General features: G+C 64.8%; 58 protein-coding genes, 1 pseudogene and 1 riboswitch (1 of these 60 running past the window's edge). Of the genes and pseudogenes, 22 read left to right on the top strand and 37 right to left on the bottom strand.

Annotation, left to right across the window (positions count from 1 at the left end; genetic code table 11):
* The 11 genes from metK to tsaB all read right to left on the bottom strand — a co-directional run.
* A protein-coding gene (gene metK / locus CTR53_RS19590) for a methionine adenosyltransferase (RefSeq protein WP_290817556.1) crosses the window boundary here: on the bottom strand, nt 1–1,005 show its 5' portion. Its footprint begins 210 nt before the window's first position; only the first 1,005 of its 1,215 coding nucleotides appear in the window; the start codon lies at nt 1,003–1,005; its stop codon lies off the left edge, out of view.
* A gap of 189 nt (nt 1,006–1,194) precedes the next feature.
* The gene (locus CTR53_RS19585) at nt 1,195–1,638 is read right to left on the bottom strand and encodes a helix-turn-helix domain-containing protein (protein ID WP_290817553.1); all 444 of its coding nucleotides are present in this window, start codon (nt 1,636–1,638) and stop codon (nt 1,195–1,197) included.
* Nucleotides 1,639–1,723: 85 nt separating this feature from the next.
* On the bottom strand, nt 1,724–3,295 hold the full coding sequence (lnt, locus tag CTR53_RS19580; RefSeq protein ID WP_290817550.1) for an apolipoprotein N-acyltransferase: 1,572 nt from the start codon (nt 3,293–3,295) through the stop codon (nt 1,724–1,726).
* Between the two features lie 90 nt (nt 3,296–3,385).
* Nucleotides 3,386–3,805: a transporter associated domain-containing protein gene (locus CTR53_RS19575; RefSeq protein WP_290817547.1), complete on the bottom strand. Its 420-nt coding sequence runs from the start codon at nt 3,803–3,805 to the stop codon at nt 3,386–3,388.
* 369 nt (nt 3,806–4,174) lie between these two features.
* Nucleotides 4,175–4,780: an rRNA maturation RNase YbeY gene (ybeY, locus tag CTR53_RS19570; protein ID WP_290817544.1), complete on the bottom strand. Its 606-nt coding sequence runs from the start codon at nt 4,778–4,780 to the stop codon at nt 4,175–4,177.
* A 40-nt stretch (nt 4,781–4,820) separates the two neighbouring features.
* Entirely contained in the window at nt 4,821–5,894 is a 1,074-nt protein-coding gene (locus CTR53_RS19565; RefSeq protein WP_290817541.1) for a PhoH family protein, read from the bottom strand.
* Between the two features lie 47 nt (nt 5,895–5,941).
* Nucleotides 5,942–7,321, bottom strand: a complete 1,380-nt coding sequence (gene miaB / locus CTR53_RS19560) for a tRNA (N6-isopentenyl adenosine(37)-C2)-methylthiotransferase MiaB (protein ID WP_290817538.1) — start codon at nt 7,319–7,321, stop codon at nt 5,942–5,944.
* 402 nt (nt 7,322–7,723) lie between these two features.
* Nucleotides 7,724–8,566 (bottom strand): 1-acyl-sn-glycerol-3-phosphate acyltransferase, encoded by an 843-nt coding sequence (locus CTR53_RS19555; RefSeq protein ID WP_290817535.1) that lies wholly within the window; start codon nt 8,564–8,566, stop codon nt 7,724–7,726.
* A 56-nt stretch (nt 8,567–8,622) separates the two neighbouring features.
* Nucleotides 8,623–9,057 carry a Fur family transcriptional regulator gene (locus CTR53_RS19550; RefSeq protein WP_290817532.1) on the bottom strand — a complete coding sequence of 145 codons (435 nt, stop codon included), beginning with the start codon at nt 9,055–9,057 and terminating at the stop codon, nt 8,623–8,625.
* Nucleotides 9,058–9,183: 126 nt separating this feature from the next.
* Entirely contained in the window at nt 9,184–9,624 is a 441-nt protein-coding gene (locus CTR53_RS19545; RefSeq protein WP_290817529.1) for a MucR family transcriptional regulator, read from the bottom strand.
* A gap of 140 nt (nt 9,625–9,764) precedes the next feature.
* Nucleotides 9,765–10,904, bottom strand: coding sequence for a tRNA (adenosine(37)-N6)-threonylcarbamoyltransferase complex dimerization subunit type 1 TsaB (gene tsaB, locus CTR53_RS19540; RefSeq protein ID WP_290817526.1), 1,140 nt, complete (start codon nt 10,902–10,904; stop codon nt 9,765–9,767).
* 53 nt (nt 10,905–10,957) lie between these two features.
* Here tsaB and ddpX point away from each other — a divergent pair, with 53 nt between their 5' ends.
* Entirely contained in the window at nt 10,958–11,539 is a 582-nt protein-coding gene (gene ddpX, locus CTR53_RS19535; RefSeq protein WP_290817523.1) for a D-alanyl-D-alanine dipeptidase, read from the top strand.
* Here the strand turns inward: ddpX and CTR53_RS19530 are convergent.
* Genes CTR53_RS19530 through sppA form a run of 5 tightly spaced genes read right to left on the bottom strand, consistent with a single transcriptional unit; the run spans nt 11,464 to nt 15,180 of the window.
* Complete coding sequence (locus tag CTR53_RS19530) at nt 11,464–12,618, bottom strand: FAD-binding oxidoreductase (protein WP_290817520.1); 1,155 nt, start codon at nt 12,616–12,618, stop codon at nt 11,464–11,466. The genes ddpX and CTR53_RS19530 overlap by 76 nt on opposite strands.
* Nucleotides 12,615–13,550, bottom strand: a complete 936-nt coding sequence (locus CTR53_RS19525; RefSeq protein ID WP_290817518.1) for an ornithine cyclodeaminase family protein — start codon at nt 13,548–13,550, stop codon at nt 12,615–12,617. Before CTR53_RS19525 ends, CTR53_RS19530 begins: the two co-directional genes overlap by 4 nt.
* A gap of 18 nt (nt 13,551–13,568) precedes the next feature.
* Nucleotides 13,569–13,886, bottom strand: a complete 318-nt coding sequence (locus CTR53_RS19520; protein WP_290817515.1) for a LapA family protein — start codon at nt 13,884–13,886, stop codon at nt 13,569–13,571.
* A gap of 19 nt (nt 13,887–13,905) precedes the next feature.
* Entirely contained in the window at nt 13,906–14,211 is a 306-nt protein-coding gene (gene ihfB / locus CTR53_RS19515; protein WP_290817512.1) for an integration host factor subunit beta, read from the bottom strand.
* Between the two features lie 39 nt (nt 14,212–14,250).
* On the bottom strand, nt 14,251–15,180 hold the full coding sequence (gene sppA, locus CTR53_RS19510) for a signal peptide peptidase SppA (RefSeq protein ID WP_290817510.1): 930 nt from the start codon (nt 15,178–15,180) through the stop codon (nt 14,251–14,253).
* 89 nt (nt 15,181–15,269) lie between these two features.
* Between sppA and CTR53_RS19505 the strand changes: the two genes are divergently transcribed.
* Nucleotides 15,270–16,184, top strand: coding sequence for a hypothetical protein (locus CTR53_RS19505; RefSeq protein ID WP_290817508.1), 915 nt, complete (start codon nt 15,270–15,272; stop codon nt 16,182–16,184).
* Nucleotide 16,185: 1 nt separating this feature from the next.
* Here CTR53_RS19505 and CTR53_RS19500 read toward each other — a convergent pair whose 3' ends face one another.
* From CTR53_RS19500 to CTR53_RS19490, 3 genes are all read right to left on the bottom strand, one after another.
* On the bottom strand, nt 16,186–16,545 hold the full coding sequence (locus tag CTR53_RS19500; protein WP_290817505.1) for a hypothetical protein: 360 nt from the start codon (nt 16,543–16,545) through the stop codon (nt 16,186–16,188).
* A 94-nt stretch (nt 16,546–16,639) separates the two neighbouring features.
* The gene (locus tag CTR53_RS19495) at nt 16,640–17,218 is read right to left on the bottom strand and encodes a PAS domain-containing protein (protein WP_290817504.1); all 579 of its coding nucleotides are present in this window, start codon (nt 17,216–17,218) and stop codon (nt 16,640–16,642) included.
* 149 nt (nt 17,219–17,367) lie between these two features.
* Nucleotides 17,368–17,886: a sigma-70 family RNA polymerase sigma factor gene (locus CTR53_RS19490; RefSeq protein WP_290817501.1), complete on the bottom strand. Its 519-nt coding sequence runs from the start codon at nt 17,884–17,886 to the stop codon at nt 17,368–17,370.
* 180 nt (nt 17,887–18,066) lie between these two features.
* Between CTR53_RS19490 and CTR53_RS19485 the strand changes: the two genes are divergently transcribed.
* The 5 genes from CTR53_RS19485 (at nt 18,067) to CTR53_RS19465 (ending at nt 21,625) form a co-directional block, all read left to right on the top strand.
* Nucleotides 18,067–18,657 carry an invasion associated locus B family protein gene (locus CTR53_RS19485; protein WP_290817497.1) on the top strand — a complete coding sequence of 197 codons (591 nt, stop codon included), beginning with the start codon at nt 18,067–18,069 and terminating at the stop codon, nt 18,655–18,657.
* 26 nt (nt 18,658–18,683) lie between these two features.
* Nucleotides 18,684–19,856 carry a 23S rRNA (adenine(2503)-C(2))-methyltransferase RlmN gene (rlmN, locus tag CTR53_RS19480; RefSeq protein ID WP_290817652.1) on the top strand — a complete coding sequence of 391 codons (1,173 nt, stop codon included), beginning with the start codon at nt 18,684–18,686 and terminating at the stop codon, nt 19,854–19,856.
* Nucleotides 19,857–19,859: 3 nt separating this feature from the next.
* Complete coding sequence (locus CTR53_RS19475) at nt 19,860–20,336, top strand: hypothetical protein (protein ID WP_290817495.1); 477 nt, start codon at nt 19,860–19,862, stop codon at nt 20,334–20,336.
* Nucleotides 20,337–20,433: 97 nt separating this feature from the next.
* Nucleotides 20,434–20,676, top strand: a complete 243-nt coding sequence (locus tag CTR53_RS19470) for an AbrB/MazE/SpoVT family DNA-binding domain-containing protein (RefSeq protein WP_290817492.1) — start codon at nt 20,434–20,436, stop codon at nt 20,674–20,676.
* A gap of 163 nt (nt 20,677–20,839) precedes the next feature.
* A complete protein-coding gene (locus CTR53_RS19465; protein ID WP_290817489.1) occupies nt 20,840–21,625 on the top strand; it encodes a MipA/OmpV family protein in 786 nt (261 codons plus the stop codon).
* Nucleotides 21,626–21,743: 118 nt separating this feature from the next.
* Here CTR53_RS19465 and CTR53_RS19460 read toward each other — a convergent pair whose 3' ends face one another.
* Together CTR53_RS19460 and CTR53_RS19455 are read right to left on the bottom strand one after the other, a co-directional pair.
* Nucleotides 21,744–22,940: a M20 aminoacylase family protein gene (locus CTR53_RS19460; RefSeq protein WP_290817486.1), complete on the bottom strand. Its 1,197-nt coding sequence runs from the start codon at nt 22,938–22,940 to the stop codon at nt 21,744–21,746.
* Between the two features lie 49 nt (nt 22,941–22,989).
* Nucleotides 22,990–23,898 carry a LysR family transcriptional regulator gene (locus CTR53_RS19455; protein ID WP_290817483.1) on the bottom strand — a complete coding sequence of 303 codons (909 nt, stop codon included), beginning with the start codon at nt 23,896–23,898 and terminating at the stop codon, nt 22,990–22,992.
* A gap of 182 nt (nt 23,899–24,080) precedes the next feature.
* On the opposite strand from CTR53_RS19455, the gene CTR53_RS19450 reads away from it, so the two are divergent.
* On the top strand, nt 24,081–25,367 hold the full coding sequence (locus CTR53_RS19450; protein WP_290817480.1) for an MFS transporter: 1,287 nt from the start codon (nt 24,081–24,083) through the stop codon (nt 25,365–25,367).
* A 2-nt stretch (nt 25,368–25,369) separates the two neighbouring features.
* Here CTR53_RS19450 and CTR53_RS19445 read toward each other — a convergent pair whose 3' ends face one another.
* Nucleotides 25,370–26,617 carry an acyltransferase gene (locus tag CTR53_RS19445; protein ID WP_290817477.1) on the bottom strand — a complete coding sequence of 416 codons (1,248 nt, stop codon included), beginning with the start codon at nt 26,615–26,617 and terminating at the stop codon, nt 25,370–25,372.
* 203 nt (nt 26,618–26,820) lie between these two features.
* Here CTR53_RS19445 and CTR53_RS19440 point away from each other — a divergent pair, with 203 nt between their 5' ends.
* On the top strand, nt 26,821–27,855 hold the full coding sequence (locus tag CTR53_RS19440; protein WP_290817474.1) for a methionine synthase: 1,035 nt from the start codon (nt 26,821–26,823) through the stop codon (nt 27,853–27,855).
* Between the two features lie 55 nt (nt 27,856–27,910).
* Entirely contained in the window at nt 27,911–28,207 is a 297-nt protein-coding gene (locus CTR53_RS19435) for a SemiSWEET family sugar transporter (RefSeq protein ID WP_290817471.1), read from the top strand.
* A 345-nt stretch (nt 28,208–28,552) separates the two neighbouring features.
* On the opposite strand, the gene CTR53_RS19430 is transcribed toward CTR53_RS19435, so the two are convergent.
* Entirely contained in the window at nt 28,553–29,857 is a 1,305-nt protein-coding gene (locus CTR53_RS19430) for an Hsp70 family protein (protein WP_290817469.1), read from the bottom strand.
* A 96-nt stretch (nt 29,858–29,953) separates the two neighbouring features.
* Here CTR53_RS19430 and CTR53_RS19425 point away from each other — a divergent pair, with 96 nt between their 5' ends.
* The gene (locus CTR53_RS19425; protein ID WP_290817466.1) at nt 29,954–30,487 is read left to right on the top strand and encodes a hypothetical protein; all 534 of its coding nucleotides are present in this window, start codon (nt 29,954–29,956) and stop codon (nt 30,485–30,487) included.
* 123 nt (nt 30,488–30,610) lie between these two features.
* Nucleotides 30,611–31,105 carry a DUF421 domain-containing protein gene (locus CTR53_RS19420; RefSeq protein ID WP_290817463.1) on the top strand — a complete coding sequence of 165 codons (495 nt, stop codon included), beginning with the start codon at nt 30,611–30,613 and terminating at the stop codon, nt 31,103–31,105.
* A gap of 281 nt (nt 31,106–31,386) precedes the next feature.
* Here the strand turns inward: CTR53_RS19420 and CTR53_RS19415 are convergent, their stop codons facing one another.
* From CTR53_RS19415 to groES, 4 genes are all read right to left on the bottom strand, one after another.
* On the bottom strand, nt 31,387–32,046 hold the full coding sequence (locus CTR53_RS19415) for a peroxiredoxin (RefSeq protein ID WP_290817461.1): 660 nt from the start codon (nt 32,044–32,046) through the stop codon (nt 31,387–31,389).
* Nucleotides 32,047–32,183: 137 nt separating this feature from the next.
* On the bottom strand, nt 32,184–32,591 hold the full coding sequence (locus CTR53_RS19410; protein ID WP_290817458.1) for a DUF2177 family protein: 408 nt from the start codon (nt 32,589–32,591) through the stop codon (nt 32,184–32,186).
* A 267-nt stretch (nt 32,592–32,858) separates the two neighbouring features.
* Entirely contained in the window at nt 32,859–34,511 is a 1,653-nt protein-coding gene (groL, locus tag CTR53_RS19405) for a chaperonin GroEL (RefSeq protein ID WP_290817455.1), read from the bottom strand.
* A gap of 42 nt (nt 34,512–34,553) precedes the next feature.
* Nucleotides 34,554–34,865 carry a co-chaperone GroES gene (gene groES, locus CTR53_RS19400; protein ID WP_290817452.1) on the bottom strand — a complete coding sequence of 104 codons (312 nt, stop codon included), beginning with the start codon at nt 34,863–34,865 and terminating at the stop codon, nt 34,554–34,556.
* Nucleotides 34,866–35,112: 247 nt separating this feature from the next.
* Here groES and CTR53_RS19395 point away from each other — a divergent pair, with 247 nt between their 5' ends.
* The 5 genes from CTR53_RS19395 to CTR53_RS19375 all read left to right on the top strand — a co-directional run bounded on the left by CTR53_RS19395 (nt 35,113) and on the right by CTR53_RS19375 (nt 42,420).
* The gene (locus CTR53_RS19395; RefSeq protein WP_290817450.1) at nt 35,113–35,502 is read left to right on the top strand and encodes a PaaI family thioesterase; all 390 of its coding nucleotides are present in this window, start codon (nt 35,113–35,115) and stop codon (nt 35,500–35,502) included.
* A 67-nt stretch (nt 35,503–35,569) separates the two neighbouring features.
* The gene (locus CTR53_RS19390; RefSeq protein ID WP_290817447.1) at nt 35,570–37,465 is read left to right on the top strand and encodes a tetratricopeptide repeat protein; all 1,896 of its coding nucleotides are present in this window, start codon (nt 35,570–35,572) and stop codon (nt 37,463–37,465) included.
* A complete protein-coding gene (locus CTR53_RS19385) occupies nt 37,462–39,381 on the top strand; it encodes a tetratricopeptide repeat protein (protein WP_290817444.1) in 1,920 nt (639 codons plus the stop codon). Before CTR53_RS19390 ends, CTR53_RS19385 begins: the two co-directional genes overlap by 4 nt.
* Nucleotides 39,382–39,394: 13 nt before the next feature.
* Complete coding sequence (locus tag CTR53_RS19380; protein WP_290817442.1) at nt 39,395–40,528, top strand: alanine racemase; 1,134 nt, start codon at nt 39,395–39,397, stop codon at nt 40,526–40,528.
* Nucleotides 40,529–40,614: 86 nt separating this feature from the next.
* Nucleotides 40,615–42,420: an ATP-binding protein gene (locus tag CTR53_RS19375; protein ID WP_290817439.1), complete on the top strand. Its 1,806-nt coding sequence runs from the start codon at nt 40,615–40,617 to the stop codon at nt 42,418–42,420.
* Nucleotides 42,421–42,436: 16 nt separating this feature from the next.
* Here the strand turns inward: CTR53_RS19375 and CTR53_RS19370 are convergent, their stop codons facing one another.
* The 8 genes and pseudogenes from CTR53_RS19370 to rsmI all read right to left on the bottom strand — a co-directional run bounded on the left by CTR53_RS19370 (nt 42,437) and on the right by rsmI (nt 48,625).
* Entirely contained in the window at nt 42,437–43,582 is a 1,146-nt protein-coding gene (locus CTR53_RS19370) for a DUF2336 domain-containing protein (protein WP_290817435.1), read from the bottom strand.
* A 282-nt stretch (nt 43,583–43,864) separates the two neighbouring features.
* On the bottom strand, nt 43,865–44,062 hold the full coding sequence (locus CTR53_RS19365; protein WP_290817432.1) for a hypothetical protein: 198 nt from the start codon (nt 44,060–44,062) through the stop codon (nt 43,865–43,867).
* A gap of 95 nt (nt 44,063–44,157) precedes the next feature.
* Nucleotides 44,158–44,910 (bottom strand): FkbM family methyltransferase, encoded by a 753-nt coding sequence (locus CTR53_RS19360; RefSeq protein WP_290817429.1) that lies wholly within the window; start codon nt 44,908–44,910, stop codon nt 44,158–44,160.
* 93 nt (nt 44,911–45,003) lie between these two features.
* Nucleotides 45,004–45,811, bottom strand: a pseudogene (locus CTR53_RS19355) (glutathione synthase).
* Nucleotides 45,812–45,910: 99 nt separating this feature from the next.
* Nucleotides 45,911–46,741, bottom strand: coding sequence for a SirB1 family protein (locus CTR53_RS19350; RefSeq protein WP_290817426.1), 831 nt, complete (start codon nt 46,739–46,741; stop codon nt 45,911–45,913).
* A gap of 22 nt (nt 46,742–46,763) precedes the next feature.
* A complete protein-coding gene (locus CTR53_RS19345) occupies nt 46,764–47,387 on the bottom strand; it encodes a BON domain-containing protein (RefSeq protein ID WP_290817423.1) in 624 nt (207 codons plus the stop codon).
* A gap of 64 nt (nt 47,388–47,451) precedes the next feature.
* The gene (locus CTR53_RS19340; RefSeq protein WP_290817649.1) at nt 47,452–47,739 is read right to left on the bottom strand and encodes a YraN family protein; all 288 of its coding nucleotides are present in this window, start codon (nt 47,737–47,739) and stop codon (nt 47,452–47,454) included.
* 52 nt (nt 47,740–47,791) lie between these two features.
* Nucleotides 47,792–48,625, bottom strand: a complete 834-nt coding sequence (gene rsmI, locus CTR53_RS19335) for a 16S rRNA (cytidine(1402)-2'-O)-methyltransferase (RefSeq protein ID WP_290817420.1) — start codon at nt 48,623–48,625, stop codon at nt 47,792–47,794.
* A 151-nt stretch (nt 48,626–48,776) separates the two neighbouring features.
* Between rsmI and CTR53_RS19330 the strand changes: the two genes are divergently transcribed.
* The 3 genes from CTR53_RS19330 to CTR53_RS19320 all read left to right on the top strand — a co-directional run bounded on the left by CTR53_RS19330 (nt 48,777) and on the right by CTR53_RS19320 (nt 51,380).
* Nucleotides 48,777–50,198, top strand: a complete 1,422-nt coding sequence (locus tag CTR53_RS19330; RefSeq protein ID WP_290817418.1) for a penicillin-binding protein activator — start codon at nt 48,777–48,779, stop codon at nt 50,196–50,198.
* 139 nt (nt 50,199–50,337) lie between these two features.
* Entirely contained in the window at nt 50,338–50,862 is a 525-nt protein-coding gene (locus CTR53_RS19325) for a response regulator (protein WP_290817415.1), read from the top strand.
* A 23-nt stretch (nt 50,863–50,885) separates the two neighbouring features.
* Nucleotides 50,886–51,380: a hypothetical protein gene (locus CTR53_RS19320; RefSeq protein ID WP_290817412.1), complete on the top strand. Its 495-nt coding sequence runs from the start codon at nt 50,886–50,888 to the stop codon at nt 51,378–51,380.
* A gap of 4 nt (nt 51,381–51,384) precedes the next feature.
* Here CTR53_RS19320 and CTR53_RS19315 read toward each other — a convergent pair whose 3' ends face one another.
* Both CTR53_RS19315 and CTR53_RS19310 read right to left on the bottom strand, forming a co-directional pair.
* On the bottom strand, nt 51,385–52,140 hold the full coding sequence (locus CTR53_RS19315) for a sulfite exporter TauE/SafE family protein (protein ID WP_290817409.1): 756 nt from the start codon (nt 52,138–52,140) through the stop codon (nt 51,385–51,387).
* A complete protein-coding gene (locus tag CTR53_RS19310) occupies nt 52,133–52,735 on the bottom strand; it encodes a HupE/UreJ family protein (protein WP_290817405.1) in 603 nt (200 codons plus the stop codon). The genes CTR53_RS19315 and CTR53_RS19310 overlap by 8 nt, the downstream gene beginning before the upstream one ends.
* Nucleotides 52,736–52,835: 100 nt before the next feature.
* Nucleotides 52,836–53,082, top strand: a riboswitch (cobalamin riboswitch).
* A 121-nt stretch (nt 53,083–53,203) separates the two neighbouring features.
* Here CTR53_RS19310 and cobW point away from each other — a divergent pair.
* Together cobW and CTR53_RS19300 are read left to right on the top strand one after the other, a co-directional pair.
* On the top strand, nt 53,204–54,262 hold the full coding sequence (cobW, locus tag CTR53_RS19305) for a cobalamin biosynthesis protein CobW (RefSeq protein WP_290817402.1): 1,059 nt from the start codon (nt 53,204–53,206) through the stop codon (nt 54,260–54,262).
* Nucleotides 54,263–54,285: 23 nt separating this feature from the next.
* Nucleotides 54,286–55,733, top strand: a 1,448-nt coding sequence (locus tag CTR53_RS19300) for a cobaltochelatase subunit CobN (protein WP_290817398.1), incomplete at its 3' end; no start/stop codon positions are given.

Here is a 55,733-nt window from a genome sequence, read left to right as displayed (position 1 = left end):
CTTGCCGGTGCCGTAAGTGTCGACATAGACCGACAGCGGATAGGCGACGCCGATAGCATAGGAGAGCTGGATCAGGCATTTGTCGGCCAGGCCGGCGGCGACCACGTTCTTCGCCAGATAGCGCGACACGTAAGCGGCCGAACGGTCAACCTTGGTCGGATCCTTGCCCGAGAAGGCGCCGCCGCCATGCGGGGCCGCGCCGCCGTAAGTGTCGACGATGATCTTGCGGCCGGTCAGGCCGCAATCGCCGTCCGGGCCGCCGATGACGAAGCGACCGGTCGGGTTGACGTAGAAATGCTCGTCATCGCACATCCAGCCCTTCGGCATCACCTTCTGCACATAGGGTTTCACGATGCGCTTGATGTCGCCGGATTCGAGCTGGCGGCCCTTCTTGTCCTTGGCGGCATGCTGGGTCGACACCACGATGGCGGTGGCGCCGGTCGGCTTGCCGTTCTTGTAGAGCAGCGTGACCTGGCTCTTGGCGTCGGGACCGAGCAGCGGCTCCTTGCCGCTGTGGCGGGCGTCGGCCAGCGCCGACAGGATGTTGTGCGACAGCTGCAGCGGCGCCGGCATCAGTTCCGGCGTCTCGTTGGTGGCGTAGCCGAACATGATGCCCTGGTCGCCCGCGCCTTCATCCTTGTTGCCGGCGGAGTCGACGCCGACGGCGATGTCGGCCGACTGGCCGTGCAGCAGCACGTCGACCTTGGCGGTCTTCCAGTGGAAGCCCTTCTGTTGGTAGCCGATCTTCTTGATGGTGGCGCGCGCCACCTCTTCGATCTTCTTCTTGTTCACCGCGCCCGACTTCGACACCAGGCTCTTCGGACCGCGCACTTCGCCGGCAATGACGACGCGGTTGGTGGTGGTCAGGGTTTCGCAGGCCACGCGCGCATACGGATCTTCCTTCAGGAAGAGATCCAGCACGCCATCGGAGATCTGGTCGCAGACCTTGTCCGGATGGCCTTCGGAAACGGATTCACTGGTAAACAGATAAGAGGAACGCGCCACGTTTATATCTCCTCAAGCGGCCGCGCCAACCGGCCCGAAGCTGGCGAATCCCCGCACCGGTCGCTTGGCGCACGCCGGAATTGGGAAAACGCGAAAGTCCGGTTATTTCGCAGAGGTTGCCGCAATGGTCAAGCCCAACAGCGTGACCGTCTTGGGGCGCGACCCTATTGGCTGCGGGGCTGGGCCGGTTCAGGCGGCCGGCAGGGTTTCGGACTCAATCGCGGGATCGGCGGCGTCCGTGCCGCCATTCATGGCCCAGACCAGGTCGATGATGCGGCGGCGCAGGCCGGGCTGCTGCAGGCCGCGGAAGGCCCGCAGCAATTCCACATCTTCCCGCGTGATTGTCGCGGCCGGGCTGTCGGCCGGCACGGCGGCGCTGAGGGTGCGGCCGTCCCGCGAGGTCACGGGCTGGCCTTCCAGCCCCTCGAAGAAATAGGCCGGCGGCACATCGAGCAGGGTGGCGAACTGATAGAGACGGCTGGCGCCGATGCGGTTGGCGCCCTTCTCGTATTTCTGGATCTGCTGGAAGGTCAGGCCGACCATCTGGCCGAGCTTGTCCTGACTCATGCCGACCATGGTGCGGCGCAACTTCAGACGGTTGCCGACATGCACATCAACCGAATTCTTCGGCACTGAATTGCCCTCTACTCTTGTACGGTAATCACAATCACATGCTGGACTAAACCAGCCCCGACTAAAGCCGTTGGGGGCGGCGCGGTCAATGCTTTGCGGTCCGGAGCAGTGCAGCAAAAGCAGCGATGAGACTCACTATCGCAAAAACGAGCAGAGGCGCATCGCCGATACGCGCATAGAGTGGACGCTGTGCGATTGCGGCCGGTAAACCGCCATCGACGACGCCGATCTCATTGAGCCCAAGCTGCACCGTGATGCGCCCATAAGGATCGACGATGGCGCTGATGCCGTTGTTGGCAGCGCGCACCAGCGGCAGGCCCTGTTCGACAGCCCGGAATTTTGCGGCGACGAGATGCTGGTAGGGGCCGGACGAGGTGCCGAACCAGGCATCGTTGGTGACATTGAGCAGCAAGCCCGCCGCCGGCGCCGCATCGGACTGTTGCATCGATTCATCGGCGAAGATCGCTTCGTAGCAGATCAGCACCCGCGCGAAGGGCAGGCCCGGAATTGCAATCGGCGCCATGTCGCGACCGAAGGAGAAATCCACCGCGCCAGCTGCAATCGCATCGAGGCCGAGTGGCTTGAGAATCTTGCGGAACGGCAGGTATTCGCCAAACGGCACCAGATGCACCTTGTCGTAGCGCGCCACGATCTGCGCATCGCTGCCGAGCGCAAAGACACTGTTGTAGATCGCGATGTCACGCGGGTTCTCCGAACGCAGTTCTCGTCTGGGCGCGCCGGTGATCAGCACCGTGCCCGGCGCTAGTCGCTTCGCCAGCGCCTCGCGCAGGCCGGGTTCCTCATCCAGCAGATAGGGGATCGCCGTCTCCGGCCAGATCACATGGGTGAGCGCTTTGTCGGCTGGCTGCAGGCTGAGCGCGACATGCTGCTGCAGGTGCTGCTGGCGCAGGCCGTCCTGCCATTTCAGCGTCTGTTCGATGCTCGGCTGCACCAGCCGCAGGTTCACGTCGGGCAGCATGGCGATGTCAGACGGGATACGTAGCGCAGCCAGCCCCATCGCCATGACCAGCAGCGCCGGCAGCACAAGCGCGATGCGACGACCGAGCAGAGCGAGCGCCATGCCGCTCGCCGCCAGCATGGTCAGCAGGCCGAGCCCCTGCGCGCCGATATAGGATGCCAGCTGCATCGCCGCAGGCCAGTCGCCCCAGACATAGCCGACCAGGTTCCACGGAAAACCGGTGGCGACATGGCCGCGCAGCCATTCGCCGACCAGCCAGCCGAATGGCATCAGCAGCATGTAAAGTGGACGGTTGCCGCGCGCGACCAGCCAGGCGAGCCATGCTCCGGTGGCGGGAAACACCGCCAGCACGACAGGCAGCCCGAGTACCGGCAGCGGCAGCAGCAGCGCGTATTTCGCTGCATCGACGAAGAAGGAAATGCCGATCCAGTAATGTCCGGCGACAAAATAGCCGTAAGCAAAGGCGAACAGCGTGAAGAAGCTGCGGCGCCGCGAAGTCATATTGGCGCCGCCATCGTCCAGCAGCAGCAGCAGGATGAAGCAGACGAAGGCCAGCGGCCAAAGCGACAGCGGTGCCTGGGCGCCGGCGAGCAGCACACCGAGCAGCAAAGCCGCGCCATAGCGACGCCAGCCGCGCAAACCCTGCCAGCGGGCGGCCATATCGTGAAGCTTACTCATCGGCGCGAGCCGGAATGACGGCTAAAATTTATTGTCACCCCGGGCTTTTGACCCGGGGTCCCATTTTTACCGTCCACAGGACAGCGATGATTACGCCGCATCGGCGCTGGAGTGCGGCACCGGCTGGCGGATGCGCACGCGCTTGACGCGGCGCGGATCGGCTTCCAGCACTTCGAAGGTCAGCCCGCCGGGATGCTCGATCAGCTCGCCGCGCAGCGGCACGCGACCGAGATGCGACACGATCAGGCCGCCCACGGTGTCGACGTCGCTGTCCTCCTCGGGATCGAGCAGGCTGCGACCGAGCCTTTCCTCAAGGTCGTCGATCGGACAGCGGCCGAGCGCTTCCAGCACGCCATCGGCACGCTGGATCAGCATGCCACCGGCGGCCACGTCATGTTCGTCGTCGATCTCGCCGACGATCTGCTCGACCAGATCCTCGATGGTGACCAGACCATCCAGCCCGCCATATTCATCGACCACGATGGCCATATGCACACGGGTGTCGCGCATCTCGCGCAGCAGTTCGAGCACCGGTTTCGANNTGGATCATGCCGATCACGTCGTCGAGATTGCCGCGATAGATCGGCAGGCGCGAATGCTCGGCATCCACCAGCGTCTTCACCAGCTTGTCGAATTCGATCTCCAGCGGCACGGCGATGATGTCGGTGCGCGGCACGCGGATTTCGCCGACGCGCAGCTCGCCCACTTCCAGCACATTGCGCAGCAGTGCACGCTCGGCGGTTTCCTCCGGCGTGGAACTGTCGTCGGCATGCTCTTCCAGCAGCTCTTCGATACTGTCGCGGAGCGACTCGTCGTGGCGGCCGCGCAGCAGCGACAGCAGCCGCTTCCACAGTGTGGCGCCGTTTTCCCGCGTCTCGCTCATTTTGTGCGCTTCCGCTTCGCGGCAGGTTTCTGGCGCGCTGCGACTTTCTTCTTTGCTGTCTTTTTCTTCACGGCCTGCTTTTTCGGCTTTGCCGCCTTCGGCTTTCTGGACGCTGCCGGCTTGTAGGGATCGCCGATGCCCATGGCAGCCAGGATATCGGTCTCCAGCGGCTCCATGGCCTCCGCCTGCTCGTCGTCCATATGGTCGTAGCCGAGCAGGTGCAGCACGCCATGCACGGTCAGGTGCGTCACGTGATCGGCCAGAGCCTTTTTCTGCTCGCGTGCCTCGCGCTGACAGGTGGCAAGCCCGAGCGCCACATCGCCGAGCCAGGCCGGCGGCCGGGCCGGATCGACCGCGTTTTCAGCCGGGAAGGACAGCACGTTGGTCGGCTTGTCCTTGGCGCGCCAGCCGGCATTCAGCTTGCGCATCTCGGCATCGTCGGTGAGCAGGATGCTGAGCGAGGTCTTCGCTTTGGGCGGCAGTTCAGCCTTCAGCGCGGCGATGGCAGCACGGCGCACCGCGGCGGCCGGATTGGGCAAAGCCGCACGCCAGGCGCTGCTGGCAATGCGGATATCGATCTCGATACTGGAACCGTCGGGCATGGTGCAGTGCTTTGTGGCAAATTCGGCGGCTCAGTTCAACCTATCCACGGCGCGGACGACCGGCGGCATCCGGCCGCGACAGGCCCAATTCCTGCTCATGCGCCGAATAGGCGCGCACGATCTTGGTGACCAGCGGATGACGCACCACGTCGGCTTCGCCGAAGCGCACGAAACCGATGCCTTCGGTGCCTTCAAGGATGTCGAGCGCGTGGCGCAGGCCCGACGGCACGCCGATGGGCAGATCGATCTGCGACAGGTCGCCGGTGACCACCAGGCGCGAATTCTCGCCCAGGCGGGTCAGCAGCATCTTCATCTGCACCGGCGAGGTGTTCTGCGCCTCATCCAGAATCACGAAGGCATTCGCCAGCGTGCGGCCGCGCATGAAGGCAAGCGGCGCGACTTCCACCTCGCCGCTTTCCAGGCCCTTGGCGACGCGCTCGGCCGGCAGCATGTCGTAGAGTGCGTCGTAGAGCGGACGCAGATAGGGGTCGATCTTGTCGCGCATGTCGCCGGGCAGGAAGCCGAGGCGTTCGCCGGCCTCGACGGCGGGGCGCGACAGGATGATGCGGTCGACACGGCCTTCGAGCAGGAAATTCACTGCCATGGCCACGGCGAGATAGGTCTTGCCGGTGCCGGCCGGACCGAGACCGAACACAAGTTCATGCGTCTGCAGCGCGTCGAAATACAGTTTCTGCGTATGCGAGCGCGGCAGGATCACACGCTTCTTGGTGCGTACCGCACCGTCCGGCACCGGCCGGTCGTCGCGGATCAGTTCCGCCTTGTCACGCAGTTTTGCATTACCACTCACCGGAGCATTCATCGGACCTCCCTGGGTCATGCGGATCGCACCATCGACATCGCCCATCTCGATTTCAGCCCCGCCTTCGAGCCGACGATAGAGATCGGTGAGAATTTTCCTGGCCTGCGCCTGCGCCTCGGCGGCGCCGGTGATCATCAGCCGGTTGCCGCGCGAGGCCACCGCCACGCCGAGCCGTTCCTCTATGCGCGCCAGATGGCGATCATGCTCGCCGAACAGCAGCGCCAGCAGGCGGTTGTCATCGAAATCGAGAATGATCGGTTGTCCGGATGTATCCGGGCCGCGTGCATCGCTCACAGGCTTCAGCCTCGTTGCTTCCAAAAGATCTCCGGGCCGCGCCCGCGTCACGCGGCCTCTCGCCGGACGATCTCGCCGGCAAGCGAATTGGCATAACCGCCGGTGATCGTCACCGGCAGGCGGTCGCCGATCTTCAGCATCGGATCGGCCACATAAATGGCCTGCATGTATTGCGAATAGCCGATCAGCTGACCGCTCTGGCGGCCCGGCTTCTGGAACAGCACATCCAGTTCGCGGCCCTCGCAGGCACGGTTGAAGTCGCCCGACAGATCCTGCAGCAGGGCCTGCAGCGCATGGAGCCGTTCGCTGCTCACGGCGTCCGGAACCTGCCGGCCCATCAGGCTGCCCGGCGTGCCGGGACGGTTGGAGTATTTGAAGGAATAGCCGGCGGCGAAGCGCGCTTCGCGCACGATCTTCAGCGTCTGTTCGAAATCGGCGTCGGACTCGCCGGGGAAGCCGGTGATGAAATCGCCGCTCAGCGCGATATCTGGCCTTGCTACGCGCAGCTTCTCGACCACGCGCAGATAGTCTTCGGCGCGATGGCCACGGTTCATCGCCTTCAGCACCGAGTCCGAGCCGGCCTGGATCGGCAGATGCAGGAAGGGCATCAGGCCGGCGACGTCCGCGTGTGCGGCGATCAGCTCGTCGTCCATCTCGCGCGGATGCGATGTCGTGTAGCGCCAGCGCAGGTGCGGATGGGTTTTGGCGAAACGGTCGTTGAGCACGCGCAGCAGCCGGCCGAGCGACCAGCTTTTGCCATCGGGGCCTTCGCCATGCCAGGCATTCACATTCTGGCCGAGCAGCGCGATCTCCTGCACGCCGGTGGCGACGAGACGATCGGCTTCGCGCAGGATCGCGGCGGCCGGGCGCGAATATTCGGCGCCGCGCGTATAGGGCACGACGCAGAAGGTGCAGAATTTGTCGCAGCCTTCCTGCACGGCGAGATAGCCGACCGGCCCCGGCGCAACGCTGATCTCGTCGGGGAGATGATCGAACTTTGAATCGGGCGGAAAGTCTGTCGCGAGGATGCCGCGACCGCCGGTGCCTTTGACGCGGGCGCGTTCGGCGCGCGCCAGCAGTTCCGGCAGCTGGTGATAGGCCTGGCTGCCGACCACGAGATCGACAAACGGCGCGCGGTTGACCAGTTCCTTGCCCTCGGCCTGGGCGACGCAGCCGGCCACCGCAATGGTGACATCGCCGCCCCTGGCCTGGGCGGCATGCTTGCGGATGCGCCAGTGGCCGAGTTCGGAGAAGACTTTCTCGGCGGCTTTTTCGCGGATGTGGCAGGTGTTGATGATCACCATGTCGGCGTCATCGGGCGTCTCGGTCCTGGCGTATCCGAGCGGGGCCAGCACGTCCGCCATGCGGGCGGAGTCGTAGACGTTCATCTGGCAGCCGTGGGTCTTGATGAACAGCTTTTTGGCCAAGTCCGGGTTTCAGCGGGGCGGGTGCCGGGAGAAGATCGGGCGGCGCCCCAGACGCTCCTTGGTGATGAATGACGACCGAATCCGAAGGTAGCACCCGAATCGCCGCAAGGAAAGCACAACCGCGCTGGCGACCAGGTACCGTCATCGATTCTTCATAGGGAAATCAAACGGTTAAACTGTCCGCGGACAGATCAGCCGGCCGCTTGGGCGAGCTTATTCCGGGCTTAAACGAGGTTTATTCCGGCTTATGACATGCTTATTTTTGCTTATTTGACCCTTATTCTGGCTTGTTGCGCGCTTCTTTCGGCTTATCCGGTGCTATTTAGGAAATAATCTTTTTAAAACAATATCTTATTATAGGACATTGCCACGCGGCAGTCCAGAGGCCTGCCTGTAGATGCCCTAAATGCGGTCCACGAGGAATTGCGCGCCGGGATCCTGTTTCTGCGGCGGCGTGCGGCGGCCGGGATCGCGGCCGGCATTGATGTCGCTCAGGCCTTCAAGAACGCGCTGGTGGCACCAGGCGGCGAGACCCTTGCGCGAATTGAACTGGTCGATCGTGGCCGGCTGGTGAAATTCCACCACCGCCTCGCTCGGGCCGGCTTTCAGGAAGCGCCACAGATGCGGTACCAGATCCTCGTCGCCGACCCAGGCGAACCACGACATCCAGCGCCGGCCGACCGGCATGTAATTCAGCCTGGCATAGCCGATCGACACCGGCTGCACCGTCAGCTGTTTGTGGCCGATGGGACGTTCGGCGGCGGCGAAGAACGCCGATTTGAAATTACGGAGGCGCAGACCGTCCGACGAGGTGCCTTCGGGAAACAGGATCAGACTGTCGCCATTGGCCAGACGTTCGATCATCTCATCGCGATGTTCTGCGGTGCGCTGGCGCTTTTCGCGTTCGACGAACACGGTGCGCTGCAGCCGCGCCAGCGTGCCGAAGAAGGGCCAGGTGCCGACTTCCTGCTTGGCGATGAAGCTGACATTCGGCATCACCGCCGACAGCACGACGATATCGAGCCAGGAGATATGATTGCTGACAAACAGCGTCGGCGCTGCGGCCGAGGGCTCGCCCACGCGGCGCACATGCACGCGCAGCAGCGACGCCACGGTGCGGTGATAGAAATGCGGCAGGCTACGCATCAGCGGCGATCTCAGCCGGATCAGCAGCATCTGCACGGGGATGAGCAGTATCGTCCAGACCAGGAAGATACCGAGCGTGAATACGGCGCGTGCCGTCATTGGAATGGTGCCGTCATGTAAAAGCGGACGTCAGGAACAAGGCATCAGACCCAGGATCAGGCCTTGCCCTTCTTGCCGTCCTTGTCGTCGAGCGGAACGCCGAACAGTTCGAGCCGGTGATCGACCAGTTTGTAGCCCAGACGCGCCGCGATGCGGTCCTGCAGCGCTTCCAGTTCGGGATCGTTGAATTCGATGATCTTGCCGCTGCGGGTATCGATCAGGTGGTCGTGATGCGATTCCGGCATTTCCTCGTAGCGCGCGCGGCCATCGCCGAGATCGAGGCGGCTGAGGATGCCGTTTTCCTCGAACATGCGCACGGTGCGATAGACCGTCGCAATCGAGATGCGCGGGTCGACCGCCACAGAGCGACGATGCAGTTCTTCCACGTCGGGGTGATCGTGCGACGCACTCAGCACGCGGGCGATCACGCGCCGCTGATCGGTCATCCGCATGCCAAGCTGTTCGCAGAGTTGTTCGAGGCGGCTGCTCATGCGCCCAAGGCCTTCTTTTGATTGAACGAGAATCCCTGTCAGACTGACGGCGTTATAGCATGGCCCGCCGCGCGATGAAACGTACAGGCCGCCTGCTGCAACAAAGACTTAGCAGCAAATGGCGTGTTATCGCCCGCGCCGCCCTTTGCCCAGGCCGATCTTCTTGGCCAGCACCTGGCGGCGGATCGCATAATTCGGCGCCACCATCGGATAATCCGGTGGCAGGCCCCAGCGTTCGCGATACTGTTCCGGCGTCAGCTGGTAATGGCTCATCAGATGCCGCTTGAGCATCTTCAGCTTCTTGCCGTCTTCGAGACAGATAATGTAGTCCGGCGTCACCGATTTCTTCACCGGCACGGCCGGCGCCGGACGGTCGCCGCTGCGCGCCGCACCATCCGCGCCCGACGCGGAAGCCCCGATCTCGACCAGCGTGCCATAGATCTGGCGGATCAGTGCAGGCAGTTCGCCGGCATCGACCTTGTTGTTGGAGACATGCGCGGCGACGATCTCGGCGGTGAGTGCCAGCAATTCAGATCGGTCGGCGGGCCGGTCGGCGGAATGGGCCATCGTCGCGCTCCTGAACAGCGTAAAACATCCGGGCGCGCGGATTATACAGTCAGCGAATTCAGTAATGCCAGCGCAGCTCGACGGTATTTTGACGTGTTCGCGGACCGAATCTGCAACTTATACTTACGGATGCACCATAATCATTTGCGCATGAGTACAGCATCGCGCGGCGCGGCGCCGGCGACACGATAATAGCCGGACCGGCGACCGACCTCGGCAAATCCGACAGAGGCATAGAGCGCACGCGCAGCAGTATTGTTCTCTGCCACTTCCAGGAAACACTGCTGCGCACCGCGCCCGGTCATCTTGTCGAGACCAACCATGAGCAGACGCCGCGCCACGCCCTTGCGCTGCCATGGTGGCTGTACGGCGAGCGTGATGATCTCGGCCTCGTCGGCCGCCAGACGCAGCAGGATGAAGCCGACAGGTTCGCCGCCTTGCAGGGCCAGCAGGGCCAGCGCGCCCGGCATCGCCAGCAGCTCGCGCAGGCTTTTCTCGTCCCAGTGCTCGCCGCTGTCCGCGCCGGCAAAGGCCGCGTCATGCAGGGCGGCGAGCACAGCGGCATTTTCGATGCCGCAGGTCTGGATGTTGACCGTCAGTTTCGCCGGCGCGGCAACAACAGCGGATGGCAGTTTCGCATCGGGCGGCCGGATATAGAGCGGCGACGGCGATGTCGTCGGCCGCGGACGCTGTGCGGCGAGCCGCGCCACCAGCACCGGATCGGGATCGGGCGAGACAGGCGACAGCCGCAGGTCGTCACGTTGCGTGGCTGCTTGCAGCAGTTCGCTGCCGCTGCCGACCAGCAGAGCCGGACCGGGCGGCAGGATCGCCGGCGCATCGGCGATGTTGAGCAATTGCGGTCCGGTGAGCGGCGCGCCATCTTTCGCTGCGAAGCACTGGATGTAGACTTCGTCGCGCTTGGCATCGATCACGGCGACGGTGTTCATGCCCGGCTGTGCCGCAGCCAAGATCGCAGCTTGGGCCAGAGTCTCCGTCGTGGTGATGCCCCAGACCGGAATCTTCAGCGCCAGGCCCAATGCGCGCGCCGTGGCCAGCGCGGTGCGGATACCGGTGAACGAGCCCGGTCCGATGGTGGCGGCGATGCCGTCCAGCTGCGCCAGCTCAATCCCGGCTTCGAGGCGCGCCTGCTCCAGCAGCGGCAGCAGCCGTTCGGCATTGCCCTTGCCGCCGGCCGAGACCACGCAGGCCAAAGTCCTGTCGCCGTCGACGATGGCGACGGAACAGGCATTCAGCGCGGTATCGATGCCGAGCAGCTTCACGAAGGCAAGCTCCGGTGATAGGAAAACAGACGTGTCATTCCGGAGTCCGTCGCATGTCGCTCGTTGAAATCAGGCCGCCCGAATTTCCGGTGCTGCTCGACCTGCGCTATGCCACGGCCGACAACCTGACCGGTGCGCCCATATACAGCCGCCCGGCCTGCTTTCTCAATACCGAAGCCGCCGACCTGCTGCGCAAAGCCATCGCGCTGGCCGGTCATATGGACCTGCGGCTGAAAGTCTTCGACGCCTTCCGCCCGACCGAAGCGGCCTGGGCGCTGTGGAACCACACGCCCGATCCGGATTTCCTGGCCGACCCGCGCAAGGGCTCGCCGCATTCGCGCGGCGCGGCGGTCGATGTCACGCTGGTGGACGCGGACGGCGAGGAGCTCGACATGGGCACCGGCTTCGATGCCTTCACGCCGCTGGCCTTCCATGGCTGCCTCGACATCACGCCGGCGCAGCAGGCCAATCGCGCCGTGCTGCTCGGCATCATGACGGCGGCGGGCTGGGACTTCTATCGCAACGAATGGTGGCACTACCAGCTGTTCCAGCCGCGCCGCTATCCGCTGCTGTCGGATGCAGCCGCCGGGACGTCTATGATTTCTCCCGCCAGCCAGCGCGCGGTCTCTTCGTAACCGGCCTTGCCGGCCAGCACGTCGGCGATCAGTTCGCCGACCACCGGCCCGAACTTGAAACCATGGCCGGACGTGCCGTAGAAGGCATAACCGCGCGGCCCCAGCTGGCGGAACTGGAATTTCTCGTCGGCCTCCACATCGTAGAAACAGGTCTTGGCCTGTGCCACGCCGTAACTGCCGAGATCGGCGATGCGGCTTTTCGCCTTGGCGACGATGGCCTCGATCTCGTCTGGCGTCGCATCGCGGTTGCTGCCGGGATCGGCGGTCGGGCCAAACGTATGGTCGCCGATCTTCAGCCCCGTGCGCATGCCGTCGCGGGTGATGCGCGGCGGCACCAGATAGAAACCCTGACTGAGGCCGATCTCCAGGATCATCGGCGCCTGATACCAGGCCGCACTCATGTCGGCCGGCGGTTGCAGATATACGACAACCTGACGCGACGGCCGCGACACCGGCGCAAGCTCCGGCAGCAGTTTCGAGGTCCATGGCCCCGCCGTGACCAGCACATGATCGGCCTGCAGCACGGTCTTGTCGCGGAGCGTGACGCTGCCCTTTTCGGGATCGACAGCAACGACAGACGTATTGGTCAGCAGTGAGACGCCGTGATCGCGCAAATGCGAACTCAGCGCGGCGACAATCGCCTCGGCAAACAGCACACCGCCCGAGGGACAGAAGAACGCCTCCTCGATGCCCTCTGCATTCAGCATGGGCCAGCGGCCGGTGACACTCTCGGCATCGAAGGCGAGCTGCTCGACATTTTCCGCCGTCAGCGCTTCGACGCACTGCTTTGCCCAGCCATCGCCGGCGCCACTCAGCACCAGCGTGCCGGTCTCGGCATAGAGCGTCATCTTCAGGTCGTGCCAGACGCGTTTCCAGGCGTGATAGGCATGACGCACCATGCGGGTATAGCCGCGCTGCGCGCCATACGGATAACGGATCAGGCGATGCTGGTCGACCGAAGAGCCGAGCGGATTGGGCAGCGTGCCCTGCTCGATCAGCACCACGTCATGGCCGGCTTTCTTGAGCGCGCGCGCAGCCGAGAGCCCCATGATGCCGCCGCCGACAATGATCGATTTCATGTCGCGCCCTCGACCACCAGTTCGGCCGCGGCAAGATCTTCCAGCGCCAGGCCGACCGATTTGAACAGCGTAATCTCGGCGTCGCTCTGCCGCGCGGTTTTATCGGCACGGCACAGGTCGAACAGATCGCCGCGCACATCTTCCGCCCTGAACTGCCCGGCAGCGATCGGCGTCACCAGATCGCCGGGCTCTTTCAGGGCGCCGGCGCGATTGTCGACATAGACCGAGCTGCGCGTGAGTGCTGCGGCATCGGTCTCGTGCATCTCCGGCGTAAACGCCCCGACCAGATCGAGATGCGCGCCGGCTTTCAGCCAGTCGCCACGCACCAGCGGTTCGCGCGATAGCGTGGCGCAGGAAATCGTATCCGCAGTTCGCGCGGCAGATTCCAGGTCGTCGACCACGGTGACACCGAGATCGCGCAAGTTCGCCGCGACCTTCTCGGCACGCGCGCGATTGCGATTCCAGATCTCGATGCGGGTATATTTCCGCACGGCGCAATGCGCGCGGATCAGATGCGGCGCGAGAGATCCTGCACCGACCATGAGAAGATGCCGCGCGTCCTGGCGCACCAGATAGCTGGCGGCGAGCGCCGAGGCACAGCCCGTGCGGCGCAGGGTGATCGCCTCGCCGTCGATCACCGCCCTGGGGTGACCGGTGCGCGCATCGAGCAGCAGATAGGTCGCCGCCACCGAACCATGGCCGTGTTTCGCATTGTCGGGAAACACGCTGACGGTCTTGATGCCGATATGACGACCCGGCTGCCAGGCCGGCATCAGCAGCAGCGTGCCGCCGGCACCGCCATCAACAGCGTCGATATGAAAGCGGCTGCGCAGCGGCACTTCGCCACCGGCGCGGAAGGCGTCGCGTAAGTGAGGGATCAGCCTGTCGTAAGGCAAGGCTGCATGGACGGCAGCGGCATCGATCGAACGCATGTCAGCAGCAGCCCGTGGTCAGACGATGGGAGATGGCGGCGGCAGTTGCGCGCTATCTGTGGGAGCCGGCTTCACGGCCTGCAGCGCCTGTCGCGCCTGCCGCTGCTTTTCCGCTTCGGCCCTGCGGCGCGACGATGACCAGGCATTCAGCCGGCCGATCGCCACACCGAACACCAGTCCGACAAAAAACACTGCGAAGACGAGCAGATAGAGCGGCAGTTCGATCACGAACGGCAGCGGTTCGACACTGACCGTCACCGCATCTTTATTGGCGACGGCAAAGACAATCAGGATCAGGAGAAGCAGGGCGCCGATGAAAACGCGCAGAAAGCGCATGACGCCTCCATGAAAAAAACTATTCAGCGTCGACGGTTTGCTTGCCCGAGAGATTCAGCTTCTGGCGCAACTCTTTGCCGGTCTTGAAGAAGGGCACGAATTTCTCCTGCACTTCCACAGCGGTGCCGGTGCGCGGATTGCGACCGGTGCGTGCCGGACGGCGCTTGACCGAAAAGGCTCCGAAACCGCGCAATTCGACACGGTCGCCGCGCGACAGCGCAGTGGCGATCTCGTCGAAGATCGTGCCGACGATGCGCTCGATATCGCGCTGCGTCAGATGCTGGTTACGTTCGGCAAGACGGTTGATGAGTTCGGACTTGATCATCGGTTTTCCCTGCGCAGCGGCCGCGGGCCCCCTCGTTCTTTAGTCAGGGTGCCAAAGGGAGGTCAGCCCGTCAAGCCTAAGCCGTTCGGGGATAAGGCTTTTTCCTACCAGGGTGGCGAAGGTCCGGCTGCCCAGCCCGTCCAGCAGGCCCGCCGGAGGCTCCGATGGGATGTCCCGGAGCGGCAGGTCGGCCGGAATCCGGTGCGTCCGGGCCAGCCAGTCGCGGGCCTCGGCCACCCCGCCCAGGCCGTCGATCAGCCGGCTCTGCAGGGCGGCCCGGCCGGAATAGACCCGGCCATCGGCCAGCTTTGCCACCTCGTCCCGGGGCAAATCGCGGCGGCTGGCGACCAGATCGACGAACCAGGCATGGGTCTCGTTGACCATATTCTGGATCTGGGCCCGGCCGGCCGGGCTCATCGGCCGGGTCGGGTTGGGTTCGGCCTTGAGCGGGCCCGAGGTGATGGTCTCGGCGCTGACGCCGACCTTCTCCATCAGTTTGGAGAATTCGGCGGTCTGGAACAGCACGCCGATCGAGCCGGTCAGCGAGGTTTCGCGCGCCAGCACATAATCACCGGCAATCGCCACCATATAGCCCGCCGAGGCGCCCAACGTGCCGATCACGGAGACGACGGGCTTCTGTTCGGAGAGCTGCCGGACCGCCTGGAACAGCGCTTCGCCACCATAGGTGCTGCCGCCCGGACTGTTGATATACAGGATCACGGCGCGGACGCGGTCGTCCTCGCCGGCCTCTTTCAGCTTCTCCAGCCACCAGTCGTTTTCGGCGATCACGCCGCTGATTTCGAGCCGGGCGACATGGACCTGGCGCTGGGCAATCAGGTTGCCGGGATCGAGGCGCCAGAGCCCGATCAGGGCGAGGACCAGCAGAGCCAGCACCGCGACGATCCGCCAGCGGGTGGCGCGGCGGGCAAGGGTGCGGCGTTCAAGCCAGGCGTCGGTATCAGAGGACATGGGCTAAACTTAAGTAGCGATAGGGTTTTTGCCAAGGGGCTGGAATAGATCTGGGGACACAAGCGGCTGACTGGCGCTATGGTTCCGCTATGCTTCGGCTTCTCCCTCTTCTCCTTATATTGCTGGCCGCGCCCGCCCCTGCGCAGCCCACACCCGGCAGGATGGGCGGCGAGGCGCCGAATTATACCGAACGGGCGCTCTCGGCCACGCCGCTGGACCCTGCGATCCGCCAGCGCCACTGGGCGCCCGGCCTCAATCAGGGCTACGTGCCGCAGGGCCTGACCTTTGCGCGCGGCACGCTGTTCGTCGGCACTTACCTGAGCACCGAGCCGCAGACCAATCGCGGTGCGGCGAAAATCTTCGCGGTCGATCCCAAAAACGGCGCGGCAATCGGCGGCTTCGACCTGCCCGCCAGCATCGGCCATGCCGACGGCCTCGCCGCCACGCCGGACGGGGGCCTGCTGTATCTCGCCGACAACGGGCGCGCGCTCTATGCCTTCGATCTTCCGAGATCGTTACAGGCCGGCATCGCGGTTGCCGTCGGCGCACCGCGCAAACTGGACAAGGATCCGGCGCTGGGCAGCAACTTCCTCAGCTTCGACGGCAGGCTGTTGTGGTTCGGCCGCTACAGTCGCGAGGATAGCGCGGCACGGCTGATCGCCGCCGATCCCGCCACGTTGTTCGGCGGCAATACGAAACCGTTCCGCGCGGCGGAAGCCGTGCGCAGCCTGACGCTGCCCTTTCATGCCCAGGGCGCGACCTTCGATGCCAAGGGCAATCTGTGGATCAGCGCCAGCAACGGTCGCATGGGCAAACTCTATCGTATCGACACGCAGACCGGTGCGGTGCTGGCGCAGCATGCGGCGATGGCAGGACTGGAAGACCTGGCGCGCGGCGAAGACGGTCTGCTGTGGTCGGTGAGTGAAGCGGGATCGCAGCGCTGGAACAGCTGGGCGACGTTTTTCCCGCTGCTGTTTTCCTTCGATCCGGCCTTGCTGAAATAGGCTACCAGCGGAACAGGTCGAAGCGCATCAGGCGATAAGGCAGCGCGTCAAGCCCATGCTGGCGGCGCACGGCATATTCCACGACCTGCGCGATCCACATCACCAGGAAGCTGCCGACGACAGCGCCGGCCAGCACGACGAGAATCCCGTCCGGCGCCACGCCGCGCGAGATCGCAATCTTTCCCGCCAGCAGCTGACAGAAGCCGAAGCCGAGCACCAGCGCCAGCACGGCGCTGGCATATTTCACGATGCGCCACTGTTGCGTCATGTCGAGTTCGTAACGGACGGTCGACCAGCCGGCGATGACAGACAGCAATATCATGCCGCCGCCCATGCCTGCCGTGTAAGGGTCGATCTCCATCCGGTCTTCCTCTCGTTGCTGCGCGGAGTATAGCGGAACACGCTGTTGCGCTGCTACGCGCCGCGCGTTGGACGAAAGGATCAGATTGGCCGGATCAGATTGGATCGAGCAGTCCGCGCAACGTGGCCTGCAGCACACCTTTTTCCAGCGCCTCGACGGCGATCTGGCGCTCGCGCGACGGCGGCGGCTGATGGCCCTCGCCGTCGTCGGCCAGACTCCAGCTGATCGAGCTGAGCACCAGCGCCGCGCGGTTGCTGCCGGGTTCGGCGGCGATCGGCAGCAGCAGATGACGCACGCGGCTGGCGCCTTCCTCGGGAAAGCGCCGCGTGTTGTCGGCATAGAGCGGCTGTCCGCGCTGGATCACGCTGGAATAGATCTGCTCCAGGTAGCTGCGATAGTCGCTGTCCTGCGGATAGAGATCGCGGCTGGTCTTGCCGGTGGCATCGCGGCGGAAACGCTGCACCAGTTCGGTGCCGACCAGGCGGAAGCGCACTTCGAGATCGCGTCCGGTTGGTTCCACCAGCATCAGATGCGGCAGCAGCCGGCGCGGCATGTCGAGCGGATCGATCGCGGCGCGTGGCGGTAACGGATGACCGCCACGCTTGGCAGACCAGTAGGCTGCCAGGTTGAGCAGGATGCGATCGTCGGCAAAAAGCAGGGGATGACGCGACACGGACTACAAAATCTCAGGGCCGACGAAACGAATCGGACAGCGGTAACATGACCCGACTGTCATTTATTTTGTATTCTTATTCAATGGGTTACAACCAGACCGCGTATCGTCGGATGGCAATTATATTTCACCGGCGCACCGGGCCGCCGTCAGCCCTGTTCCAGCCTGCTTTTCAGCCGCGCCAGCGCCAGGCGGATGCGGGATTTCACCGTGCCGAGCGGCAGGTTTTCGCGCGCGGCGATGTCGCGATGCGACAGGTCGGAGAAGAAAGCGAGCCGCAGCAGGTGCAGTTGTTCCTCGGGCAGAGCCTGCAGCGCGCGACGCAGTTGCGCCTCCTCCTCGGCCGCATCGACCTTTTCATCCGGCGCGGGCTCCGGCTCCGGCACCAAGGCGGGGTCATTCAGGTCGATTTCCGGCCGTCTTTCGCGCCGCAGGCGGTCGATCCGCTTGTTGCGGGCGATGATGAACAGCCAGGTGGCCACCGAAGCCTGGGCGGGATCGAAACTGGCGGCGCGGCGCCAGGCGGCGATCAGGCTGTCCTGCATCACCTCCTCGGCGACATCCTCAGGCAGTCCGAGCCGCATCAGCCAGGCTTTCAGCCGGGGGGCGAAATGCTCGTAAAGCGCGGCGAAAGCGGCGCGGTCGCCAGCTTCGGCCACGGCCCGCATCAAGCCGGCCTGACGCCCCCTGTCCATCCTGCAATGGTGCTGAAACCCGCGGGATAAGGCAAGAGGACCAATAGCTTATGCAACAATCCGTGATCGCGGCCACCGCCGGCCGCAACCCTGCCATGATGTCGCCATGAAATCGGGTGGAAATCACGGACCGCCACCGCTATGTTCGCCGCCATGACCGACAACAAGGCCCATCGACCGGCAGTCTCGCTGCCCGCTTCGCTCCTTCTGTTGCCTGTGCTCTGCCTCGGGCTCGCCCTTGGTGCGTCTGCCGCGCAGGCCGCCCAGGCAAAGAAGGCTGATCCCAAAGCCGAGACCAAACGGATCGGCAAGTTCACCGGCTGGGATGCCTATGAGCATACCGACAAGGGTGCCAAGCTCTGCTACCTGCATGCGCAGCCGCAGAAGAAGGAACCCGCCAGCGCCAAGCGCGGCGAGATCTACATCCTGGTGACGCACAAGCCGAAGGAAAAGATCCGCAACGAGGTCAGCATCTATTTCGGCTATCCGCTGAAGGAGGCGACCCCGGCGCAGGCCGTGATCGGCGGAACCACCATCGAGATGTTCACCCATCAGGAAGCCGCCTGGGCTGCCGATGCCACCACCGACCAGAAGCTGGTCGACGCCCTGCGCAAGGGCAAGACGCTGGTGGTGAAGGGCGAGTCGAGCCGCGGTACCAAGACCACCGATACCTATGACCTGGACGGTTTCACCCAGGCCTTGCAGGCGATCGACAAGGCCTGCGGGGTCGGAGCCACGTCGTGACCGCCTCGGCTGCTCTCGTTGACGATGTGCGCGTGGGCGACCGCGCGCCACAACAGGCGGCTGATGGCGCCCCGGTCGAACTGCTCGGCCTGACACGTCCTGAGATCGCCGCCGCGCTGGTCGCGGCAGGCGAGGTCGAGAAATCGGCCAGGATGCGCGCCAGCCAGCTGTGGCACTGGATCTATTATCGCGGCAGCCGCGATTTCGCCGAGATGACCACGCTGTCGAAGGAGCTGCGCGAGCGGCTTGCCACCCGCTTCAGCGTCGGCCGCCCGGTCGCCAGCAAGGATCTGCAGAGCACCGACGGCACCCGCAAATGGCTGCTGAAATTCGCCGACGGCGAAGAAGCCGAATGCGTGCATATCCCGGAAGAGGATCGCGGCGCGCTCTGCGTCTCGTCCCAGGTCGGCTGCACGCTGACCTGCAAATTCTGCCATACCGGCACGATGAAGCTGGTGCGCAACCTGAACGCCGCCGAGATCGTCGGCCAGGTGATGCTGGCGCGCGACCATCTGAACGAATGGCCCTCGCCGCCGGACGGCCGCATGCTGTCCAACATCGTGATGATGGGCATGGGCGAGCCGCTGTACAATTTCGATCAGGTCGCCAAGGCGCTGAAGATCGTGATGGACAACGAGGGCATCGCCATCTCGAAGCGCCGCATCACGCTGTCGACTGCCGGCGTGGTCCCGATGATCGAACGCTGCGGCGCTGAACTGGGCGTCAATCTGGCGATCAGCCTGCATGCCGTGCGCGACGATATCCGCGACGTGATCGTGCCGATCAACCGCAAATACCCGATCAGGGAGCTGATGCAGGCCTGCGCGACCTATCCAGGCCTGAGCAACGCGCGCCGCATCACCTTTGAATATGTGATGCTGAAAGGCGTCAACGACACGCCGGCAGATGCGAAGGAACTGGTGCGGCTGCTGAAAGGCGTGCCGGCCAAGGTCAATCTGATCCCGTTCAACGCCTGGCCGGGCGCCCCCTATGAATGCTCGAGCGACGAGGCGATCCGCAAGTTCAGCGACATCGTCTTCAATGCCGGCTATTCCTCGCCGGTGCGCACACCGCGCGGCCGCGACATCATGGCCGCCTGCGGCCAGCTGAAATCGGCCAGCGTGAAGCGCAGCAAGGCCGATATCCTGCGTGAGCAGGCCGCGAAAGAAGCTGCAGCCGCCGCTGCACTGCCGGCCTGACGCATGCGTCGCGCGCTCGTCGCCAGCGTTTCAATTTTGCTGCTGTCGGGCGCTGCACAGGCGCAGATGCCCGGCCCCAATCTGGCACCGCCGCCCGCGGCGACGCTCGGACAGCCGCAGCAGCAGGAAGCGCTGGTCACCGCGCCGCGGCAGGTGATCGACGACCGCGTCGCCTTCAACAGTGCCGAACGCTGGATCATCCCGACTTTCTATCAGCGTGTGCGCGAAAAGCAGAAACGCGCCGCCCGCAGCAAGAAATACGAACGCGTGCTGCCGGCCGGGATCACGGCCGATCCGGCCAAGGGCGAACAGCTGCCGATGACCCTGCTGGCCAGGCTCGACCGCCTGCCCGGGCCGCTGCTGCGCGAACTGCCGCCGAACCGGCCGGAGACCGACCGCGTGCTGGTCGGCAAGAATGTGCTGATGGTGAACACTGCCACCGGCGAAGTGCTCGATATCCTGTCGGGCGTCCTCTACTAGCCGCGAAAAGCCCCCTTGTCTGCCAGCGGATTCAGCGCTTCACTGCGGTCGTCTTCCCGCTCCGCACGCTTTTGACGCACGCACCCATGAGGCGACCATGGCGACCACGAAGCTCAGCAAGGGCGGCCGGCTCGACCTGCCGCGCAACCTGCTCGACAGCCATCACTGGCGGGCCGGGATGGAATTCATCATCGAAGACCGGCCCGACGGTCTGCTGCTGCGTCCGCTCGGCAGTCGGTCGAAAACGGTGAAGCCCGGGGTCGCCGCGCAGGGCAGCGCCGGCTGCGACCGGGCATTGGCCACAGCGATGCGCGATCGCTACGCCAGACAGGGGCACTAAGCCTCAGTATTGTCTGGTATATTTGAGTCTGGTGGCAGCGTGACGGCGATCACGGCCGACAGCAGGCCGTGCCGCCAAGATAAGGCCGCATTTAGCCGCCATCACTTGGTCATGGATACGGCCGCCGGTTCCGGTCGTTGCTTGTCCGAGGTTCCACCCGCCCATGCGTCGCCTTTTCGCCTTCCTGCTGCTCGCCGGCGCTGCGCTCGCCGCGTTGCCGACGCATGCGCAGACGGCGGATATGAAACAGGACGAGCCGCTGCATCTGAGTATCGGCGGCGGGGTGCTCTATGCACCGACCTATCTGGGCTCCGACAATTACGACGCCGATCCGCTGCCACTGTTCGACCTGCGCTATGCCGACCGCTTCTTCCTCTCGACCCGCGACGGGCTCGGCGCCAACCTGGCGCCGCGGGGTTCGAACTGGCGTGTCGGCCCGGTGCTGAAATACCGCATGGCGCGCGACCAGGACGATGACAAGGATCTGCGCGGCATGGGCGATGTCGATGCGGCTGGCGAGGCCGGCGGCTATGTGCATTACGACCTGCGCCCATTTACGCTGGGTGCAGAACTACGCCAGGGCTTCGGCGGCCATGAGGGTGCGATCGGCGACCTGTTCGTCACCTGGAGCACCAGGCTGAGCGACAGCCTGATGCTGACCGTCGGTCCGAAGGCGACGATGGCGAGCCGCGATTTCACCGAGACCTATTTCGGCGTCACGCCCGGCCAGTCGGCGCGCACGGGCTATCGCACCTATTCACCCGACGGGCCGTATATGTCCTACGGGCTGAGCGCGTCGCTGCGCTATCGCGTGAACGATTATCTCTCGCTCGGCGGTTTCGCCGGCATCGACCGCATCGCCGGCGATGCCGCCGACAGCCCGCTGGTCGACCAGGCCGGCTCGCCGACCCAGGCCCGGCTCGGCCTGACGCTGGGCATCGACTGGTAACTGCATCCTTCTTCGCAATCCAAACTGTCATGGCCGGACTTGTTCCGGCCATCCACGTCTTAGCATCGCCGAAGAAAGGCGTGGATGCCCGGGACAAGCCCGGGCATGACAAGCTAAGTCAGCGCGCGTCCCCCAGTTCGACATCCACCAGGTTGACCCAGTAGGCCGCGCCGGTGACCAGAATCTGGTCGTTGAAGTCGTAATGCGGCGTATGCACGTAATGGCAAGAGCCATCGCTGATGCTGCCGCCATTGCCGATCAGGATATAGGCACCGGGCTTCTTCTCCAGCATGAAGGCGAAATCCTCCGCGCCGGTCAGCGGCTCGACATCGCCATCGGTCTTCGCCTCGCCCACCGTCAGCGCGGCAGCCTTCAGTGCCAGCGCAGTCTGCTCCGGCGCGTTTCGCAGCGGCGGATAGCGCCGCAGATAATGATACTCCGCCGTGCAGCCATGTGCCGATGCAATGCCCTGCGCGATCTCGCCCAGCCGCCGCTCCAGCAGGTCGCGGTCTTCCGGCGTATAGCTGCGTGCCGTGCCACGGATGGTGACTTCCGAGGGAATCACATTCGGCGAGCCATACGAGCCGGCGGCGATATGCCCGACGCTGACCACGGCGGCATGCTGCGGATTCACGTTGCGCCCGATGATGCCCTGCGTCGTGGTGATGAAAGCGCCGGCCGGCATGGTCGGATCGGTGCCCATATGCGGCATGGCGCCATGGCCGCCGGTGCCGCGGAACACGGCGGACCAGGTATCGCTCGCTGCCATCATCGCGCCCGGACGGATGGCGAATTCGCCGAGTTTGAGCCCCGGCATGTTGTGCATGCCGTAGACCGCGTCGCAAGGAAACATCTCGAAGAGGCCCTCTTCGATCATCACGCGCGCACCGCCCTCGCCTTCTTCGGCGGGCTGGAAGATGAAATGCAGCGTGCCGGCAAAATCGGGATGCTTCGCCAGATGTCGCGCCGCACCGAGCAGCATGGCGGTATGGCCGTCATGGCCGCAGGCATGCATCTTGCCGTCATGCACCGACTTATGCGCGAAGGTGTTCTTTTCCTGCAGGTTCAGCGCATCCATGTCGGCGCGCAGCACGATGCTGCGCTGACCGGGCCGGTTGCCCTTCAGGGTGCCGACCACGCCGGTCTTGCCCAGACCGCGATGGACCGGGATGCCCCATTCGCTCAGCTTGGCGGCGACCACATCCGAGGTGCGGTTTTCCTCGAAGGCGGTTTCGGGATGCTGGTGGATGTCGCGGCGGATCGCGGTCAGGTCGTCGCGATAGGCCTGCATATCCTTGAGAAGGTCTCTGGTCATGGGATGCTCATGTGTGCGGTGTTCTTTGCCCTAGCACAGCACCGCCGCGTCACCTTGGCAAGGCCCGCCGCTTATTGGTCCGGGTGGCGGCACCCTGTTCGAGCAACCGGCGGTCGCGGGCGAACAGCGCCACCAGATAGTCCATTGCCGCGCGCACGCGCGGCGCACGGCGCAGGTCGGGATGCACCAGCAGCCAGACCTCGCGGTCCGGTGCTGCCATTTCCGTCGCCACGCCCCGCAGTTGCGGATCGGTGGTGCCGATGAAATGCGGCAGCACCGCCACGCCCATGTCGGCGCAGGTGGCGTGATACATCGTCGTCATGTCGCTGCACAGGAAAACGATCGGCCGGCCACGCAGCTGCTGTTCCAGCCAGTGCTGCTGGCTGATCTGGCCCAGCGTCTCGTCATAGCCGACGAAGCCGTAATCCTTCGGCTTGGTTGCCGCGAGATATTTCGCACCGGCATAGAGCCCGAAGCCGACCGCGCCGATGCGGCGCGCGATCAGGCCACTCTCGTTCGGCTTGGTCAGGCGCAACGCGATATCGGCCTCGCGCCGGTTGAGATCGACCACGCGGTTGTTGCCCGACAGCGCGAGGCGGATGTCGGGATGCAGTTTGCGGAATTCGGCCAGCCGCGGCGCCAGGAACAGGCTGGCCAGCATCGGCGAGGTGCTGATCCGCACATTGCCCTGCATGGCCGGCCGCCCACTGGCCTGGCGCTGCAGCGCCAGCGCCTCGGTCTCCATGCGCTCGGCGGTGTTGAGCAGGGCCTCGCCTTCCTCGGTGAGCACATAGCCGCGCGCCAGCCGGTCGAACAGCCGCAGGTCGAGTTGCTTCTCCAGCGCGGCGACACGACGGGCGACAGTCGAGTGGTCCACCTTCAGGCGCCGCGCCGCCGCCGAAAGCGAGCCCTCGCGCGCCAGTTCCAGGAAAAGCCGGATATCGTCCCAATCTGTCATCAGTGGCTCTGCGTATTTTTGCGGAAGCTCTGGGCATTTTTATCATCTCCCCAGCGCCCCTGCCGAGCGTAATCTTGAACGCAACGACACAGGATTGCAGCGATACATTCCACGACTGGACTTCTCGCCGCCTGCAGACCATCATCCGCCCGCCCAGATAACCCCGGATTCAAGAGCCCGTCATGGCCACCGACACTTCTTCATCTTCACCGTCCCGCTCGCCTTTCCATCATCCCTCGCTCAGCCAGTGGCAGAGCGTCTCGATCCTGACCGGCGCTGCCGTGATGCTGTCGCTCGCCATGGGCATGCGGCAGAGCCTCGGCCTGTTCATGCAGCCGATCACCAGGGACATTGGCATCTCGGCGGCCGACTTCGCTTTCGCACTCGCCATCCAGAATATCGTCTGGGGCATTTCGCAGCCGTTTGCCGGTGCGCTGGTCGACAAATACGGCACCCGCATGATCACGCTGCTCGGCGGCCTGCTCTATGCGGCGGCTCTGATCATCACGGCTTATGCGCACAGCGCCTGGATGATCACGCTCGGCTCCGGCCTGATGATCGGCGTGGCGCTGTCTTGCACCACCTCGGGTATTGCCGCCAAGATCGCCGCGAAAGTCGTGCGGCCCGAGCGCCGCAGCCTCGCCTTCGGGCTTGTCTCGGCGGCCGGCTCGATCGGCACCTTCTTCTGCGCACCGCTGGCGCAGGGCGTGATCCAGGCCAGCGGCTGGCAGATGGCGATGTTGGTTTTTGTGGCGCTCGCGGCGGCGATGCTGCCGGCGGCCCTGATCGGCGGGCGTGCCGACAAGGTGCCGGTCGAGGCCCTGCCGGGTGCGGCCGAAACCATGCGTAGCACGCTCGGCGAAGCCGCCAACCATGGCGGCTATATCGTCATGGCGGCGGCCTTCTTCGTCTGCGGGTTGCAGCTGGTCTTCCTCACCACGCATCTGCCTACCTTCCTGGCCGATTGCGGTGCCGATCCGATGCTGAGCGCACAGGCGCTCGCCGTGATCGGCGCCTTCAACGTGTTCGGATCGTGGCTGTTCGGCTGGCTTGGCGACCGTTACCACAAGCCGATGCTGCTTGGCCTGATCTACATCCTGCGTTCGGTGGCGATTGCGCTGTATTTCACGCTGCCGGTCAGCCAGTTCAGCACGCTGGTCTTCGCCGCCATCATGGGCACGCTGTGGCTCGGCGTGATTCCGCTGGTCAACGGACTGGTAGCGCAGATCTTTGGCATCCGCTATCTCGCCACGCTGACCGGCATCGCCTTTTTCAGCCACCAGGTCGGCAGCTTCCTCGGCGCCTGGGCCGGCGGCGTGATCTATGACCAGCTCGGCTCCTATACGCTGGCCTGGCAGCTGGCAGCTGGCATCGGCGCGGCAGCCGGCATCATGCAGCTGTTCATGAACACGAAGCCCACGGAGCGCGTGCTGGCAGCGCAGCGTGCGGCGACGGCAGCGGCGGAATAAGGTCACACCGGCGTCGCGGTCGTCTGTGGCTGCCGAAGCGTCTGGCTGCGCCCTGCCAGCAGCGCCGCCGCCCGCGCCGACACCCGCATCGACGGCTGCTCGATCCAGCGATGGAACAGCGCCGCAAGCACCAGCGACAGCAGGATCACCGCGAGGGATGCCAGCACGGCCGCTGGCCAGTGATCCAGCAAGGCCGCCAGCGGAAAATACGCCAGCCCGCCGATCGACCAGATCAGCGGTGCATGCAGCAGATACAGCCCGAAAGAGACACGACCGAGAAAAGCCGAGGTTGCATTGCCGAGGAATCGCTGCAGGCCCGGCGACAGCAGCACGCCGGCCACCACCAGCGCGGCGCGCAGCTGGCTGCCGCCCAGGAGCGGTGCTGCGCCGATGGCCGGGGGCACAGCGGCGACGTCATAGACGCGGATGCCAAATAGCGGATACAGCACCAGACCGAGCGCCAGCAGGGTGAAGCCGAGCGCGTCGCGCCAGTGGATATTCTGCGACGCGGCGCGCCGCCGATCCCACCGCAACAGTTCGAACAACGCGACGCCGAGCGCGAACAGCGCGCAGTAATTGCCGATCCAGCCCAGACTGCCGTCCGGCGCCAGACGCGATGGCCAGGCCGGCGGCACAAACGCCAGCGCGACGCCCACCGTCAGCGCAGCCATCAGACGCAATCGTCCAGCCGGCAGCAGCAGGGCCAGCAGGAAGACCAGCACCGAGCCGGCGAACTCGATGCGGATGGTCCACAGCACCGGGTCATGCGGCGGCGTCGGCCCCAGGAAGGCGCCTGCGAAAGCTTCTTTCAGCACCAGCAGCAGGGTGGGCTCGTAGCCCGGCGGGAAGAAGCTGCGCATGAAGCTCGACTCCGACGCCCAGCCGATGGCGATGGAACGGTCGAGCCCGACGGCGAACAGCATCAGGACCAGGAGGCCGGCGACGAAGATCGGAATGCCGAGCCGCAGCCAGCGTTTCAGCAGCAGCGGTCCCAGGCCGGGATGTGATCCGCGCGGCAAGCTGCTCTCCTGGGCGCTGGTCACCGCTGCCGTCAGCACGATGCCGGACAGGATGAAAAAGATCGCCACGGCCAGCGGCCCGTCGGTGAGGAAACCGAGCGGCGCCGAGACCGGCGAGGTGTGCAATACGGATTCCTGCCCGTCGGGCGAGAAAGCCAGCAGCAGATGGTGGAACAGCACGAACAGCGCCGCCCAGCCGCGCAGGCCATCGAGATACTGGATACGCTGCATATGAAGAACGTCCTGGACCGATCCTCCGTACAGGCTGGAACGCGAATGGGGCGAGACCTTGGCAGCCCTGCCGCCATGCTGCATTGCGGCGCGTCTGTCAGCCATTGGTTCCAGTATGGTCACACGCAGGGGCCACTTCGGCGGCGCAGCACTGCCGTGCTAAGGTGCCCGCGAATCGAAGCGACGTCCCGGGAGGATCATCAATGTCTGCAGCGCATCTGTTTCCGTCGGCGGTTGCCGGCAGCCTGCCCAAGCCGGCCTGGCTGGCCGAAACGCACAAGCTGTGGCCCCAGTGGAAGGCGGAAGGCAAAGCACTTGAGGACGCCAAGCGCGAGGCGACGCTGCTCTGGCTCAAGCTGCAGGAAGATGCCGGGCTGGATATCGTCGGCGACGGCGAGATGTCGCGCCAGCATTTCGTGCATGGCTTCGTGGAAAACATCGCCGGCATCGACCGCCAGAACAAGGTGGAGATGGGCATCCGCGACAACCGCTACAAGGCAATGGTGCCGCGTGTGGTCGGCAAGCTGGAGCAGAAGCAGCGCGCGCATCCCTGGGAAGGCGCCTTCTGCCGCGCCCATACCAAGCGCAAGCTGAAATTCACCCTGCCCGGGCCGATGACCATCATCGACACGATCGCCGACGAGTATTACGGCGACCGCATCAAGATGGCGATGGCCTTTGCCGACCTGCTGAATGCCGAAGCCAAAGCCCTGGAGGCTGAGGGCGTCGACATCATCCAGTTCGACGAACCGGCCTTCAACGCCTATACCAAGCAGGCCGGCGAGTGGGGCATCGAGGCGCTGCATCGTGCCGTCGACGGCCTGAACTGCAAGACGGCGGTGCATATCTGCTACGGCTACGGCATCAAGGCCAATATCGACTGGAAGGCCGGCCTGGGCGAGGAATGGCGCCAGTATGAGGATTTCTTCCCGGCGCTGGCGAAAAGCAGGATCGACCAGGTGTCGCTGGAATGCATCAACAGCCGGGTGCCGCCGCATCTGATGAGCCTGCTGGACGGCAAGGAAGTCATGGTCGGCGTGATCGACGTGGCGACCGATACGATCGAGACGCCCGAGCAGATCGCCGCCACGATCAAGGCGGCATTGCAGTATGTGCCGAAGAACAAGCTGATCCCCTGCAGCAACTGCGGCCTGGCGCCGCTCGATACGGCCGTGGCTGCCGCCAAGCTGGAAGCGCTCGGCAAGGGCGCGAAGCTGGCCAGAGAGCAATTTAGCTAGGGAACAGTTCGCCTAAAGATTCCGTTTCTCCCCGGTCCGACAGCCGGGGAGACATATGGATATCGCCGTCTGGCTTGGCAGCCTCGCCGCCATAGCCTCCACGATCAGCTTCGCGCCGCAGGCCTGGAAGGTGATCCGCTCGCGCCGCACCAAAGACATTTCGGCGGTGATGTACGGCTTCACCGTCACCGGCTTTGCGCTCTGGTCGGCCTATGGCATCGCGCTGATGCAATGGCCGATCATTGTCTGCAACACCATCTGCCTGCTGCTGGCCGGCTTCATCCTGTTCATGAAGCTGAGCCCGCAACGCGTGAAGGACGAGGTGGCCGATACCATCGACCCGGCCGCCTGAGCTCTGGCGGCCTGAACGCTTCGTTTGGCGTCGTGCTGCTTCGCTCGGGGTTCGTTTGCGTTCGTTGATGTTCGTTTCGCTTCGTTCGGTACTCGTTTGCGTTCGTTGGCGTTCGTTTGGCTTCGTTTGTGTTCGTTTGGCTTATCGGCGCTGATCGCGGCATATCGCATACCTTCGCATGCAAATCCCGCCGGTCCCGGATTCACGATAGACAACAACGGCCCGTGCCAGCCCATCGGCAAGCGCAGGAAAACGCGATGAACCGCCAAATTGGTTCATCCTGAACAAGAACATATAGGGTACATTAAACTCTCGCGGACTGCAACCGCTGAGTTCGCCAGCCCCCTAGTGGGCCAGCCATTGTGCCGGATCGGCGTCCAGTCCGATCAGGGCCAAACCTGATGCAATCGACTGCAGCTGGTCGCCCGTCGCCAGCCGCGCCGCGCCGAAGCGGCTTTCGAACAGCATGTGCAAGGCCGGCACGAAGGACGAGCCGCCGGTCATGAACACCTGGTCGACATCGGCGGGTTTCCGCCCCGAGACCGTGAAGACCCGGTCGAGCGCCGCAGCGATCTGCGCCAGCTCCGGCGCGATCCAGCGTTCGAAGTCGCGGCGACTGACCTGCTCGCGGATTTTCACGCCTTCCATGTCGAAGACGAGTTCGGTCTGTTCGCGCAGCGACAGCGCCGTCTTGGCCTCCGACACCGCGCGATAGAGACCGAAGCCGAGATCCATCTCGATCACGGTGATGAAATCTGCGATGGCGTCGGGGCCTTGAGCATCCTTCGCCAGCTTGCGCAAGTCTGCCAGCACGCGGGGCGATTTCAGCATGGCAAGCTGGTGCCACTGCGCGAACTGGCCGTACTGATGCCCCGGGATCGGCAGCAGCTTGGCACCGGCGCGATAGCTGCCGCCCTTGCCCAGGCGCGGCGCCACCACATTGTCGATGATACGGAAATCGAAAGCATCGCCGGCGACGCCGACGCCGGAATGACCGAGCGGTTCGGCCGTGACACCTTTTGCCGACTTGCGGAACCGCATCAGCGAAAAGTCGCTGGTGCCGCCGCCGAAATCGGCCACCAGGATGGTGGCATCGGTTGTCAGGCGGCGCGCAAAGAAGAAAGCGGCGCCGACCGGCTCATAGGCATAGCGCATGGCGGGGAAACCGGCGCGCGCATAAGACGCATCCATCCGCGTGATGGCGAGTGCCGGATCGGGCGCGGCGCCGACGAACTCGACCGGCCGGCCGGCGATCACCGGCACGGTCTCGATACCCTGCAAGGCATCGCCGGCATGACGGCGCAACGCCGCGAGGAAGCCGCTCAGGATGTCTTCGTAGGTGAAGCGCTTGCCGAAAATCTGGGTAGATGTGAACAGCGGACTGGCGGCGAAAGACTTGAACGACTGGATGAAGCGATGCTCATGCGGCGTCGCCAGGAACTGCTCGATGGCGAACGGCCCGGCCGAGGTCTCGATCTTTCTCGGGTTGCCGGGAATATCTTCGTAGCAGAGCGCCGAGCGGAAGATGTCATGCGCCACTTCGGCGTGGGAGAACGACACCGGCCGCACGCTGCCCTCGGCGTCAGCAACGGCGACGACCGTATTGGTGGTGCCGAAATCGACACCAATGGCGCGCCGGGGAGAGGCCATGGCGGGAGGGTTCTGTCCGGGGTGGTTCTAAAGGGCCGGTGGTTATAGGAGTTTGACACCACCAGCTCAAGGGAAATTGTCGTATAAATTACTGTCATGGCCGGGCTTGACCCGGCCATCCACGCGATGGGGGAAGCAATGGCACATACAGGCGTGCAAATCGAGGTGGAAGATTGGGTCCGTGAAAACTGGATGTCTGACCAGTTCCAACAACGCTTTTACAGAAATCGCATAAAATTAGAATCAGGCGGCGTCTTCGATTTTGATGCGGTGAGCGAGGACAAAAGCATTGCCGCCTGCATTTCCACCAGCGGGGGGAAGACATCTCGTGGAAAACTGGCGGTTGGAAAGCTGCATAAACTTCGGTCTGACATGCTCTTCCTGCATATGGCTGTCGGAGTAACTCAGAAGCTGATGATTCTTACAGAGTTGGACATGCTTGAGCTTTGTGAGAAAGAAAAGACAAATGGTCGGACGCCTTCTGACATTGCCTTTCGGCATGCTCCTATCCCCGAGGACTTGCAGGCGCGCTTGATCAAAGCCCGAGAAATCGCCTCTAAGGAAATGACCGGGGAGAAGGTCATCGACGTTATTGCCGATGAACTTCTGGTAGGAAATGAAAAGCCATAAAAAGACGTGGATGGCCGGGACAAGCCCGGCCATGACAACTTAGAGAAACCAACCATACAGGCGCCCCGGAACATCCCCAGTTACGCTGCGTTGTCTCCTCATTCCTGGAATGAGGAGACGGTGATGACGGACTGGATGGAACTGCTTGCCATTGCCGGCCGCACGGCCCTGATCTACGGCGCGATCCTGCTGCTGCTGCGGCTGATCGGCCGGCGCCAGATCGGGCAGTCGACGCCGTCCGATCTCGTCACCCTGCTGCTGGTGAGCGAGGCCGTGCAGAACGGCATGTTGAACGACGACAGCAGTCTGACCGGCGCGCTGGTGGCCGCCACGACGCTGCTGGCGATCAGCTACGCGATCGACTGGCTTTGCCTGCGCTTCCCGCGTTTCGAACGCTGGATCGAGGGCGACGCCTTCGTGGCCTATGACGGCAAGAGCTTCAACGAGCGCCGGCTGCGGCGCGAGAATATCACGCAGCGCGACCTGATCTCAGCCTTGCGCGCTCATGGCGAGGGCGATCTCGACGGATTGCGCCTGGTGGTGATCGAACCCGACGGCAAGGTGAGCGTGCTGAAGAAGCTGCCCGCTGCGGAGTTCGATCCGCGCAGCGGCGGGTGAAGGGCTTCAGGAGTCCTGAAAATGCCATCGTCACGCCCGGACTACCGGGTTTGCCCGGCGGTAGGCTTCACGTTCCGGGCATCCACGTCTTACTTTCAGGCAGCGGGAATAAAGGCGTGGATGGCCGGGACGAGCACGGCCATGACATCTAAAAGACAAGGACACCGTCGTTACCCGTGCCCTTGTCTTCTCCTGCCTTGTCATGCCCGAGCTTGACCCGGGCATCCCATTAAAAACGGGACCCTCGGGTCAGGCCCGAGGGTGACGACAGGGAGTGGTGCTTACTTCGGCTGCGACACGATCCGCAGATACGGCTTCGGCGCTTTCCAGCCCTGCGGATATTTCTGCTTCGCTTCATCATCCGACACGCTGCCGGCGATGATCACATCCTGGCCCGGCTGCCAGTCGGCCGGCGTCGCCACCTTGTGCTTGGCGGTGAGCTGCATGCTGTCGACCATGCGCAGGATCTCGTCGAAATTGCGCCCGGTCGTCATCGGGTAATGCAGCTGCGCCTTGATCTGCTTGTCCGGCCCGACGATGTAGACCGTGCGCACGGTGGCATTGTCGGCAGCAGAGCGCCCCTTGGCGCTGTCGCCGGATTCTTCGGGCAGCATGTTGTAGAGCTTGGCGATCTTCAGATCGTGGTCGCCAATGAGAGGATAGTCCGGCAGATAGCCGGTGACGTCCTTGATGTCGCCGACCCAGCGCTTGTGGTCGTCGACCGGATCGATGCTGAGGCCCAGCACCTTCACGTTGCGCTTGTCGAATTCGCTCTTCAGCTTGGCGACCGCGCCGAGTTCGGTGGTGCAGACGGGCGTGAAATCCTTCGGATGGCTGAACAGGATGCCCCAGCCATCGCCGAGGAAATCGTGGAACTTGATCTTGCCGACGGTGGTGTCGGCTTCGAAATCCGGGGCCTTGCTGCCGATACGCAGGCTCATGGCGCTCTCCCTGTTTGTGTGTCCGGGTTCGGTTCCGGGGAGGCATAAGCTAGGGCGAACGGCGGCGCGGGGGAACCGAAAGTTTTTTGTCGATGTGCGGAATTAACGCCGGAATTTCACGTCAATCGAGCGGGGATTTAACCCCATTTCTGCCCGGCCCAGACGCCGATGCCGGTGGCGACAGCCGTCACAAACGCACCCCAGGCCATATCGACAATCGTGATGCTGAGCGGCCAGCCGCGCAGCGTCGCATGGTTGGTGAGGTCGTAGGCGCCATAGGCGACGAGGCCGAAGGCGGCGCCGTAAAGCGCGGCGGTCAGCGGCGATGCGCCACTGCCGAGCGCGGGGCGCAGCACGAAGAGTGCAAGGCCGAAACCATAGAGCAGGTAGAACAGGATGGCCGGCGGCCAGACCAGCTGTTCGTTCAGCAGCGCGCCGAGTTTCGGGCGATACAGCAGCTTCGTCACCGTGGAGAGCCAGAGGAAATCCAGCACAGCCATGCTGGCCAGCGCGGCGAGCGTTGCGGTGATGAGAGGTTTCGGCATGACGGGCGACTCCGTGTTGATTCACCGCATCATCTAGAGCGATTGCGCAAACGGAAAGGGTGAAGAAGGCCCTCACCCTCCCGGCCTGCGGCCGGGGCCCTCCCTCTCCCATGAAATGGGAGAGGCGCACGGGCTGCGAAAACTCCAGTGGAGCTTTCGCGGGCGCCCTGTGCGGGGTGAGGGTCTCTCTTCTCTTCACACACCAAACGAAAAAGGCCCGGTGTTTCCACCGGGCCTCTCTTACTCGTAGGGACTGGCTGGCTGGACTTAGAAGTCCATGCCGCCCATGCCGCCCATACCACCCATGCCGCCCGGGGCGCCGCCGCCGGCAGCCTTCGGCTCCGGCTTGTCGGCAACCATGGCCTCGGTGGTGATCAGCAGACCGGCAACCGAAGCCGCACCCTGCAGGGCGACGCGCACGACCTTGGTCGGGTCGATGACGCCGGCCTTGACCAGGTCGGTGTATTCTTCGGTCTGGGCGTTGAAGCCCCAGCTGGTGTCCTTCGACTCGAGCAGCTTGCCGGCAACCACGGCGCCATCGACGCCCGAGTTTTCAGCAATCTGGCGGACCGGAGCCTGCAGGGCGCGGCGGATGATTTCCACGCCGTGCTTCTGGTCGGCATTGTCGACCTTGACCTTGTCGATGGCGCGCACCGAATACAGCAGCGCAGTGCCGCCGCCCGGAACGATGCCTTCTTCCACCGCGGCGCGGGTCGCATGCAGCGCGTCATCGACGCGATCCTTGCGCTCCTTCACCTCGATCTCGCTGGCGCCACCGACCTTGATGACGGCCACGCCACCGGCCAGCTTGGCCAGACGCTCCTGCAGCTTCTCACGGTCGTAGTCCGAGGTGGTTTCCTCGATCTGCGCCTTGATCTGGGCCACACGCGCCTGGATGTCCTTGTTCTTGCCGGCGCCGGCAACGATCGTGGTGTTTTCCTTGTCGATCGTCACCTTCTTGGCGGTGCCGAGCATCTGCAGCGTCACCGACTCCAGCTTGATGCCGAGGTCTTCCGAGATCAGCTGACCGCCGGTCAGGATCGCGATGTCTTCCAGCATGGCCTTGCGGCGGTCGCCGAAGCCCGGCGCCTTGACGGCGGCAACCTTCAGACCGCCGCGCAGCTTGTTCACCACCAGAGTCGCCAGGGCTTCGCCCTCGACGTCTTCGGCGATGATCAGCAGCGGACGGCCGGTCTGCACGACGGCTTCCAGCACCGGCAGCATGGCCTGCAGACCCGACAGCTTCTTCTCATGGAGAAGAATGTACGGGTTCTCCATGTCGCAGAGCATCTTCTCGGCGTTGGTGATGAAATACGGCGACAGATAGCCGCGGTCGAACTGCATGCCCTCGACGATGTCGAGTTCGGTTTCGAGGCTCTTGGCCTCTTCCACCGTGATCACGCCTTCGTTGCCAACCTTGCCCATGGCCTTGGCGATCATCTCACCGATTTCGGTGTCGCCATTGGCCGAGATGGTGCCGACCTGGGCAATTTCCTTGGCGCCCGAGATCTTCTTCGAACGGCTCTTGAGGTCTTCGACGATCTTCTCGACGGCGAGGTCGATGCCGCGCTTCAGATCCATCGGGTTCATGCCGGCAGCAACGGCCTTGCCGCCTTCGCGCACGATGGCCTGGGCCAGCACGGTCGCGGTGGTGGTGCCGTCGCCGGCCTGGTCGTTCGCCTTCGAGGCCACTTCGCGCACCATCTGGGCGCCCATGTTCTCGAACTTGTCGCTCAGCTCGATTTCCTTCGCGACGGTCACGCCGTCCTTGGTGATGCGCGGCGCGCCGAAGGACTTGTCGAGCACGACGTTGCGGCCCTTCGGGCCCAGCGTCACCTTGACGGCATCGGCGAGGATGTCGACGCCACGCAGCATCTTGCCACGGGCTTCGGCGCCAAACTTGACGTCTTTAGCAGCCATTGCTGTATCTCCTTAAAAGATCTGTCTGATGAAAGGCGCTGATTACTTGGACTTCTTCGAAGGCGAGCCTTCGATGATGCCCATGATGTCCGACTCCTTCATGATCAGGAGTTCCTGGCCATCGAGCTTGACCTCGGTGCCCGACCACTTGCCGAACAGCACGCGGTCACCGGCCTTCACATCGAGCGGCTGAACCTTGCCGCTCTCATCGCGGGCACCGGCGCCAACGGCGACGATCTCGCCCTGCATCGGCTTTTCCTTGGCGCTGTCCGGGATGATGATGCCACCGGCCGAACGCTCTTCTTCTGCAACGCGCTTTACCACCACGCGGTCATGCAGCGGACGAAACTTCATGCGATCCTCCTAAGATCTCTTGTCGCATCGAGAAATTCTGAAAATCCAGGAAAATCAGCGATTTATCGCCAGAATCCCCAGATTGTTAGCACTCCCCCACGGAGAGCGCCAGACACTTAAGCAGCCTACCCCGTCCCGTCAAGGGAGGGCTGCCCGGATTCCGCCACATTTTTTCGCAGACCCGCCTCGCCGGCTGCTGGGAAATCCGGCTAAGCTGCTGCGCGATAAAGAAAATCCGGAGGATGCGATGCCCGAGATACCCAGCCTGCCGTTTGCCGAACTGATGGGGCTGAAGATCATCTCGGTCAGCCCTGACAAGGTGACCGCCGAACTGCCGGTGAAGGCCGACCTGTGCACGGTGCCGGCGATCCTGCATGGCGGCGCGGTGATGGCCTTTGCCGATACCCTGGGCGCCGTGGCCACCGTGGCCAATCTGGCACCGGGCTTCTCCACCACCACGATCGAGAGCAAGACCAATTTCTTCGCCGCCATTCCGGCGGGCGAGACTGCGCTGGCCGAGACCACGCCGCTGCATCGTGGCAAGACCACGATGGTGTGGCAGACCCGCATCACGCGCACCGACGGCAAGCTCGCCGCCATCGTGACGCAGACCCAGCTGGTGCTGGCGCCGCGCTGACCGGACCTGTGCCGACTGAGCCTGGGCTGATTCACTGTACCCGGCCGGTCTGCTATACCGTCGCGCCATGACCGGCAACCTGGAAGCAGCAAAGACCCTGTTCGTGCAGGCGGCACAACGCCTGCTGCAGGAGGATTTCAGCGGCGCGGAAACCCAGCTGCGCGCCGCGCTCGAACTGGTGCCCAGCCGACCGTCGATCCTGGGCAATCTGGCCGCCGCGCTGATCGGCCAGCAGAAATATGCCGAGGCGAAGGCTTTCGCCGAACAGGCCGTCGCTGGTGACGCACAAAATGCCGAGGCCTGGCTCAATCTGGGTCGCTGCCGCAGCCATGGCAAGGACACCGCCGGCGCGCTGGAGGCCTATCGCCGCGCGCTGGTGCTGAAACCGGATTACGCCGAGGCCTGGTGCAATGCCGGCAACGTGCATATGACGTTGCGCCAGTTCGATGAGGCGCTCGCCGCCTATGAGCGGGCGACGGCGCTGAAACCGGATTTTGCCGAGGCGCTCGGCAACCAGGCCATCCTGCTGAACCGGCTCAACCGTCAGGCCGAGGCGATTGCGAAAATCGAGCGCGCCATCGCGCTGAAAGCCGACCTGCCCTATGCACGCAGCATCCGTCTGCAGGCCAAGATGGCGGTCTGCGACTGGTCGAGTTTTGCCGAAGACAGCAACCTCATCGCGCGCGAAGTGGCTGAAGGGCGCCTGGCAGCGTTGCCCTTTGCCTTTATCTGCCAGCCTTCGACGCCGACGCTGCAACGGCGCTGCGCCGAGTTATACGTGGCGGAAACATATGCGGCGACACCGCCTGTCGACTTTGCCTTGCCTGCGCCCGACCGGCGCCGACTCCGCGTGGGTTACTTCTCGGCCGATTTCCATCGCCATGCCACCGCCTTCCTGATGGCTGGCCTGTTCGAGCAGCATGACCGCGGCCGCTTCGAGATTTTCGGCATCTCCTTCGGCAAACCGTACCAGGATGACATGCGCCAGCGCCTGGTCGCCGGCATGGAGCATTTCATCGACGCCTTCGGCAAAAGCGACGCCGAGATCATCGAACTGGCACGCGACCTGCAGCTGGATATCGCCATCGATCTGAAAGGCTACACGCTGAACGAACGTACCGGCATTTTCGCTGCCCGTGTCGCGCCGGTCCAGGTGAGCTATCTCGGCTATCCCGGCACGATGGGCGCCAGCTTCATCGACTATATCATTGCCGACGCCGTGGTGATTCCACCGGAGCATGATCGGCATTACACCGAAGCCGTGGTCCGCCTGCCGCACAGCTACCAGGTAACCGACAGCAGGCGCATCATTTCCGACCGCCGCCTTACCCGCGCCGACTGCGGCCTGCCCGGCGAAGGTTTCGTCTTCTGCTGCTTCAACAACAGCTACAAGATCACGCCGGACGTGTTCGACATCTGGATGCGGCTGTTGTTGAAGATATCCGGTAGCGTGCTATGGCTGCTCGATGCCAGCCAGGGCGTGGCCGACCGGCTGCGCACCGAAGCACAAAAACGCGGCGTGGCGCCGGAGCGGCTGATCTTCGCTCCGCGCATGGAGCAGGCCGAACATCTCGCCCGCCATCGCCTCGCCGACCTGTTCCTCGACACGCTCCACTACAATGCCCATACCACCGCAAGCGATGCACTCTGGGCCGGACTGCCGGTGCTGACCCGGCTCGGCGATGCCTTCACCGGTCGCGTCGCCGCCAGCCTGCTGCGCGCCGCCGGCCTGCCCGAACTGATCACCGAAACGACGGCAGACTACGAGGCGCTGGCGCTGGTGCTGGCCACCGATCCGGCGCAGTTGCATGCCTTCCGCCAGAGACTTGCAGCAACACGCGACACCTGTCCGCTGTTCGATACGCCGCGCTTCACCCGCAGCATCGAAGCCGCCTATGAAGCCATGCATTCGCGCCGGCTGCAGGGCCTGCCGGCGGCTGCCATCACGGTCGATCCGTCATGAGCAGCGGTCTGGAGGCGGCGAAGATTCTGTTCCTCGAAGCTGCGCAGCTGCTGCTGAAAGAGGATTATGCCGGGGCGGAAACCCGGCTGCGCGCGGCTCTCGAACTGGTGCCCGGCCGGCCCTCGATCCTGGGCAATCTGGCCGCCGCGCTGATCGGCCAGCAGAAATATGCCGAGGCCAAAATCCTTGCCGCACAGGCGGTGGCCAGCGACGCGCAGAATGCCGAGGCCTGGCTCAATCTCGGGCGCTGCCGCGAATACGAGAAAGACCTCGCCGCTGCGCTGGACGCGTATCAGCAGGCGCTGGCGATCAAACCTGGTTATGCCGAGGCCTGGTGCAATTGCGGCAACGTGCATAAGGCAAGGCTCGAATTCGACAAGGCGCGCGCGGCCTATGACAGAGCCATCGCGCTGCAGCCCGAGATGGCCGAAGCGCTGGGCAACCAGGCCATGCTGTATCTGCGGCTCGACCGGCCGGCCGACGCCGTGCCGCTGATCAATCGCGCCATCGCCGCGAAACCCGCCCTGCCCTATGGCTACAGCATCCGCATGCATGCCAAGGCGGCACTCTGCGACTGGTCGAGCTATGCCGAGGATAGCGCGGCCCTGCGAAATACCGTGGCGGCCGGGCACGACGGCGTGCTGCCGTTCACGTTCATCGCACTGCCGTCAGATGCCGCTCTGCAGAAGCAATGCGCCAGCGCCTATGCTGCGAACAAATATCCTTCCGCCGGCGAGCCGCCGAAACCGGCCGGGCTGCGCCCGGCACACAGGCTGCGGATCGGCTATTTCTCAGCTGACATGCAGGAACACGCCGTCGGCTATCTGGTCGCCGGCCTGTTCGAGCAGCATGATCGCAGCGGTTTCGAGATCCACTGCTTTTCCTTCGGACCGCCCGGCACTGATGCGATGCGACAGCGGCTGCGCGCCGGTGTCGACCATTTCCACGACGTGCATGACCGCTCGGATGCCGGAATCTGCGATCTCGCACGTCGCCTGCAGATCGACATCGCCATCGATCTGACCGGTTACACCCGCAACGAACGCACCGGAATCTTTGCCCGCCATGTTGCGCCGGTGCAGGTCAACTGGCTCGGCTTTCCAGGCACGATGGGCGCACCGTATATCGACTATGTCATCGCCGATCCGGTGATCATTCCGCCGGAACATGTCCCGCACTACAGCGAGAGCGTCGTTCATCTGCCGCAGACTTATCAGTCGACTGACAACCGGCGTGAAATTTCGGCGCGTCCGTTCAGCCGCGCCGACTGCAACCTGCCGGAGACCGGCTTCGTCTTCTGCTGCTTCAACAACAACTACAAGATCACACCGGATATTTTCGATATCTGGATGCGGCTGCTGCTTGCCGTGCCGGGCAGTGTGCTATGGCTGCTGGAAACTGGCGATGGCGTGGCCGGCCGGCTCCGGACGGAAGCACAGACGCGTGGCGTTGCGCCGGAACGGCTGGTCTTCGCCCATCGCCTGCCCTCCCCCGAACATCTCGCCCGCCATCGTCTGGCCGACCTGTTCCTCGACACCTTCCACTACAATGCCCATACCACGGCGAGCGACGCGCTCTGGGTTGGCCTGCCGGTGCTGACCCGGCTCGGCAACACCTTTGCCAGCCGTGTCGCCGCCAGCCTGCTGCGGGCTGCCAACCTGCCTGAACTGATCACCGAAACGACGGAAGACTACGAAGCACTGGCGCTCACACTGGCGTGCGATCCGGATCGACTGCAGTCGATCCGGCAGAAACTGGCGGCGCAGCGCGACACCTGCGCATTATTCGACACGCCGCGCTTCACCCGCGCCATCGAGGCGGCCTATCATGCGATGTGGGACCGCCACAGGCAGGGCCTGCCGCCGACGCATATCGCCATCGACGACGCCCGCCTGCGCAATATTGCTTTGAGTTGAGGGGAGTAGCATCATGACCACGCTTGCCGATCTGCCCACACCTGTACTGATCCTCGACCGCGGCCGGCTGCAGGCCAACATCGCCCGCATGCAGGCGCGGGCGAAAAAACTCGGCGTCAGCCTGCGTCCGCATCTGAAGACGGCGAAGTCCGCGAAAGTGGCGGAACTCGCCGTCGGCAAGGACGGCCCGATCACGGTCTCCACACTGGCCGAAGCCGAATACTTCGCCAAAGCCGGTTTCCGCGACATCCTCTATGCCGTGCCGATGGCGCCGCAAAAGCTCGATCAGGTGGCCAAGCTGATCAAAAGCGGCGTCGATCTCAAGATCATCACCGACCATCCGGCGGTGGCGCAGGCCGCCGCCGCAGCCGGGCAACGGCTCGGCGTCACGTTCCACGTCATGATCAAGATCGATTGCGGGCTGGGCCGCGCCGGCCTTGCGCCTGACTCCGAGCTGCTGCTGCCACTGGGCAAAGCCCTCTCCCAGCCCGGTGTCGAACTCACCGGCGTGCTGACCCATGCCGGCCATTCCTACGGTGCGAAAGACGCCGCCGGGATCGAACGCGTTGCCGAGGAAGAGCGCGCAGCCGTCGTGCAGGCTGCCGAGCGCCTGCGCGCGGCCGGCTTTGCCTGTCCCATCGTGTCGGTCGGCTCGACGCCGACGGCGCTGTTTGCCAAAAACCTGACCGGCGTGACCGAGATGCGGCCGGGCAATTTCGTCTTCTTCGACCTGTTCCAGGCCGGGCTGGGCACCTGCGCGATGGAAGATATCGCCGTTTCGGTGCTGGCCACCGTGGTCTCGCACCATCCGGGCCGCAACCATGTGCTGATCGATGCCGGCGGCCTGGCGCTGTCGAAAGACACCGGTGCCAACAAGAATGTACCGGGCACCGGCTATGGACGGGTCTGCCGGCCCGATGGCGCCCTGCCGCTGGACGGCATGAACATCCATGACGTGCATCAGGAACATGGCCTGCTCGGCGGGCCGGATGTGCCGCCGGTGGATTTCACCGCCCACCCGCCGGGCAGCCGCCTGCGCGTCCTGCCCAACCACTCCTGCATGACCGGTGCGATGTATGATCGCTATTATGTGGTCGACGGTGGCACCGAGATCGTTGCCGAATGGGATCGCGTCAATGGTTGGTGACCACATCCTGGTGATTGGGGGCCGGTAACCATCACGGGCAGTTGCGGCGCCGGTGCATTTCCGCTTGAGTGAAGCGGGGAAGCAAAATGTCAGACGCCAGCGAGACCTCGCCCAGGGAAACACAACCTCGGCCGACCGAACCGGCAGCACCGCCCGGGACCATACCCGGCGCCGCGCGACGCAATCCCACGCTTGCCAGCCTCCGCCAGGTGGTGCCGATCAATGCCGGCGTCACCATCGTCAACGTCACTGCTGTTGCAGTGCTGCTGATCGGACAGATTCCGCTCAACTGGCTCTTGAGCTGGTGGCTGCTGCATGCCGCCGGCCTGCTCTACATGCTGTATCGCTGGGTGACCTATACCCGCCGCACCGACCGCGACGAAACGCGCTCGGCCCGTATGCGCACCTTCGATGTCTGGGGCGCGGCTTTCTCCGGCATTGCCTGGGGCGCGGCGGCTTTGTTCCTGCCGCAGCTGGATGAATCGCATCGCCTGCTGGTGATCATGGTGGCCGCCGGCATGCTGGCCGGCTCGGCCGCCACGCTGGCGGTGGTGCCCAGGGCGGCGATGACCTTCATGCTGCTGATCGCCGTACCCTTCATTTCCTTCTTCCTGTGGCAGGGCGGCACCATCGGCATGGCGATGGCGGTGGTCTCGGCGCTCTATACCGTGGCGATGCTCCTGACCAACCGCATCGTCAACGGCGTGATCCGCCGCAACCGCCGCCTGCATGAGGAGAATGTCGCGCTCTATGCCCGCATCCGCGCCGCGCAGGGCGAATTGCTCGACATCGCCGAAAGCACCGAAGCCTTTGCCTTCCTCGATGCCGAGAATCGCCTGCTGCTGTGGAACCGCCGGCTGCCGGCCCTGCTGGGCCTGGACGAGAATATGTTCGCGCGCGGCACGGCGCTGCCGGCGCTGCTGCGGCGCGCCGGCCTGCCCGACAGCCTGCTGATGGGTGAACTGTCGGGCGAGTCGCCGAAGCGTGCGCTGCAGCTGCCGAATGGCCACTGGCTGCAGATCGGCCGCCGCAGCACGCCGCAGGGCGACCGCGCACTGATCGTGATCGACGTGACCGAACAGCAGGAAGCCAGCGCCAAGCTGCAGAGCCAGAATGCACGGCTGGAGGAGCTGTTCCGCGAAGTGAGCCAGGCGCGCGATGCCGCCCTGCGCGCCAGCCAGGCCAAATCGATCTTCCTGGCCAATATGAGCCACGAACTGCGTACGCCACTGAATGCCATCATCGGCTTTTCCGATATCGTGCAGCAGAAGATGTTCGGTCCCGACTGGGCGAAATACGACGAATACCTGCACGACATCAACGGCAGTGCACGCCACCTGCTGTCGGTGATCGACGACATCCTCGACCTCGCCCGTATCGAGGCCAACCAGATCCAGCTGCATGAGCAGCCGGTGATGCTGGACGAGGAACTGCCGATCTGTGCGCGCCTCGCCGCCTCGCATTACGGCCGCACGGTGGAGGCGGTGAACGTCACCCTGCCCGTCGATCTGCCGCCGCTGCATGCCGATGCGCGGCTGGTGCGGCAGATCCTGCTGAACCTGATCGGCAATGCGCTGAAATTCTCGCCCACCGGTATTCCGGTCGAGGCCGAAGCCCTGCTGGATGCCGCCAGCAACGAGATCCTGCTGAAGGTGACGGATCGCGGCATCGGCATCGCGCCGGAAGACCAGACCCGCATCTTCGATGCCTTTGAGCAGGCCGACAGTCAGCTCAGCCGCAAATACGGCGGCGTCGGTTTAGGGCTGTCGCTGGTGCGGGCCTTCGTACGCGCCCATCAGGGCAGCATCGCCATCGACAGCGCGCCCGGTCGCGGCACTCTGATCACGGTGTCCTTCCCGGCCTCGCGTACCGGCATCCACCACGCACACTGAATTTTCTGGCTGATAACTAGGCAGCGAGACGTTGCGCGACCTGGGCGCGGCTGCGGCGGCGCGCCAGCCACTGCTGCTCATGGCGGTCCCACAGGATGGCGTAATCGGCCAGCATCATACCGATCACCATCTCGACGAATTCGGCGCGTTCGGCGGCACCGCGCACGAAATCGAAGCCGCGCGCCAGATCGATCACCGCTTCGGTCATCTTGAAATATTCCGAGGGCAGGCGGCAGCGCTGGTAGATCGCCTGCAGCCCGCGCTTGCCCGGATCGTGGATCAGCAGCCGCACATTGCTAAGCGGCACATTGGCGATCTGGGCGACCGCCTGTTCAAAGAAGGCGAGATCGCCGCCGCCAAGGGCGCGCAGCAACAGCGTACTGGTGAGCTGGCCGCGCTTCAGCAGATCGGCGACCAGATCGGCCAGCGCCGGCGGTTCGGCGCCGTCGCCCAGCAGGCCGAGCAGGCTGCGCTCGCGCAGCTGCATCATGGTGTCGGTGGCCATGGCCGGCGGAATCTGGTAGCGGCTGACCAGCGCGTCGCGCAGCGTGTCCGAAACCTGCGCGATCAGCCGGGCGGCGAATTTCGGCGGCAGCTGCGGATGGCGCGCCAGCGCATCGCCCAGCGCGCGGCTGTCAGGGAAGCGTTCCAACGCGCGTTCCATCATCGCGCTGCCGACTTCGGCGCCGCGGTTGTTCATCAGCACCGCGACGGCAGGTTCGGCGCCATGGGTGACCAGGGCGGCGGCTAGCGGCGCGGAAACCTTGCCGCGGCCGGCAATGGCGCTTTGATGCAGCGGCGACACCGCCTGCACCAGTTCGATCAGGTCGGCCTCGGAAAACACCGGCGAGAATTGCAGCAGCGGGGTGGCCACGTCGGCCACATCGCGCGCCAGCTTCATCGCCACGCTGCGCGGCAGCTGCGGCGAGTCGCGCAGCTGTTCGGCCAGCGTCTGGCGCACCAGGATTTCCGCATCGCGGGCCAGGGCGGCGATGATCGCCTGGGCCAGTTCGCGTTCGGTGGCGCTTAAGGCGGTGCCACCCTGGTTTTCATGGGCAAAGGCGCGGGCGACTTTCGCGGCCGTGTCAGCCCGTGCCGCTGGGGAAGGGTCCGCCAGCAGCCGCTGCACATCCTGAATACCGAGAAACGCCCCCTGAGACACTAACTCTGCAGCCCCCGCCCATAACGTCGTTCGTTGGTGCCGGTGTTTATTGGGCGCGGACAATAGGCAAAGGATGCCGGATTGTCACGGCGAAATATCCTGATCAATCCTTGCGGCTGCCATGCATGAAATTGCAGGCGGAAAAATCTGCGGATCGCCTGTTTCCGCAGTCCATCGACTCACGTCGCGCTGCAGAGTCAGGCGGTCCAGACAGGTTCAATCATATGCGTGCAAACGGCATTACACGTATTGGGATATGCAACCTGCCGTGCAGGTAGCGGCTCAGCAGGTGGTATAGCCCGGCGGGCAGGTTTTAACCGTGCTGCCCGGCGGCACAACAACGGCCTGGCCCGGTGCCACGGTGGCGCGCTGTGGCGGCGGATCGACGATCACGGTCTGCGGCGGCGGCGGGCTCGGGCTGCAGGCAACGATCGTCAGCGGTGCCGTCAGGGCGACGGCGGCAATCAAGAATTTGCGCATGGCGTGTCCTCCTTCGCTTTCGCAAAGGACAACACCCTGCGGCGCAGCCGGGTTCTGTGACCGTGGTGGGGCCGGGTCGTGGTCAGGCCGGGAGATCAGGCCGGCAGGAAGATGAAGTTGAAGACATAACCAGCCCCGCGCTGGCGATGCATCAGTTCGGGGTCGAAATCCTCCAGCAGGCGCAGGCTCTGGCGCGCACGGTCGAAGAACATGGCGCGATAGCCGAACTGCAGCACCTTGGCGAGCGACAGTTCGATCGGGGTCTGCGTATGCACTTCCTCCATCTCGATCAGCAGCACGGGCCGATCGCGCGCCAGCAACTGGCCGGCGCCGGCCAGCACCTCCAGCTCGCCGCCCTCGACATCGATCTTGATGAAGCCGATGTCGGTCAGACCGAGATCGTCCAGCCGCGCCATCTGCACCGGCACGACCGTATGGTCACCGCGCACCTTGATGCGGCTGAGCGAGCCGCCCTGGTTGGAATGGCTGCCGTGACGGTCGCGCGGGATGAGGAATTCGGCCGGGCCGTTGCGATCGGCCAGCGCCTGCGCCGACACGCTGACATTGTCGCCGGCAGTCTGGCGCAGCACCGCCAGCATCTTCGGATTGGGTTCAAAGGCATAAACATGCTGGGCCAGGCCGGCCAGCACATGCGTGAAGGTGCCCTTGTTGGCACCGGCATCGATGGCATTGCGCCGCCGGTCGACCAGCATCTCCAGCAGGCGCAGTTCAGGCTCGCCCGACCAGCGCTCCCTCATCACCTTGTAGCGAATATATAACCCGGACGGAATCAGCGCGTGTTTGACACGCTCCTCAAACGTCCAGAGCTGCTGCTCCAGACCCGACATCCCCACCTGCCCCCATTCCCCGGGGACAGACTAGGACGGCGCGCGGCCGGACGACAGATAAATAAACAGCCGTCTACGGAGGTTGGCGCAGGGCTACGCCATCGAGCGGCGGCTGAGCGCGTCCTCGATGGCATCCCAGATTTCGGCTTCCAGCTTCACGCCATCGAAGCGGTTGATCTGCTGGATGCCGGTGGGCGACGTGACATTGATCTCGGTGAGATAGTCGCCGATCACGTCGATGCCGACAAAGATCAGCCCCTCGCGCTTCAGATGCGGACCGATGGCGTCGCAGATCTCGAGTTCGCGCTTGGTCAGGCCGATCTTTTCCGGCCGGCCGCCGACATGCATGTTGGAACGCGCCTCGCCCCTGGCCGGCACGCGATTGACCGCACCGGCCGGGCGGCCGTCGATCAGGATGATGCGCTTGTCGCCGGCGCGCACCTCGGGNNCGGAAGGCCTTGATGGTTTCCATGTCCGACGAGATCAGCGTCGGCGGCATCACGCCGTCGAAATGCGTCACATACAGCTTTTCCGGCGCGTTGCGCACCGCGACCGGATTGTTCACCACCAGCGTCTTTGGGTGGATATGCTGCAGGATATGCGTCGCCGTGATGTAGGACATGTCGAACGGCGGATCCTGCCGCATCAGCACCACGTCCATTTCGGCCAGGTCGACCAGTTCGGTTTCGCCCAGCGTGTAGTAATCGTCGCGGTCGGCGCGCAGCTTCATGGCGCGGCCGCGCGCCAGCACCTTGCCATCGCGGAAGCTGAGATCCCTGGCGAGATAGTGGAACAGCACATAGCCGCGGCGCTCGGCCTCCAGCCCCAGCACGAAGGTGCTGTCGCCATCGAAATCGATGCTTTCGATGGGGTCCATCTGGATCGCCACCTTGAGGGCCATGGCACTGTCCTTTTTCTGAAAGCAGGCGTCCCGAACGGGGGAAGCCGGGCCTTTTTTATGAATACGGGCGGCTCCATTTAGGGAGGCCCGCGGCAAGGTCTAGTTCAGCTGGCGCCGAATGTGCCGCAGGAAGACCTCGGCCTCAAGGCTTGCCGCCTCGTCGCCGGCCAGCATCAGGAAACGTTCGGTGGCGGCGATCGACTGGCGGATGCGGCCCAGTTCGCCCTCCACAACGCCCAGTTCGCGCCAGGCGGGGGCGAAAGCCGGCGCCACCAGCAGCATGCGGTGCAGGATTTCCGCCGTGCGTTCCTTGTCGCCGCTGCGCCAGGCGCGCGCCTTGATATTGTTCTGCAGGCGCAGCAGCACTTCGCGCCCGGTCATCGGCCGCACATGCTCGGGCTGCAACTCGCCGGCTTCGGCACCGCTGATGCGGCGCAGCAGATCGTTCATGTCGGGCGGCGCGGCGATGCGCCCCTGATGAAACGGATCGAGGATCAGCGCGCCATCCTCGCCCTGCACCCGGATCAGGAAATGGCCGGGGAAGTCGATGCCGCAGACCGGCCAGAGCTGGGCGCGGGCGGCATAGATGTAGAGCACGCCGAGCGCGACAGGCAGCCCCATGCGGCGGTCGATGACGCGCACCAGATCGGCATTCTGCGGATCGTCATAGGTTTCGCTGTCGCCGCGATAGCCGAATTCCGCACTGAGTACGGCGGCTAGCGCCATGGCGCGCGGCGCCACTTCGGTGCCGGCATCGATACGGCTGAGCGCAGCGGCCAGATCGGCGAGATGACGGCGATAGGGTGTGAGATCGAGACCGGGCCTGTCGAGCGCGGCGAACAGCAGTGCGGCCTCGGCGATGTCGAAACCGTCGTCGGGCGCGGCGCCGAGAGCCTTCAGGGCCGTTTCGATCGCTGCGCTGTCCGTCATGCCCGCTGACTCATTTTTTGGCCTAGACCGGACGACGGCGCGGGTCGGTCTTCAGCCAGACATGGCTGATCACCTTGCGTACGCCTTTGATGGTGCGGGCATGATCAGTGACCTTGACGATTTCCGCGTCGGTCTGCGCCAGGCCGAGCAGATAGACCGTGCCGTTCACCGCCTCGATGGAATAGTTGATGTCGACGATTTCCTTGTCGGTCGCCATCTTGGTGCGCAGCTGCGTGGTGATCCAGCTGTCAGACGCCGTGGCGCCGACGCCACCCTCGTTGGTGACCTGCACTTCGTTGATCACTTCCTGGATGCGGTCGCTCGCCGCCCAGGCCAGACGCGTGGCTTCGTCCTTGGAATATTCGGTGCCGACCGCGCCGGTCAGCATCACGCGGCCCTCAATTACAGTGACCGAGAGCTTGCGCCAGACATACTGATTCTCTTTCAGGTATTTGTCGTTGATGGCGAGCTGGATGCCCTTGTCGTTGGCGGCATTCTTGATGCCGCGTTCCTCGGCGGCGGCCACGCCGGTGGCCGCGCCGGCACCCACGGCCACGCCGACACACCCCTGCAGCGCCGGCAGCGCCAGCAGCAGCAGGGCCAGGGGGGCAAAACGCAGGCTACGGGAAAGAGGGAATTGCAACACGGAAGACTCCTCAGATAGTGGCCGTCTCGACTCGGTAACAGTTTCCGGCGACAGGCAGGCCCGCTCAGACCCGCCAGGCGTCGCGGATATGCCGCGGCCAGCGGCCCGGCGCCAGCAGCATGGCATCAAATCGTAGCGAAAGTGTTTCCGCCCTGGCCTGCTGGCCAAGAAATACCGCGGCTGCCTGGGCAATGCGACGGCGCTGTGCGAATTGCACCGCCTCGGCCGCCTGGGCCAGGCCGTCGCGCCATTTCACCTCGACCGCGACAATCAGCCGGCCGCGCCGGGCCAGGATGTCGATCTCGCCCAGCGGATGCCGCCAGTTGCGGGCCAGAATGCGGAAGCCCTGCAGCCGCAGCCACTAGACCGCGCGGGTCTCGCCGGTCCGTCCCCTGACATGCCGCTCAGCCGTTGCCATCTTTCAGTTCCAGGGCCGTCCTTAATTCCAAGGCGCGCGCATAGACCGTCTTGCGGCTTAAGCTCAGCAGCACCGCTACCTCGTCGACCGCCTGGCGCAGCGGCAGCCGCGCCATCGCCTCGGTCAGCGCACCCTCCAGGTCGTCGGCGCTGGCAGGCGCCTGCTCCGCCGGCGGCGCAATCGCCAGCGTGACTTCACCTTTCGGCGCACCGGCTTCGGCATAATGGGCGGCGAGGTCTGCCAGCGACCCGCGCCGCACCTCTTCGAATTTCTTGGTCAGCTCGCGCGCCACGGCGGCTTCGCGCGGGCCGAGCACGGCAGCCATGTCGGCGAGACTGTCGGCCAGCCGCTGCGGGCTTTCCAGCAGTACCAGCGTGGCCTGCACGGCATTCAGTTCGGCCAGCCACTTGCGCCGCGCCGCCTGTTTGGGCGGCGGAAAACCTGCATACAGGAAACGGTCGGTCGGCAGGCCCGACAGGCTCAGGCCCGCCAGCACGGCCGAGGCTCCGGGCAGGGCGGTGACGGCCACGCCCTCCTCGATGCAGGCGCGCACCAGCTTGTAGCCCGGATCGTTCACCAGCGGCGTGCCGGCATCCGACACCAGGGCGATGACGGCGCCGGCTTTCAGCTTTTCGATCAGCTGGGGTCGCACTTTCGCCGCATTATGTTCATGGTATGGGAAAAGCGGGGTGTCGATGCCGTAGCGTTTCAGCAGCGGTCCGGTGACGCGGCTGTCCTCGCAGGCCACCAGATCGGCATGGCTCAGCAGCGCCAGCGCCCGCAAGGTGATATCGGCGGCGTTGCCGATGGGGGTGGCCACCAGATATAAGCCCGGGGTGAATTGTGCCGTATCGACCCCGAAACTGGAGCCCTCGAGTTTCGATTGGGGGGACGGCGGCTGGATTGGATGTGTCATGGGCGTCGGACTGAGCTGCGTCACGCATTGTAGAGGCCGGGTTTCCGCCCAGTCTATGCCCCAGGGATTCCTGAGCGTCATATCCCGGCTTCTGCCCGTCCTGCTGGTGCTGCTGCTAGCCGCCTGCCAGAGCGGGACCCAGGCCCAGGGCGGCCTGCCCGGCCTGCTCGACCGCGTGGTGCCCGGCACCGGCGCGCCGCAGCGCGTCGCCCCTTCGGCGGGCACGCCGGCGAATTCGCAGGTCAATCTTCCGCCCGCCATGCAGCAGGCGCTGCAACAGCAGCTGCCCCAGCCGGCCTCGCCCTCGCTGGCGATCGAGACGCAGCCGCTGCCGGCCGCACCGACACTGCTGCCGCCGGGCAGTCCCGATGCAATCCGCGTCGGCTTCCTCGCCCCGCTGTCGGGGCCCAATGCGGGACTTGGCCGCGCGCTGTTCGATGCCGCGCAGCTGGCGCTGTTCGACCTGGCCGACAATCGCCTCGTGCTGCTGCCGCGCGACACCGAGGGCAATCCGGAAAAAGCCTCCGAAGCCGCGCGCCGCGTGATCGCGGAAGGCGCGCAGATCATCATCGGGCCGCTGTTTGCCAACGAAGCCTCGGCCGTCGGCCTGATCGCGCGCGAACGCAATATCAAGGTGCTGAGCTTCTCGACCGACCGCAGCGTGGCGGGCGGCGGCGTCTACCTGCTCGGCTTCACGCCGGACCAGCAGGTCGAGCGCGTGATCTCCTATGCGCGCACCCGCGGCCTGACGCGGTTTGCCGCGCTGGCACCGGATTCGCCCTATGGCAATGCGGTGGTGCAGGCGGCCACCACGGCGGTGCAGGCCGCCGGCGGCCAGATGCTGCGGCAGGACCGCTATCCGGTCGACAGCGGCGATCTGACGCCCGGCGTGCGCCGCTTCGCCGCGGCGTTGCGCAGCCTGCCGCCGCGCGGTCCGGAAGAACCGCCGGTCGATGGCGTGGATCCGAACATTGCCCGCCCGGTCGATGCCGTGCTGCTGCCTGAGGGCGGCGCCCGTCTGCGTGCGCTGGCGCCGCTGCTGCCCTTCTTCGATATCGACCCGCGCGCGGTGCGCTTCCTCGGCACCGGCCTGTGGGACGACCCTTCCCTGAGCACCGAACCGGCCCTGGTCGGTGGCTGGTATGCCGGCCCGACGCCGGACGGTTTCGCCGAATTCGCCCGCCGTTTCGAGCAGGGCTTCGGCCGCCGGCCGCCGCGGCTGGCCAGCCTGGCTTATGACGCCACCGCGCTGGTCGGCATTCTGGCGCGCCGCCCAGGTGAGTCTCCTGGCATCGCCGCGCCCTTCGACGAGGCCGGCCTGACCAACCCGGACGGGTTTGCCGGTTATGACGGGATTTTCCGCTTCCAGACCAATGGTTTGGTCCAGCGCGGCCTGGCCGTGCTGGAAATCCAGCGCCGCGGCGGCGGCCGGGTGATCGATCCCGCGCCGGCCAGCTTCCAGGTTCCGGCGAACTGAGCCGGGGCACCCGACCGCCCGAGCAGCGTTAATCCCGGCAGAATCAGATCAAATCTCACCCTTTAGGGCAGATTACCGAGAAGTTATTNNCCTCTTCTAGTACAGTTTATGTCCTAGTCCCGTACGCGGGAGGACCAAGGTGAGCGCAGACATGGCCGATCACGAGCGTATCGATTTCTCCAAAATCAGCTTCCTGGTTGTCGAACCCAATCGCCTGATGGGTCAGATGGTGCGCGATGTGCTGCAGATGCTGGATGCGCAATATATCGACCGCGCCCGCGATTTCGAGACCGCGGTGAATGTGCTGCGCATGGGCCGCACCGACATGATGATCACCGAATGGGCGCTGAACCAGGAAAAGCTTGGCCGCGACGGCATGGACATCGTGCACTGGGTGCGCAATGACGGCGGTTCGCCCAACCGCATGATGCCGATCGTGATGATGACGGCCAATTCCGAAGAGGAATACGTCTGCCGCGCGCGCGACTGCGGCGTCTCGGAATTCGTCGCCAAGCCCTATACGGTCAACGGCTTTTACACCCGCCTCGCCTCGGCGATTGCCCGGCCGCGCCAGTTCGTGCGCATCGGCGAATATTTCGGCCCGGACCGCCGCCGCCGCAAGGTGGACTATGCCGGTCCCGAACGCCGGGTTGAGGCTGTCTGACGACAGTGGTTTAATCGTCCGGGATGAGCAAGAAGCCTGTTTTCATGCCGCCGTCGCAGGAATTGCGACGCAAGGCCGTCAATTTCAAGAAGGGCTTCAAGCTCAAGCTGGAGCCCGAGGAAATCAGGAAGCTGGAAGCGGTGGTCGAGAAGGCCACCGACCAGTTCACCGTCGAGGTCGCCGAGAAGCTGCGCGGGCTGCGCGTGGCGCTGAACGATGTGGCAAACAGCCAGATCGGCGCCGATCAGGCGATGCAGGCGATCCGCTCCCTCTCGCTCGAGATCAAGGGCATGGGCGGCATGTTCAAATATCCGCTGCTGACCGCCTTTGCCAAATCGCTGAACGATTTCACCAAGGATATGGGCGTGCCTACGCCGATCCAGCTCGACATCATCGCGGCGCAGATCGACGCGCTTTATGTCGTGATGGGCAACCGCATCCAGGGCAGTGGCAGCAAGATCGAAATGCAGCTGCTCGGCGCGCTGGAAGAAGCCGCGCGCAAATACAGGCACCACTGATTTCTTACAGCAGCCTCCACAACGGCAGGCCCGACAGGGCGGCAAAGGCGCAGAGCGCCAGTGCCGCGCGACGGAACTGCTGCTCGCTGGAGCGCGCGAACAGGCGGCTGCCCAGATTGAGCGGCAGCAGATAGGCCGGGATCAGCGGCAGCGACATCAGCAGGCTTTGTTGCGTGAACAGACCGCTCCACCAGTAGGCCACACCCGTTGCAGTGGCAGTGAAGCCGAAGAACACGATCAGGTTGGCGCGCACGGTGGCGGCATTGCCCTGCCCGCCGAGCCAGAGCAGCACCACCGGCGGACCCGGCAGGGCCGCCGCGCCGCCGCTCAGACCCGCCAGCATACCGGTGCCCAGCGTGGCCGGCAGGCCGAGCCGCGCGGCATAGCGCCAGCCCAGCGCCATCAGGCCGACCGCCAGCAGGATCACGCTGCAGATCACCCAGCGCATCAGATCCGCATCGGCCACCACCAGCAGCGCCACACCGAAGGGCACGGCGATCACCGCCGCGATGCCCAGCGGCAGGACTTCGCGCCAGACGCAGCGGCGCACCGCATCGGGCAGCATGGCCAGGGCAGCGATGTCATCGGCGATGAACAGCAGGATGGCGGCGAGCTTCGGCTCGTAGACCAGGCTGGCGATCGGCATGAACACCATCGCGCCGCCGAAACCGGAAAAGCCGCGCACCAGGCCGGCCAGCGCGGCTGCGCCGGCCACCGCCCAGTAACGCGGGTCGTTCAGAAAGACAAAGGCGTCAGCCAACCAGGATCACGACCCCGGCCACGGCGACGGCGGCACCGGCAGCGCGCGTCAGCACCGGCACCGTGAGCTGCTGCGCCAGACGCGCGCCGACCAGGCCGAAACCATGCAGCAGCGCGGTGGCCAGCAGCATGCCGGCGGCATAGGCGGTGGCAACGCCCACACCCATTTCCGTCCCATGCGCGTGACCGTGGAACAGCGCGAACAGCGCCGTCACCGCCATCGCGGCAGTCAGCGGCGGGCGCACGGCGAAAGCAACGGCGAGGCCAAGGAGCAGCACCGACAGTGCAATGCCGGCTTCGACGCCGGGCAGCGAAATGCCATTCAGTGCCAGCAGGAAGCCGGCGCCCATCGGCAGCACGAAGGCCGCCGGCAGCAGCCAGAGCGATGCGCGGTTTTCGCTGCGCGCCGCAAACTGCACGGCCCACAGACCGACCGCCAGCATGGCGAGCAGATGGTCGAAACCGCTGAAGGGATGCGCGAAGCCAGTGGCGAAACCGCCGGCATCATGGCCGGGATGGGCCGAAGCCGGAAGAGCAAGGCTTGCCAGAAGGATGGCCGGCAGAACTGTCCGACCGAGCTTGGAGTTGAAGGACATGGCAACCTCTTTGAAACGCGCGCAGAAAATGCGCTGCATGCGGACCCACCCGCTCCCTTTGTGCCCAAGGCCGACCGGTTTGACAAGACCGGGAGCGCGGCTTACCGTCCGCCGCGATGGTTCGCCGCCACGTCATGCCTTTGATGTGGCAGCGATGAAAAGGGAACGCGGTGCCGGTTTCTGCTGCACAAAGAGGGCGCAGAAACCGCAAGCCGCGGCAGCCCCCGCTACGGTAGGCGGCGAGCGGCGTGCAACAGGCCACTGGCAGGATGTGAAATCCGCCGGGAAGGCGCACGACCTGCTATGACCCGCAAGCCCGGAGACCTGCCATCACCCTTGGTCGAACGGATGTGCCGGACGGGGTGTGTCGGCGCCCGGCCTGTGTCATTCTCGCCCACCCCCAGAAGGGGCTGCGGCGCGACCGGCGGGGCCTTCCGTGTCGGCGTCATGCAACAGGACGCTTGAAGAATGCAAAACACGGCTGCCACCAAAATCCCTGCTGCCAAGATTCCCGCCACTGTCGTCACCGGTTTTCTCGGCGCCGGCAAGACCACGTTGATCCGCCACCTGATCACCCATGCCAATGGCCGGCGCATCGCACTGATCGTCAATGAATTCGGCGAAGTGGGCATCGACGGCGACCTGCTGAAAAGCTGCGGCGCGCCCGACTGCATGGAAGACGACATCGTCGAACTGGCCAATGGCTGCCTGTGCTGCACGGTGGCCGACGATTTCCTGCCGACGCTGCAGAAGCTGCTCGACCGGCCGGAACCGCCGACGCATATCGTGATCGAAACCTCGGGTCTTGCGCTGCCCAAGCCGCTCGTGCAGGCCTTCGCCTGGCCCGGCATCAGGAACCGTACCACCGTGGACGGCGTGGTCACCGTGGTGGATGCCGCCGCCGTGGCCGAAGGCCGCTTTGCCGATGACGAAGAGGCGCTGGCGGCGCAGCGCGCGGCCGACCCCAACCTGGATCACGACAATCCACTGGAAGAACTGTTCGAGGACCAGCTCGGCTGCGCCGACCTCGTGCTGCTGAACAAGACCGATCTGCTGGACGAGGGCGCGCTGGACAATGTGCGCGCCGAGATCGCCACGCATCTGCGTCAGGGCGTGAAGACCCTGCCGATCAGCCGTGGCGAAGTGGCGGCCGATATCCTGCTGGGGCTGCAGGCGGCTGCAGAGGATGATATCGCCGCACGCAAGTCGCATCACGACAATGAGGACGACCACGACCACGAGGATTTCTTCAGCTTCTCGGTGACGCTGCCCGAACAGGCTTCGCCCGAGGCGTTGCTCGACAGCCTGCTGCCGGTGATCGCCGAGCATGACATCCTGCGCGTGAAGGGTTTTGTCGCCGTCGCCAACAAGACGATGCGCCTGGTGCTGCAGGGTGTCGGCACGCGGCTGTCGCAGTATTACGACCGCGACTGGCAGGGCGGTGAACACCGCGCCACCCGGCTGGTGGTGATCGGCAAGGCCGGGCTGGACGAGGCGGCGATCCGCGCTGCCCTCGCCGCCGTCTAAGGCCCTGTAAAGGTCGCGCCGCCGTGCATCTGCTTAATGCCATACCCGGCGGCGCGGCGACCAGCGATGGCGCCGTTGATCTGGGGCAGACACCCGGCGACATCGTCATCCTCTCGGCGGCCGATACCGAACTGGCAGCGCTGAGCAGCGCGCTCTCGTCGCTGCCGGACGACTTCCCGCGCCTGCGGCTCGCCAACCTGCTGCAGCTCGGCCACCCCTACGCGGTCGATCTTTACGTTGAGAGCGTGATCCAGCATGCCCGGCTGGTGATCGTGCGCCTGCTCGGCGGCCAGAGCTACTGGGCCTATGGCGTCGAGCGGCTGAGCGATCTGTGCCGCGCGCGCGGCATCCTGCTCGCCTTCCTGCCGGGCGACCGCCAGCCCGATCCGGGGCTGGACGGATTCTCCACCGTCGACGACGAAGCCCGCGCGATGCTGTTCGAGTATTTCCGCGAAGGCGGCATCGAGAATCTGCAGAACTGCCTGCGCCGCGCCGCCGCGATGATCGGCCGCGCGGAAGATCCGCCGCCGGCGCGACCGCTGCCGGCCGCCGGCATCTACTGGCCGGGTCTGCACGATCCAGATCTCGACAGCCTGCGCCCGGAATGGAATGCGCTGCATCACGGCGCGCGCGCCGGACCGCGCCCCGTGGCCGCTATCGTGTTCTACCGCGCGCTGATGCAGGCCGGCGATCTGGCCGCTGTCGATGCGCTGGTGCAGGCGCTGTCGGCCGAGGGCCTCAATCCGCTGCCGATCTATGTGACCAGTCTGAAGGACCGGCTGTCGGCCGATATCGTCGGCACGCTGCTGGACCACGCCCTACCCGACGTGATCCTGAATGCGACCAGCTTCGCGCTCGGCACGCCGACCGGCGGCGACAGCAGCATCGATGATCCCCTTGGGCAATGCGATTGTCCTGTCCTGCAGGTCGTGTTCGCCACGCAGCCGCGCGACGACTGGGCGAATGGTACGCGCGGCCTCAATCCGCGCGACCTCGCGATTGCCGTCGCACTGCCGGAAATCGACGGCCGCATCATGACCCGCGCCGTCGCCTTCAAGGCCGAAGCGCAGTTCGATACCCGCACCGAATGCAGCATCGTGCGGCTGCAGCCCGATCATGGCCGCTGCAGCTATGTGGCGAAATTTGCCTGCGCCTGGTCGCGGCTCGGCCGCCTGTCGCCGGCCGAACGCAAGATCGCCGTGGTGATGGCGAATTACCCGAACCGCGACGGTCGCATCGGCAATGGCGTCGGCCTCGATACACCACAGAGCGTGGTCGAGATCCTGCGCGCCATGAAAGACGCCGGCTACGAACTGAACGCGCTGCCGGTCAGCGGCAACCGCCTGATCGAGGCGCTGATCGAAGGCGTCACCAACGACTTCGCCTCTTCGGCCGGCCGGCGCGTGCGCGTGGTCTATCCGCTGGCGCTGTATCGCCGCTTCTTCGAGACCCTGCCGGCGGCGATTCGCGA

Origin of the sequence: Ferrovibrio sp. (genome assembly GCF_002796975.1) — a bacterium.
Taxonomy (GTDB): domain Bacteria; phylum Pseudomonadota; class Alphaproteobacteria; order Ferrovibrionales; family Ferrovibrionaceae; genus Ferrovibrio.
Note: the sequence above shows the minus strand (reverse complement) of the source record. Positions and strands in the feature narration are given on the sequence as shown.

Excerpts from the sequence above, each read along its gene's own strand:
- lnt (WP_290817550.1), bottom strand. The coding sequence starts at position 3,295 with ATGAGTAAGCTTCACGATATGGCCGCCCGCTGGCAGGGTTTGCGCGGC.
- CTR53_RS19575 (WP_290817547.1), bottom strand. The coding sequence starts at position 3,805 with ATGCGCGACACCCGTGTGCATATGGCCATCGTGGTCGATGAATATGGC.
- ybeY (WP_290817544.1), bottom strand. The coding sequence starts at position 4,780 with ATGCCCGACGGTTCCAGTATCGAGATCGATATCCGCATTGCCAGCAGC.
- CTR53_RS19555 (WP_290817535.1), bottom strand. The coding sequence starts at position 8,566 with ATGACGGCACGCGCCGTATTCACGCTCGGTATCTTCCTGGTCTGGACG.
- CTR53_RS19550 (WP_290817532.1), bottom strand. The coding sequence starts at position 9,057 with ATGAGCAGCCGCCTCGAACAACTCTGCGAACAGCTTGGCATGCGGATG.
- CTR53_RS19545 (WP_290817529.1), bottom strand. The coding sequence starts at position 9,624 with ATGGCCCATTCCGCCGACCGGCCCGCCGACCGATCTGAATTGCTGGCA.
- ddpX (WP_290817523.1), top strand. The coding sequence starts at position 10,958 with ATGTCGCTCGTTGAAATCAGGCCGCCCGAATTTCCGGTGCTGCTCGAC.
- CTR53_RS19530 (WP_290817520.1), bottom strand. The coding sequence starts at position 12,618 with ATGAAATCGATCATTGTCGGCGGCGGCATCATGGGGCTCTCGGCTGCG.
- CTR53_RS19525 (WP_290817518.1), bottom strand. The coding sequence starts at position 13,550 with ATGCGTTCGATCGATGCCGCTGCCGTCCATGCAGCCTTGCCTTACGAC.
- CTR53_RS19520 (WP_290817515.1), bottom strand. The coding sequence starts at position 13,886 with ATGCGCTTTCTGCGCGTTTTCATCGGCGCCCTGCTTCTCCTGATCCTG.
- ihfB (WP_290817512.1), bottom strand. The coding sequence starts at position 14,211 with ATGATCAAGTCCGAACTCATCAACCGTCTTGCCGAACGTAACCAGCAT.
- sppA (WP_290817510.1), bottom strand. The coding sequence starts at position 15,180 with ATGTCCTCTGATACCGACGCCTGGCTTGAACGCCGCACCCTTGCCCGC.
- CTR53_RS19505 (WP_290817508.1), top strand. The coding sequence starts at position 15,270 with ATGCTTCGGCTTCTCCCTCTTCTCCTTATATTGCTGGCCGCGCCCGCC.
- CTR53_RS19500 (WP_290817505.1), bottom strand. The coding sequence starts at position 16,545 with ATGGAGATCGACCCTTACACGGCAGGCATGGGCGGCGGCATGATATTG.
- CTR53_RS19490 (WP_290817501.1), bottom strand. The coding sequence starts at position 17,886 with ATGCGGGCCGTGGCCGAAGCTGGCGACCGCGCCGCTTTCGCCGCGCTT.
- CTR53_RS19485 (WP_290817497.1), top strand. The coding sequence starts at position 18,067 with ATGACCGACAACAAGGCCCATCGACCGGCAGTCTCGCTGCCCGCTTCG.
- CTR53_RS19475 (WP_290817495.1), top strand. The coding sequence starts at position 19,860 with ATGCGTCGCGCGCTCGTCGCCAGCGTTTCAATTTTGCTGCTGTCGGGC.
- CTR53_RS19470 (WP_290817492.1), top strand. The coding sequence starts at position 20,434 with ATGGCGACCACGAAGCTCAGCAAGGGCGGCCGGCTCGACCTGCCGCGC.
- CTR53_RS19465 (WP_290817489.1), top strand. The coding sequence starts at position 20,840 with ATGCGTCGCCTTTTCGCCTTCCTGCTGCTCGCCGGCGCTGCGCTCGCC.
- CTR53_RS19460 (WP_290817486.1), bottom strand. The coding sequence starts at position 22,940 with ATGACCAGAGACCTTCTCAAGGATATGCAGGCCTATCGCGACGACCTG.
- CTR53_RS19455 (WP_290817483.1), bottom strand. The coding sequence starts at position 23,898 with ATGACAGATTGGGACGATATCCGGCTTTTCCTGGAACTGGCGCGCGAG.
- CTR53_RS19450 (WP_290817480.1), top strand. The coding sequence starts at position 24,081 with ATGGCCACCGACACTTCTTCATCTTCACCGTCCCGCTCGCCTTTCCAT.
- CTR53_RS19445 (WP_290817477.1), bottom strand. The coding sequence starts at position 26,617 with ATGCAGCGTATCCAGTATCTCGATGGCCTGCGCGGCTGGGCGGCGCTG.
- CTR53_RS19440 (WP_290817474.1), top strand. The coding sequence starts at position 26,821 with ATGTCTGCAGCGCATCTGTTTCCGTCGGCGGTTGCCGGCAGCCTGCCC.
- CTR53_RS19435 (WP_290817471.1), top strand. The coding sequence starts at position 27,911 with ATGGATATCGCCGTCTGGCTTGGCAGCCTCGCCGCCATAGCCTCCACG.
- CTR53_RS19430 (WP_290817469.1), bottom strand. The coding sequence starts at position 29,857 with ATGGCCTCTCCCCGGCGCGCCATTGGTGTCGATTTCGGCACCACCAAT.
- CTR53_RS19425 (WP_290817466.1), top strand. The coding sequence starts at position 29,954 with ATGGCCGGGCTTGACCCGGCCATCCACGCGATGGGGGAAGCAATGGCA.
- CTR53_RS19420 (WP_290817463.1), top strand. The coding sequence starts at position 30,611 with ATGACGGACTGGATGGAACTGCTTGCCATTGCCGGCCGCACGGCCCTG.
- CTR53_RS19415 (WP_290817461.1), bottom strand. The coding sequence starts at position 32,046 with ATGAGCCTGCGTATCGGCAGCAAGGCCCCGGATTTCGAAGCCGACACC.
- CTR53_RS19410 (WP_290817458.1), bottom strand. The coding sequence starts at position 32,591 with ATGCCGAAACCTCTCATCACCGCAACGCTCGCCGCGCTGGCCAGCATG.
- groL (WP_290817455.1), bottom strand. The coding sequence starts at position 34,511 with ATGGCTGCTAAAGACGTCAAGTTTGGCGCCGAAGCCCGTGGCAAGATG.
- groES (WP_290817452.1), bottom strand. The coding sequence starts at position 34,865 with ATGAAGTTTCGTCCGCTGCATGACCGCGTGGTGGTAAAGCGCGTTGCA.
- CTR53_RS19395 (WP_290817450.1), top strand. The coding sequence starts at position 35,113 with ATGCCCGAGATACCCAGCCTGCCGTTTGCCGAACTGATGGGGCTGAAG.
- CTR53_RS19390 (WP_290817447.1), top strand. The coding sequence starts at position 35,570 with ATGACCGGCAACCTGGAAGCAGCAAAGACCCTGTTCGTGCAGGCGGCA.
- CTR53_RS19385 (WP_290817444.1), top strand. The coding sequence starts at position 37,462 with ATGAGCAGCGGTCTGGAGGCGGCGAAGATTCTGTTCCTCGAAGCTGCG.
- CTR53_RS19380 (WP_290817442.1), top strand. The coding sequence starts at position 39,395 with ATGACCACGCTTGCCGATCTGCCCACACCTGTACTGATCCTCGACCGC.
- CTR53_RS19375 (WP_290817439.1), top strand. The coding sequence starts at position 40,615 with ATGTCAGACGCCAGCGAGACCTCGCCCAGGGAAACACAACCTCGGCCG.
- CTR53_RS19365 (WP_290817432.1), bottom strand. The coding sequence starts at position 44,062 with ATGCGCAAATTCTTGATTGCCGCCGTCGCCCTGACGGCACCGCTGACG.
- CTR53_RS19360 (WP_290817429.1), bottom strand. The coding sequence starts at position 44,910 with ATGTCGGGTCTGGAGCAGCAGCTCTGGACGTTTGAGGAGCGTGTCAAA.
- CTR53_RS19350 (WP_290817426.1), bottom strand. The coding sequence starts at position 46,741 with ATGACGGACAGCGCAGCGATCGAAACGGCCCTGAAGGCTCTCGGCGCC.
- CTR53_RS19330 (WP_290817418.1), top strand. The coding sequence starts at position 48,777 with ATGCCCCAGGGATTCCTGAGCGTCATATCCCGGCTTCTGCCCGTCCTG.
- CTR53_RS19320 (WP_290817412.1), top strand. The coding sequence starts at position 50,886 with ATGAGCAAGAAGCCTGTTTTCATGCCGCCGTCGCAGGAATTGCGACGC.
- CTR53_RS19310 (WP_290817405.1), bottom strand. The coding sequence starts at position 52,735 with ATGTCCTTCAACTCCAAGCTCGGTCGGACAGTTCTGCCGGCCATCCTT.
- cobW (WP_290817402.1), top strand. The coding sequence starts at position 53,204 with ATGCAAAACACGGCTGCCACCAAAATCCCTGCTGCCAAGATTCCCGCC.